This is a genomic window from Enterococcus quebecensis (assembly GCF_001730365.1).
GTDB classification, from domain to species: Bacteria; Bacillota; Bacilli; order Lactobacillales; family Enterococcaceae; genus Enterococcus_L; species Enterococcus_L quebecensis.
The window spans coordinates 1-57,671 of the sequence record NZ_MIKB01000017.1 but is presented as its reverse complement, the minus strand read 5'-3'; the positions used below and the strand labels follow the sequence as shown (position 1 = coordinate 57,671).

The window sequence follows — 57,671 nt, the reverse complement described above, 5'->3', positions numbered from 1 at the left end:
ATTCATTTTATCTATTTGGTATTGCAGACTATCATTTAGTGCTGCTGAAACATTTAAAATATCCACCTCATCAGCAAAATAACTCAAAATTTCAATCGTATCTTCTAAGGTATTACCACCTTCTAATAATTCATCCGCACTAAAACGTAAAGAAATTGGGAAAAATGGTCCCACAGCTTTTCTAACAGCTTCAACAACCAATTTAGTCAAACGAGCACGGTTTTCAGCGCTTCCTCCAAATTTATCTGTTCTTTTATTGTATAACGGAGATAAAAATTGGCTCAATAGATAAGAATGCCCTGCGTGAATTTCTACACAATCAAATCCAGCCCGCTGCGCTCTTAAAGCACCATCTGCATATCGATCAACAATTCCGTAAATTTCTTCTTCCGTTAATGGACGAGGAATTGGATTGCCTTTTTTAGAAGGAATATTTGATGCCGAAACTGGTTGTTCTCCATCTAAACGTAAACCGTAAGCTGATGCACCTGCATGGTTGATTTGAACAGATGTACAAGCGCCATATGCGTGCATTTTTTCGTTAAAATGCCATAATCCTGAAATATATTGATCATTGTCCATCCTTAATTGACGGGCACCATTTGTCCCCATTGGATAATCAATACAAACATTTTCTAATGTGATCAGACCAGTTCCACCTTTGGCACGTTGTTCATAATATGAAACATGTTGCATGCTGAAGGTGCCGTCCATGTTTGCAAAATTCGTTCCCATTGGCGGCATGATCACTCGATTTTTTAAAGTCATTCGTTTGACTGTTAAAGGTTCAAATATTGCTTGATATTTATTCATAATTACCTCCCGTTTTTAATTGTTAATGATTTCACAATCGTTGTGATTTCATTTTAATTCAAACGATCAATAACTTCCAATGAATATTTTTGATACTTTCGATAAATATAATTTATATATGAATTTATTTTATTGATGCATCCTACTTCTATTATTGTTAAACTATAGTCAATAAATAATCAGTAAGGAGCTATTTCACATGAATTTACGTCAACTTGAATTTTTTAGAATGTTAGCAGATACCCAACATATGACTCATGCTGCAAAATTGCTAAACACTACTCAACCAAATTTAAGTCACTCTATGTCTGAATTAGAAAAAGAACTAGATGCCCAACTATTCGAAAAGAAAGGAAGAAATATCCAACTGACTAAATATGGAAAATTTTTCTATACTTACGTCTCTACTGCATTAGAAGAATTAGCTAAAGGAGAACGAGCGTTAAAAGAATTAGTAAGCCCTGAAAAAGGACTAATTGATTTCGGTTTTATTTATACAGCTGGTTCTTTCCTAGCACCTATGCTAATGAAAGAGTTTTCCACCTCTTCTGGCAACGAACAGATTCGTTTCAATTTGTTTCAAGGAAATTCATCTGATATGACTGATTTATTGTTGAAGGAAGATGTTGATCTTGCCATCACATCTAAACTAAATGAAAATCCACAATTAAATTATGAAATTTTAACAGAACAAGAAATTGTTTTGGTCGTACCGCTAGATCATCCTTTGGCGAAAAATGATTCTATTTCCCTAAAAGAAACTAGCGATTATCCCTTTGTTTACTTTAACAAACGTAGCGGATTACGCCCACATATCGACAAAATGTTAGTTGCAGCTTCAATTAATCCCACTATTGTTTGTGAGGTAGAAGAAGATCATACAATGCTTGGTTTTGTCGCTCATGGATATGGAATTGCTCTTATGCCAAAGATTCCTTCTATTTCTTCATACACAGTAAAAACCATTACTTTGGATGACAATTTTTTCCCACGCTATATCTACTTAGCAACAAAAAAAGACCATTTTCTATCCCCTGCCGCATTACGTTTTAAAAATTTTATTGTTCCTTTCGCTCAGAATATGTTTTATAAATAAAAAACGACCTTAAATAGATATCTTTTATATATAACGAGATAAAACACCAGAAAAACCTATGTTGACTAAATATAAAATATATATTATATTTAGTTTTCTAAATACAATAAAAGGAGTGTTTTATTTTGAAGAAAATGAACAAATTTGGTATGTTATTTGTAATGATCATTTCAATGATCACAATTTTTTCCGGTCAACAAGAAGCAGAAGCAGCGGTGGATTTTTCGAGAGGTGTCCATCTTTCAGCTAATACTAAGGCTGTAGGTGAGAACAATCGTATGAGTAGTTTTTTACACTCTGATAACTTACTTGAAGGAACATCTTATAGTGGATCGTTCTCTAGCTTTGATGCTCAAGCAAATTTGCGTTCTATTAAATTAGTCTATACGATTAACGGAATGACGTTTACTATGGAAGGTACAATTGTTGCACCAACAATGCCATTTGACGGACAATTGTTGTCTTACAAAATTAATAAAGTCAATGGTAGACAACCAGTATTTGATACTCGCGTTACAGTAAATAATACCCCAACGGTGGGTAGACAAGTTTCACTTTACACAAGAAATTCAATCGTTCCTAACTGGGGTGCTTTGCCTAATGTCCAAAATTACTCTAAATTGGTAATTTATGGTGGCCTGATTTCTGTTATTGTAGTTGAATAGTAATTACTAAATCCTAAAAAAACCCAATGCATTAATTAATGCATTGGGCTTTTTTTATCTATTTCAATAAAGAAAACCTTTAAATAGTTTCCTTCTTCAAAGTGCTTATTTATCTTGAAGTCACTTGGTAATTGATAGGTTTCCTTGAATTTATAATGAACCCGCTTTTCGTCTAAAGCTTTGATGATCATCTTTTTGTATTTTTCCAAGGTAATATTGGCAGCATTCGTTGAACAAATTAACAATCCTTTATCTTGTAATATATCAATTGAGTCTAATACTAGTTCTCCATAATTTTTAGCAACAGAAAAAACTTTCTTTTTATTTCGGGCAAAACTAGGAGGATCAAGAACGATTACATCATACATTAAGTCTTTACGAATTGCATATTTAAAGTAATCAAAAACATCCATAACTACTATTTTCTGATCTTCAACTGCGATATGATTTACTTCAAATTGTTCTTTTGTTTTAGGTAAACTACGTTTGGCTAAGTCAACGCTTGTTGTTGTAATCGCGCCACCCATCGCACTTGCAACGGAGAATGCACCTGTATAACTGAACATGTTCAACACCGTTTTTCCAGCAGCAATCCCTTCAACTAAACGCCCTCTTACTTCTTTTTGATCCAGAAAAATACCAGTCATAAGACCATCGTTTAAATACGAGGCATAATTCACCCCATTTTCACAAATCAAAAGTGGTTCAGGTGCATCAGAGCCAAATAATTTTTGAGATTCAGGTAATGATTTACTTGAAAATCGAATTTTTTCATAAGCTCCCTCTATTTCTGGAAAAATTTTTCTAAAAGCTTGGACTATCTTAATTTTTTTCTGATATAAAGTTTCGTTGTACCAAGAAAATACAGCAAAATTATCGTAACGATCAATGGTCAAACCACCTAAACCGTCACCTTCTCCATTGAACAAACGATAAGCAGAAGTTGATTCATCTTGTTCAAATATAGTACGATGATTTTTAGCTTCTAGGAATAAACTTTCTAAAAAAGCTGTATCTACAGACCCTTGCCAGCTCACCAACCACCCGATTCCTTTATTTTGTTTACCAAGATAACCAGTAGCAATATATTGCCCCTTACTATCTACAAAGTCCACCCACTCATCTGAAAATGAACTGGGAACATCAATTAGATCCTCCTTTTGAATAAGAGGATACCTTTCTTTAAATTTTTTTTCTGATTTTTTTGCTACTTTTATATTCATTTTTTTGCGACGTCCTTTACCTAGTTTCTGTCTATATTAACGTTACTTTCGATTCATCCTTCGTTAGTATATCAAAAAACAGCTCTCCTGTCGTTAGCTTTAATTCTGAGATTTACCTTCTGAATCTTAAGAAAAGTAAAATTTTATTAACTTTTCCGTTCTGAAACTTGATTTAAATTGACATGGAATTGTAGAGAGAGTAAAATTAGAAGAGTATATGAAAAGCTTATGAAAATGTTTCATTGGCTTTCTTTAGACTTGATATCGGAAGGGATACGTTTACTTTGACTATTATTAAAAAAATAAAAATGCCTAACTTTTTAAATACACGGCTAGGACTATTCGGTTTTGTCGCTATATTAATTTGGCTAAAAAACATTTTTGCTTATACAATAGATTTTCATTTAAGAATTGAGAATGCCTTAGAATATTTTATTCTCTTCATTAACCCAATTGCTTCAACATTTTTCTTACTAGCAATTGCATTATATGTAAGACGAAAAAAAGGTTCTTATATAACTATGATGATCATTTATTTCTTAATGAGTTTATTGTTATTCTCCAACGTTGTTTACTATAGAGAATTTACTGACTTTATTACTGTAAATACGATGCTAGGAGCTGGTAAAGTTGCTAGCGGCCTTGGTGAGAGTGCTTTGCGATTATTTAGACCGTATGATGTGATTTATTGGCTAGACTTCATTATTATTGGCATCTTATTAATCACTAAAAAAATCAAAATGGATGAACGTCCAGTACGAGCTAGAGTAGCTGTCTCCATCAGCTTATTATCTGCTCTATTCTTTGCAGCAAACCTTACTCTGGCTGAAACTGCACGTCCTCAATTACTTGGTCGTCAATTTTCTAGAGACTATATCGTTAAATTTTTAGGACTTAACGCTTTTACTGTCTATGATGGAGTTACTACGTACCAGACAAACCAAGTTCGAGCAGAAGCTAGTGAGAATGACATGGATACTGTAGCTGATTACGTAAAAGGACATTATGCAGCACCAAATTCTGATACATTTGGTATGGCAAAAGGTAAAAATGTAATTTACATCCACTTAGAAAGCTTCCAACAATTTTTGATCGACTACAAATTAAAAGATGAAAATGGAACGGAACATGTAGTTACACCGTTTATCAATAGCTTATATCACAGTAACAGCACCTACAGTTTTGACAACTTTTTCCATCAAGTGGGACAAGGAAAAACTAGTGATGCTGAGACAATGTTCGAAAATTCTTTATTCGGTTTAGATCAAGGCTCTCTCTTCACTCAAGTTGGCGGGAAGAATACTTTTGAAGCTGCACCGGCAATTTTGGGCCAAGAAGCAGGTTACACTAGTGCTGTATTTCATGGAAACGCGGGTAACTTCTGGAACCGTAATGAAACATACAAACACTTAGGTTATAATTACTTCTTTGATGCAAACTACTATAACGTTAATGAAGATAACTCGTTCCAATACGGATTGCATGACAAACCTTTCTTCCAGCAATCCACACAGTATTTAGAACATTTACAGCAACCATTTTATTCTAAATTTATTGCAGTCTCAAATCACTATCCATATTCTCAATTTACAAATAATGAAGCTGGATTTCCGATTGCTCAAACATCGGATGAAACAATCAATGGATATTTTGCTACAGCAAACTATCTTGATAAATCAGTTGAAGAGTTCTTTAACTACTTAAAAGCTTCTGGTTTGTATGAAAATTCGATTATCGTTCTTTATGGCGATCACTATGGTGTTTCAACTTCAAGAAATCAAAACTTGGCTGAATTACTTGGAAAAACAAAATCAACATGGAATGACTTTGATAATTCAACAATGCAACGTGTTCCATATATGATTCATATTCCTGGCCAAACAAACGGTGGGATTAACCATACTTACGGTGGACAAATCGATGCTTTACCTACTCTATTACATTTAATGGGTATTGATACTAAAAACTATATTCAAATGGGACAAGACTTATTCTCTAAAGAAAATTCTCAAATAGTTGCCTTTAGAAATGGTAACTTTGTTTCACCAAAATACACAATGCTGGGTTCTAGTATCTATGACACAGCAACCGGTCGTTTAATAGAAGAACCCACAGAGCAAGAGAAACAAGAAGCACATGCGCTAAAAGAAAAAGCAGCTCTACAGCTTAAAATCTCTGATCAAACAACAAATGGTGACTTGTTACGTTTCTATACAAACAGTGGATTGACTCCAGTAAATCCAGATGACTATAATTACAAAGACCAATTACAACAATTAGAGAAAATCGAAAAAGAAAAAGGTAAAGACTCAACTAGTGTTTATAGTAAAAATAATAATACCTCTACTGTTGATAAATACCGTACTGAATCTTACCAAGACTATTTAAAAAATGGAAAATAGCATAGAATAATCACAAAAGCTTGAGTAAATTACTCAAGCTTTTTTATATCTTGTTCATAATAAATTCATATTCTTCTTTTATACTTATTACAGTGAGGTGAATATATTTGAAAAACATCCGTTACGCTTTTGCTAGCGTTTCTTACCATAAAAAAATTTCTTTCAGCATTGGTGTTTGTTCTGCTATTTTTCTATTTTTCTCAACAAGCATTTTGAACCTGATTGATATTGAAAAAACGGTTTTCAATCAGGTGCATAGCTATATCACTAACTCTGACTACCTCATTAATTATCAAAAAATTATGAAGTTATATTCTTCCATGTATTTGGCCATTCTAATATTGGGTATTATTCTAATAGCTAGATTGTTTTTCATTTCATTGCGAATAAAAGAACAAGACATGATGAAATGGCGTATTATGGGATTTTCAAATCGCTTCATTATTAAGCAGTCTCTTTTAGAAAATCTTATCCCTATCATCGCAGGCATTTTTACTGCAGCTGTGTTCCTTTTAGTTTGCCAACATACATATGAGTTTTTCTTAATATATGTTAGACCTTTGATTTCAGATGTAACGGGTATCCGGCGAGTTTCTTTTTTCTCATCGAGTGTACTTTTGGAAAACTCCCCTAATCAAATTGCTAATTTAACCAACAACACTCATTTTTTTACAGTTGGAGTTAATCGTTTACCTTTTGCTACTATCTTTAGAGCTTTCTTGAAAAATTGCCTGATTATATTGTCTACTTCAACTGGAATGACTTTATTATTAACATATTTTTCATCAAAAAAATCCATAAAAGTATTTAGGACGTGATCAAATGAATCATTCTTTAGCAAAAAATTGGACAGATGATCGTTTTAGTGAATTGTTTCAACAACAACACATGACTGTTGTTCTAGAAGATCAAAGTAGTATTCAAGCGGATTTTTACTTTCTAATTGATAAAACATTTGATATGAAACAGTCTATGTCCGTTGGTTTTATCTTATCCGAGAATATCTTTTTGCCTTACCTTTCCATTAGAGATAATTTATTTGTAGGTACTTCTATCAAAGAAAAAAATAAAAAGCCTCTACTAAATGAATATCTAGATTATGTCGGGCTTAAGGATAGCATTTTAAATACTTCTGAATCCCACCTCACATCTTTTGAACGTATCAAACTTCAATTAGTTCAATTAATGATTATTGGTAAAGATATAATCATAATTGATGATATCTTTCAAGACCTTTCCATTGGCCAGCGACAAAACTTACTACCATTACTTCAAAAAATAGCAAAAGAACAACAAAAAGCAATTCTAGTTTTAACAAATGATATACAGATTGCTGAAAGTCCTTATATGGACAAGATTATCAACACTGCATAAATAAAAAATAAAAGATCCGATTAAACAATTTTTGTTTAATCGGATCTTTCGCTTTGCTATCATTGATCTGAAATCTCCACATCAGGAAATGAAATAGTAAAACTAGTCCCTTTCCCTACTTCGCTTTCAACGCTAATCTTGCCTTTGTGTAAGCGAACCAACTGTTCAACGATTGATAAACCTAAACCAGATTCACCGTATTTCGTATTTTTTCTAGATGGGTCAACCTTATAATAACGATCCCAAATATTCTGAACTTGTTCTTCTGACATTCCAATACCTGTGTCAGTGATGGTTACAATTGTCTCTAAATAACCTTTTTGAATATGAATTCGTATATCACCACTTTGAGTAAACTGTATCGCATTTTGAATGATGTTTACCATGATTTGAACAAAACGATCATAATCAGCGTAAACATCGATTGCATCGGTTGTCTCTAAAATAAGTCGATCATTAGCAGACTCAGCTTTTGCCTCTAATTGAGTGAGTATATTTTTCAACGTCTCTGTTGCATCAAATTTTTTGATAACAATACTGATTTGATTGGTTCTGATTTTTTCATAATCTAAGTTTTCATTCACTAAACGAATTAAGCGAGACGTTTCATTTTGCATAAGCTTAATGGCATTTTCTCTTTGCCCTTCTGGTATTGCATTATATTGCAAACCTTCAAGTAAACCATTTATAGTTGTTAACGGCGTTCTCATTTCGTGAGAAGCATCAGCCATAAATTGACGTCGACGCTCTTCTTGGCGATCAATTTCTTCTCTGGATTCTTTTAAAGATTCAGCCATTTTATTGAAATCATCAGCTAAATCATCGAATTCATCCTTATCATGGGCAACAAGTTTAATATCAAAATTGCCGCTCGTTATCTCTTTTGTAGCCTTTCGCATTCGGTTAATACGTTTCACTTGGAAACTAGCAAAGAAATAACTCAAAATCAACCCTACAATACTTGAGATAATAAAACCTTTAAATAAATTTGCAGTTATTGCATCCACGCTATCTGAAACATTCTTTGCAGGTTGAGTAATGATCAATGCACCTATGATAACATTTTTATTTGATTGAACATCCAGTTGACTTACAGGCAACATTACATAAGATGACATATGTTTTTCCCCATATATATCTTTATCTATTGTAGCGTACTTTTGCTGCCCTTCCATTAATGCTCTCCAGTTTTCTTTAATTACAGAGTTGTCGAGTTTTTTTTCTTTATTCAAAGGATACTGAACGTCCATATTTCTATCGTAAAAAACAAATTGAACATCTTGATTACTTAGAAATCCTTCAAATAAACGGAAGGATGTATTCCAGATATCTTGATCTGTCATACCAGGTAATCTGTTGATAGAATCTTTCGTTTGCCAAGCTGAAATTGCATAGCCTCGAAGTTGTTCGTAATTGTTATCCTGCATTGTCTTTTTAGTAAGTTGTGTAAAGGATGTACCTACAATCAATATGATTAAAATAATCACACCCCAAAAAGCCAATAGTTGCTGATATAAATATTTCATCTACGCGACTCCAGAATCATCAAATTTATACCCGACGCCCCAAACAGTTTGAATCACTTGTGGTCCCACTTTTTCAATTTTTTGACGCAATTTTTTTATGTGCGCATCAACGGTTCGCTCATCTCCGAAATATTGATAGTCCCAAACCATCTCAAGCAGTTGCTCACGTGAAAATACCTGCCTCGGTTTTTTGGCTAAAGTATAAAGAAGATCAAATTCTTTTGGTGTTAAGCCACCGATTAATTTATCATCTAGATAAGCTTCTCTAGTCTTTGTATTCATTTTAAAGTGATCCGTTTCTACATCGAATTGGTCGCCTGAACGATCAACACTATCCGTCCCATGATCAGTTATTTCTGAACGACGATGTAACGCTTTTATACGCGCAATCAAAGTGAGAGGACTAAATGGTTTTGTCACATAATCATCTGCTCCCATCTCCAAACCTATAACTTGGTCACTTTCTGAGTCTCTTGCAGTTAGCATAACAATTGGTACCGTATTAGACACTTTGCGCACTTCACGACATACTGCCATTCCATCCATCGTTGGTAAATTTAAATCTAAAGTGATCATATCCCATTTTTCAGGATTTTCTAAAAAAGTATCTAAACCTTCTTTGCCATCGTACTTAAACGTAGCGTTCCAACCTTCGTTTAAGAAAAACATTTGCATCATTTCGGATACTGATTCATTGTCTTCTATCATTAATACATTCATTATATATTCTCCTCTTCCATTCAAGTTTAACGTCACTTATATTATACTCTAAAATCTTGCTAGCTCCAATAACTTCTATCTTTCTTCAAAAAAGCTTTGTCTTTTTTTCATTCTTTGATAAGATTAAGGTTGAAAGGACGTTGAAAATTCATGGAAAATATACAAGCTATTGCTTTTTTTGATTTAGATGGTACATTATTGAATCATGAATCACAAATCACACCTGAGATCACTACTGCGATTAGTGCTTTAAAAGACAACCATGTTCTACCAATGATCGCAACAGGTCGCACGGTTGTAGAAATTGAACATATTATGAAGGACAGCGGTATTGATTCGGCAATCGTAATGAATGGACAATTTATTCAAGTCGAAGGACAGAAAATTTATTCAGATGAATTTACCTACGAAGAATGCCTGAAAATGTATGAACATGTGAAAAGCTTAGGTCATGAAATTTCATACTATAATGATCAGCAGATTTGGTGTTCTGGCCATAGCGACATATTAGAAAATGCTTATGCTTTCATTCATTCCCGCCCACCTGTTATTGATCAATCTAATCTAAAAAATAAAACAGTCAATATGATGTTAGTTTTATCCGAAGATGGTGACGAGCATTACTTGAAGCATTTTCCTGAAATGACTTTCTATCGTAATGGACCTTACTCTATCGACACCGTTAGGAAAGGTGTTTCTAAAGGATCTGGTGTCCAAAATCTATTTAAAACTCTAGTATTGCCAAAAGTCCCAACTTTTGCCTTTGGTGATGGGATTAATGACCTTGCTTTATTTGATGCTTGTGACAATAAGATTGCCATGGGCAATGCTCGAAAAGAGTTAAAAGAACGATCTAGTTATATTACTAAGAAAAATACTGAAGGCGGAATTATTCATGCCTTAAAGCATTTTGACCTGATTTAAACTATTGATTTCTCTAAAAATAATTATAAAAAAGGGTCTGGGACATAACTCTTCGAGTTATATCTCAGACCCTTAAAATCAGAATAAACGGTGAGACGAAAATAGACTACGCTTTGCTTCGATCACATCAACTGCTTATTTCTCGGAGCTAAACACTTTTGTCCCAACCTCTTCTTTTTTATGTCTTTTTTGATGAACACAGATAACGGTTCCTGTCACTTGAATCAGCAAGAGAAAAAGCAACATGAGGCTTAATCCCATATGTCCCTGATCGAACGTTCTTTTTAACAATACAAGTAAAACCAGACTGCTTACTGAATAAAGTGACCATTGTTTATCCATAATATCTAGACCCCTTCGGTTTGTTACATCAAGGATAGGACTTTTGATCAAAAAATGCAAGGGTCTTTCCTATATATGTGAATTTTCATATGTTTTTTTAGTGTTTCTTTATAATTCTAAGCGATATCTCTTTTTTAACACTAAAACGTTTTATCCATTTCAAACAGCTGTAAAAAATGATACACTAGTTTTGCTGCAAATTTTACTGTAAGGAGTTTTGATATATGAGTAAGATGAAACAACCACCGATTCAACTTATTTTAGATACTTGTTTAATGGCTGGTAAAATTATGACTGAAAGCGGCTCAGAAGTTTATCGAGTTGAAGATACTATGAATCGAATCGCAGAAAATGCGGGCCAAAAAGAAAGTGTTAGTTACGTTACTGCTACGGGGCTATTTATGGGGTTCCGCTCAAGTAATTATACCCAAATAGAAAATGTGACTGAGCGTAGCATTAATTTAGAGAAAGTAGCAATCGTCAACAATCTTTCACGAAAATTTGCTGAGAAAGAAATTACTTTGGAAGAACTCAACCACAGACTTACAAATATTAATCATGAAGCCCCTACTTATTCTATTCCACTACAAATTTTTGCTGCTGGAGTAGTTAGTTGTACGTTAATGTATATATTCGGTGGAACTTGGAACGATTTTTTGGCAACTTTTTTTATTGGCATGATTGGTTTTAGTGTTTCCTTTTTTACGAAAGAATGGCTGAATATCAAATTCTTAGATGACTTTCTTTCAGCTTTTACCATTGGTTTACTTGCCTATCTTGCTGTAACATTTCATCTAGCAGAAAATATGGACAACATTATAATAGGCGCTGTTATGCCCCTTGTTCCAGGTGTTGCTATCACAAACTCTTTCAGAGATATATTAGCAGGACATTTAATCAGCGGAACAGCTCGTGGCACTGAGGCAATTTTTGTCGCTGGATCGATTGGAATTGGAATTGCAATCGTTTTTAAACTATTTATATAAGGAGAAATGAACGTGGAAGTTGTGATTCATTATTTATTTAGTTATTTCAGTACAGTTACGTTTGGTATTGTTACCAACGTACCTAGAAAACTCTTAAACGCTTGCGGCATCACAGGTGCTGTTGGTTGGATGATCTTTTGGTTCGCTAAAAATTTGGATACAGGTGAAATATTTGCAAATTTTCTTGGTGCAATTGGAATTGGTATGATGAGTATTTACTTTTCCCGTAGAAAAAAAATGCCTATGACTATTTTCAATATTCCAAGTCTTGTTCCCTTAGTTCCTGGCGGCCCTGCATATCAAGCAGTTAGAAACATTGTTTTAGGAGATTATGTTAGCGGCATTCATTCAATCATAAAAGTCATTATGACTGCTGGAGCAATTGCTGCAGGATTTATGGTTACTGGAATTGTAGAACGGTTATTAAAAAAATTATTCGATAAACATAAATCAACCATGAAAATAACAAAGTAGTCTCTCATCCAAATAAAAAAGATTGTTCCAGTAATGTATTGAATTACTAGAACAATCTTTTTTTATCAATCAATTGCGATTTCTTCTGTCTCTTCTTCAAAGAACATCAACAAATCTTGTAATGTTAATTTTTCTTTTTCTTCTTTGTTTAAATCTTTGATGATTTGACCCTTTTGTAAGACGATTAGTCGATTACCGTAATGAAGCGCATCTTCCATTCGGTGAGTGATCATTAAACAAGTTAGATTTGCTTCTTTGATTCGTTGATCTGTCAATTGCATCAACTGTTTAGATGTCTTTGGATCCAGAGCCGCTGTATGCTCATCTAAAAGCAATAATTCTGGTTTAGTCAATGTTGCCATTAATAAACTTAAAGCTTGTCTTTGCCCACCAGATAGGTTGCCAGTTGGTGTGTCTAAATGATTTTCAAGACCATTTCCTACCTCGCTGCATATTTTTGCAAAAAAGTCTCTTTGTTCATTTATTTTGCGTAATCGTAATCCTCGTCTTTGCCCTCGATACATCGCCAATAGTAGATTCTCGGAAACGGTCATCCTCGGTGCCGTGCCCATTTTTGGATCTTGAAAAACACGTGAAAAATATTTTGCTCGTTTCTCTTCAGAATAAGTAGTGATTCTCTGATCATTAATAAACAGATCCCCTTCACTCAAAGCTAGAGTTCCTGTAATACTATTAAACAACGTACTTTTTCCTGCGCCATTACCACCTAATACAGTAACAAACTCGCCTTGAGCAATTTTTAGATTCACATGATTTAAAATAACTTTTGTTTCATTCAAACCATTATCAATTCTCTTGGTTGCATTTTTAAGTTCTAAAACTGTGCTCATTTTTCCCCCTCCTTCTCAGGTAGAAAATGTAGATTCAATGCTTTCTTCACTTGAGGAATCATTAGACATACCGCCAAAATCACTGCAGAAAAGATTTTTAAGTATGTTGTATCAAACCCAAGCTTGATCACTAATAAGATAAGTAGTTGATAAATTATACTTCCCACAACTATTGCCACTAATCGTTCAGCAAAAGTTAATTCGCCAAATAATACTTCACCAATAATAATTGATGCTAGACCAATAACAATTACACCTGTACCTTTATTCACATCCGCATAGCCATCATTTTGAGCAATCAGTGCACCTGATAAAGCAATGACACCATTTGATAAAGTCAATCCTAAAATCTTCATAGAATCTGTTTTAATCCCAATAGATCGAGCCATCTCTTCGTTGTCACCTGTCGCAATGTAGGCTTGGCCTAAATTAGTATTGAAGAAAAATAATAGTAAACTAATGATAATCGTTAGAAAGATTACACCCAAAAATACAATGTCATAATAGTTAGGTAAGTTTAGGTTCAAAAATAGATCTTGAATTTTAGGTTTGTTTAATAAAGATAGGTTTGGTGTTTGCATTACATAAAGAATAACTGAATTCAAACCTGACATCACTAAAATACCAGCCAAAATAATCGGTATTTTCCCTTTTGTAAATAATAACCCTGTCACCAATCCAGCACACATTCCAGCTAAAACGCCTAGTAAAGTTGCTAGAATCGGGTGAATTCCTGAGGTAATCGCTGTAACACAAACCGCTCCTCCTAAAGGAAACGATCCTTCCGTTGTCATATCTGGAAAATTTAAAATTCGATAGGTCATAAAAATTCCTAACCCTAATATTGCCCATAACATTCCTTGTCCAATTGCTGAAACAATCATTTGATCCTCTCCTTATGCTTATTCGATGATTTTCGCTTTTGAACGAATAGTTTCAGGTATTGAAATGCCTAATCTATCCGCTTGTTTTTGATTAATAATGATATCTCCTGTTTTAAATGTATAAACTGGAGTCGTTGCAGGCTTTGCTTTTCCTGATAAAATATCAGCTGCCATCTTACCTGTTTGAACCCCTAAGTCATATTGATTGATTCCAACTGTTGCTACTCCCCCTTGTTCCACCATTGTGTCTACTGATGGAATAATGGGTGTTTTGGTTTTGTCAGCTTCATTAACTACGGTCTGCATTGCATTGGCAATTGTATTATCCGTTGGAATATAAATAACGTCAACTTCTCTTGCCATCACTTGAACTGTTTGAGCAATTTCATTACTAGAAGGAACTGCAAAGGTTTTGACACTCAACCCTTTTTTCTCAGCAACTCTTTTTGCTTCTTCTACCTGATATTTTGAATTTTCCTCAGATGATGCATATAAAATTCCAATTTTTTTACTTTGAGGCAAAATTTCAGACACTAAGTCAAACTGCGCGTCAACAGGTGATTTATCACTAACACCAGTTATATTTCCTCCCGGTCTTTGATTATCTTTTACAAGTCCCGCACTCACCGGATCAGTAATTGCTCCTAATACAATAGGAATCTCTGATGTTGTATTAGCAAGCGCCTGAGCTGCTGGGGTGGCTATACCAATCAAAACATCTGATTTTTTTTCTTGCACCAGTTGTTGGCTCATAGTAGCTAACTTACTTTGATCAGCTTGTCCGTTTTGAAAAGCAATTGTCATATTTTTACCATCTTCATACCCTTTTTCTTTCAATCCTGCTTGAATCCCTTTATAAATTTGGTCTAAGGCCGGATGACTAACAAATTGTAGCACGCCTACTGTCGGTAGATTTTCTTTAGCCGTTTCTTTCTTTTCTACAAAAAATGAAGCAATTAAAAAGACAACAATAATTATTACAACGATCGATAAGCGGTTTTTTCTCATTTCTTTTCCTCCTACTATAAAAAATAAATAAAAATGAAGTAACAATATTCAAATAAAAAAACAACGACAAATCCTAAAAAGGAGCGGTCGTTGTTTTATAAACAAAAACCACATAGATCCATCATCTATGCGGTCAAAAATTCAACTTGAACAAACCAACATAGATACAAAATTTAGAATTTGTCTTCTAAAGTTGCATCTATGAGAGTATCATACATACAACTATCTACGCCAGTTTTGCCATGAATTATTCAATTGGTTGATTGGGTTGGATAGTCTGTTCATGTAATCACTCCTATAGTTTTCTATTAAGATAAGTTTACACCAACTATAATTTGTTCGTCAAGTCTAAAAATGTTCAAAACCTTACCTATAGTGAATTTAATTTTCTTGGTCTTTTTAACTTTCTCCGATAACTCCAACTATCTTTTTGTTCATTAAATGGATAGAATTTTAAACTTGTAAACATTTTTTGGGAAGCTTTATTCCAATTAAAAATTTCACTTACGGTCATATACTCTCGGCCCATTTTTTTCGATTTAAACAGAAAATATTTTGTAACTATTCGTCCAATATGACGATTACGATATTCTTGATCAATAACAATTGCATAATCATCTTCAGCTAACCAGACATCCCCAATTGTTTGAAAACGACTACCTCTATTATATTCAATATAATAAAGTAAGCCATGTTCATTTTGCCATGTATACATTTGGTTAATTTCTTCTTTTGTGTAGGTCATTTTTACACCAACGATATTATACATGCTTTCTGGATCCTGATACCATTTTAGTGATTCTTTTCGAATGTTATCAAAGGGAACGAGGCGAATCTTTTCATTGATTCTGACTTTTTTTGATGAATTATGTTTGAAAGAGGACTCAGAGTTGGGCTGAGTCCTCTTTTTTAGTATATCTATTGCCAAAGTCCGCCATTTAGTACTTTTCACGTCGATCACTTCTCACGTATACACGCTGTAATTTAGGTGTGATTATAAAAAGTCCCAATAAAATGAATAGAATAAATCCTTCCATATTAAGCCCTTCTTTCTGATGATATGTTTATTGTGCAAACGAATCAGTTTCAACAGATTGCTCAACTGCTCCTTCTTGCCCAGTCGATTGCGATTCTGACGTTGTTTGCGTCGTCTGTGTCGTTGTAGGTGGAGCAGATGATGCTGGAGGGTGAATAGTTTGTCCCATACTTGACAATGGTAACTGATTTAATTCAGTTATAAGCATAGTCTTCGCATCATAATTTTCGCTGATAGACAATCTATTTTTCTCTTTTCCATTTTCAAAGAAAATAATCGTCACTTCATCTTTTTTAATATTATATTTACTTTCGATTGTCTGTGCATCATAAACAATTGGATAAATGTAAATACTATGATTGAAGTCTTTCATTTGTTTAGAATCTTTTAGAATATCGATAACTTTCTGATAAGTTTTTCCACTAGGAGCTGAGAATAAAACAGTCATTGCTGTTTTTTCGCTGATTTCTGTATCGGCTGTTTTCGCATCTAAATAATTTGCTTTTTTAGCTAACTTTTCTTCGCTTACTAAAGAATTAATCTCAGAAGCGCGAATATTCGCTTGTACTTTTGGTACGATGATAAATAAACCAATAATCAATACAACGATTATAGCCAAAATAATTGCAGTAAGCTTTTTCTGTCTATTTAAAGAAGCCACGAAATCGTCTTTAACATCAATAAAATTTTTCTTCATGTTTTCTCTCCTCTACAACTTATATGTTTATTATACTAATACTTCTTACCTTTGCCTAGTATAACAAATAATACCTCTCATAGTTTTAATAAAAAAATGCGCTGTTATTTATTTTTTAATATATAAATGTGAAGAAACTACAATCATAAAACACAAATTCCAGTTGTTGACAAAAACACCCCCCTAGCCTATACTTTGGTTAATTACGAATACATTAGAAAACTATGAAAAGAAGAGTACTGTTTTTATAAAATTAATGAGAGAGTCTCGGAAGCTGAAAAGAGATAATTTTGAAGAACAGGAAGATGGTCTTTTCGTTAGCGTTGGTGAATACTTATTTAGCTAACGCTGGGAGCGCCCATTACAGCGTCATGGTATTGATTATTATGATCTGTCCCTATTGAGGAAAATCTTGTGAGAGATTTTTAAATTAAAGGTGGTAACACGACTCGTCGTCCTTTACTTTTGAACAAAGTATTGGGCTTTTTTTGTATTTTTCAATAAGTCAAATCAAAAATGGAGGAATAATCATGGGAAACACTAACTCAAAAGCCCCTTTCCGCTACGACACCGTAGGCAGTTTTTTACGTCCAGAGGCATTAAAAGATGCTCGGTCAAAATACACTGCTGGTGATATTTCTAAAGAAGAACTACAGGAGGTAGAAGATCAGGCGATTATTACTTTGATCGAAAAACAAAAAGCTGCCGGTCTTCTTGCCGTAACAGATGGTGAATTTCGTCGCCGTTGGTGGCATCTCGACTTCATCGCAGGTCTGAACGGTATTACTGTTTATGATTTTCAAACGACTGCTTTTGGTATCACAACGAATGCACAAGGAACCTATGTTAGCGGGCCTTTATCTTTTTCAAGAAATCATCCGTTTCTTGATCATTTTCGCTTTACTCAAAAACATGCCTCTCCTACTTTAGCTAAACAAACAATTCCTGGTCCAAATATGATTTTTTTAGATTCATTGATTTTGTCAAAGCAATACCACGAAAATCCCGTTTACCTCTCTTTAGAGACATTTAAAATAGATTTGATCAACACTTACCAAGACATTATTCAAGCATTTTATGATGCTGGTTGTCGTTACTTGCAACTGGATGACACAAGTTGGGGTGGATTATTTGATGAACGCTTCCGTAAGTTGATCCAAGCGAACGGCCTAGATGCTGATCAACTACTGACTGATTTTCAAGAGGTAACAGAAAAATCTTTAGAAAATAAACCAGACGATCTTGTTGTAACATTTCATTTTTGTAAAGGTAACTTTCAGTCACACTGGCTTTATAACGGCACTTATGAAACAATTGCCCAAAATTTATTTTCAATCACTGCATTTGACGGCTTCTTCTTAGAATATGACGATGAACGTTCTGGTGGATTTGAGCCTTTGAAAGAATTAAAAGATCAGCGAGTCGTTCTAGGATTGATTACAACTAAAAATGGTGAACTTGAGGACCCTCTGGTTATCGAAAAACGAATCAAAGAAGCAAGTAAATTTGTTCCTTTGGATCAAATTTGTTTATCTCCACAATGCGGCTTTGCTTCAACACAAGAAGGCAATCATTTGACCGAAGAAGACCAGTGGAAGAAAATTAAACTTGTAGAAACAATTGCTAAAAATGTTTGGCATGATGCTTAATTTAAAAGGAGGAAATAATATGACAGCAATCAAAGATATCCCATTTCGTTACGATCAGGTCGGCAGCTTTTTACGTCCTGAAAAATTAAAAAAAGCGAGAGAACAATTTGCAAATCATGAAATCTCAGCAGAAACATTAAAACAAATTGAAGATCAGGCGATTATCGAATTGATCGATAAACAAACTCAACTAGGTTTAAAAGCGATAACAGATGGTGAATTTCGTCGTAGTTGGTGGCACTTAGATTTTCTTTGGGGCTTAAATGGCATTAAACAAACAACACCTAACGATGGCTACCAATTTAACAAAGTTAAAACCAGAGCTGCTTCCTATGAATTTATAGATACCGTATCATTTAATCCGAACCATCCTTTTTTTGAGGCTTTTACTTTTTTAAAAGAACATACGCCTAAAGGAATTTTTTCTAAAGCATCTATCCCTTCTCCCACTCTATTGTTCAATCGAAAAAGTAGTAGTACATTTATTCCAGAAAATTATCAAGACGAAACTTCTTTTATTAATGATCTAGTCCAAACATATCAACAAACCATTCAAAAATTTTATGACTTGGGCTGTCGCTATCTTCAATTAGACGATACTTCTTGGGGAATGTATACAGGATTTATCGAAAATGCTAAAACAGAGACAGAAATTGAACAATGGCACTATCAATGTAACGCTGGCGTGACGGTTATCAACCAGCTTCTTGCGAATTTACCGAAGGACTTGACGATTACCATGCATGTTTGTCGTGGTAATTATAAATCCGATTGGGCGATTGCAGGTCCTTATGACCATGTTGCTGATTATTTAGCTGAGTTAAACATAGATGGCTATTTCTTAGAATATGATGATGAACGTTCTGGCGGATTTGAACCGTTAGCTCAAATTCATAAAAATGATCCAGCTAAAAAAATCGTTTTAGGATTAGTCACGTCGAAGTTTCCCCAATTGGAATCACAAGACAGTCTAGTCAAACGAATAACAGAAGCAACCAATTATGCCCCTCTTGAAAATCTTTGTCTTTCTCCGCAGTGCGGTTTTGCGTCTACAGAAGAAGGGAATTATTTAACCGAAGATGAACAATGGGCAAAAGTACAACTAGTGATTGATACTGCGAAAAAAGTTTGGCATGATGCTTAACCAAAAAACAAGAAGCTGCTAACTAAACTCAGCTTCTTGTTTTTTTACTGATGAATAGCTTGATGTATCCTCACTTTTCAACAGACTGAATTGGAGTTAAATAATAGACCAGTCTAAATTAGAAAGCAATCATAACATAAAAGAAATTAAACAATTTCACATTCTTCGACTTTTATTTCCCACTTCCTTTATAAATAAAAAGAACTCCGTTATAATAATACTATTACGAATAAAGAATTGAGGGATGTTTATGTCATTTGATGGCGTATTTACTCATGCAATGGTCTCGGAATTATCTGAGGCATTAATTACAGGCCGAATTTCAAAAATTCATCAGCCATATGAAAATGAAATTATTCTAGTTATCCGCACAAAAGGAAAAAATCATAAATTACTTTTATCCGCTCACCCAAGCTATACTCGGGTACAGCTGACTGAAATCGCTTATGCAAATCCTGAAACACCACCGAATTTTGTTATGATGCTTCGCAAATTCCTTGAAGGGGCTATCTTGGAACAGATTCATCAAATTGATAACGACCGAGTCATCCACTTTACCTTTACAAAACGCGATGAACTCGGTGATTTACAAAATATCGCTTTAATTGTTGAATTAATGGGCAGACATAGTACGATCGTTTTGATGAACAAAGAAAATGGAAAAATATTAGATGCTATCAAACATATCGGCAGCTCACAAAATAGTTATCGTTCTTTACTGCCTGGTGTTGAATACATTGATCCACCTAAACAAGACCAACAAAATCCTTTCTTAGCAAGCAAAGAAAAAGTCTTTGAGATTCTTTCAAAAACTAGCGAGCTCAACGGTAAATATTTGCAAAGTCACTTTCAAGGACTTGGAAAAGATACCGCTGATGAACTAGCCTTTCGTTTAAATGAACGACCAAATGAAAAAATGCTTGTTTGGCAGACATTCTGGTCTACACTTGAAAGTCAGACTATCCCGACATTGACCTTAAGTGAGAAAAAGGAGTATTTTACCCCTCTTCCATTTGTTTCCCTCGAAGGAAAACAAGAAAATTTTGACTCACTTAGCGAGTTGTTAGATGCTTTTTATGGTGGAAAAGCAGAAAAAGACCGAGTTAAACAACAAGGTGGCGAATTGATTCATAAAATTGAAAATGAGTTGAAACGTAATCAAAGTAAAGTTGTAAAACTCAAAAAAACATTAGCAGATACAGAACATGCCGAAAACTATCGACGTGACGGCGAGCTTTTAACAACCTTCATGGCGCAGGTTCCTAAAGGTGCCGAGTTTGTTGAACTGCCGAATTATTATGAAGAAGATCAATTACTAAAAATAAAATTAAATCCCGCACTTACGCCGAATCAAAATGCACAAAAATATTTTCAAAAATACCAAAAGCTTAAAAATGCGGTCAAAGTCGTTCATGGACAAATACAACAAGCAGAACAAGAAATTAGTTACTTAGAATCAGTTTTATCTCAATTAGAAATCGCAGGTCCGATGGACATTGAAACGATCCGTGAAGAATTGATTGAACAAGGGTACGTCAAAAGACGAGGATCTAAAAAACAAAAGCAACCGAAAAAAAGTAAACCAGAAGAATTTTATTCAAGTGACGGCAGTCTGATTCTTGTTGGTCGTAACAATCTGCAAAATGATCAACTGACTCTCAGAACAGCCAAAAAAACCGATATTTGGCTACATGCAAAAGATATCCCTGGCTCCCATGTAATCATTAAAGATACCGATCCATCAGATGAGACATTATTACAGGCAGCTAATCTGGCAGCTTATTACTCTAAATATCGTTTATCAGCCCAAGTTCCTGTTGATTATGTACAGGTCAAACATGTTCATAAGCCAAACGGAGCCAAACCTGGATATGTCATTTATGAAAATCAAAAAACGCTCTATGTCACGCCTAATGAAGAATTATTAGAAACATTAAAAACGAACACTCCTCAATAAGAGGTATGTTCGTTTTTTCTTTAATCACGAGCAACGATTGCCCGTTGTACTAATTTATTCGATACGTCGGAAATGATCTGATTTGCGGATATCCCTTGCAATAGTGGTTTTTTGATTGTCATATAGAAAATGTACTTAGGATCTTCTGTTGGTGTGATTGTAACCACTGAATGTAGATAATCTTGTTTTTGATAACCACCATTTTCAAAAAATTCAGCTGTTCCTGTTTTGGCAGACACGTTTAATCCTTCTATCGCATATTCACGACCTTTGCCATATTTAGGATCTACCGTAACATCTTTCATATACTGTAAAACTTTATCAGCAGTTTCGCTGGATATGGGTGTTCCTACCGTCTCTGGTTGAATCGTTTTTTCTTGTCCATCTGCAGAAACAATTTTACTGATAATATTTGGTTTTAACATATTGCCGCCATTAGCAATCGCAGTATATGCCTGAAGCATTTGTAAGTGAGTCACAGAAATTCCTTGTCCATAAGAGGTCATTGCTCTATCAACTGTGGTTTTATTCTGAATCTCTCCAACTGCTTCTCCAGCCAAACCTAAATTTGTGCTTTTACCAAAACCAAATTTTGTAAGATAATTTTGCCACAAATCTGGCATTCGCTCCTGAAGGGTCACCATCCCTACATTACTTGACCAAGCCAATCCTTGTCTAAAAGTCATATTCCCCTCACCTACACCGTTATTCCAATCATTAATTGTTGTATCATCAATTTTTATGTTCCCCGAGGCAAATTGCTCACTTTCATTGAATTTATTTTCTTCGATTGCACTTGCTATCATCATACTTTTCATAGTAGATCCAGGTTCATAGACATCTTCTAAAAGGATATTACGCCAACTAACATTAAGTTCCTCCAACCCTTTTTTCGTATCTAATTCAAAAGATGGTCGTTGAGATGTTGCTAATATATTGCCGGTTTTTGCCTCCATTAGGGTTGCTGTGATATTTTCTGGTTGGTAGGTTTTCGCCGCATTATCTAATTGTTCTTCTAGATAAAATTGTAGATTACTGTCTATCGTTGTATAGACATCGCTTCCATCCACTTGTTTTGTTTCTTTCACACTTCCAGGTTTTACATCTCCGAGTGATGAATTGTTTTCATAACTCCTAGAACCATTTTTACCCGATAATTGTTTGTTGTAGGAGCCTTCAATTCCCATGATCCCCTGCTCATTTCCCTTATCATCTTGCTGAGTATAACCAATAAAATAAGACGCAAAATTGCCAACTTGATAACTTCGTTTTTTTTCTTCTTTAAAATAAATACCTGAAATTTTTTTCTGCTTTAATTCTTCTTCAATATTTCTTTTCGTTTCAAAATTTAAATTTCTACCATTTGTTCCGAATTCAACAGTTGTGATAGCTTCTCCCTCTTTATTTACACTAGGTTTTAATTGCTTTAAAGTCATTGCCTTATCAATTTTTACATATTTTTCAAAGATTTCTGAAATTGCTGGCCAATCTCTTTCTTGAACATATAATTTCTTGCCATTTAAATCAGTATAGTTTGTATCTAAGATAGCATATAAAGAAAATGCACTTGAGTCTTCTGCTATTACATTACCATCTCTATCAAAAATAGAGCCACGTTTGGCCTCAAGAGTCTCGTGAACTTCATAAAGCTCTTTTGTCTTTTCTTTTAAAGAAACACCTGCAACCTTACCTGTTATTACAATATGCGAGAGTCTTGTCACAAACAGCAGAAATAAACCAATTGTTAAAAATAATAAGATTACACTCATACGCTTACGGTTTTTTATTGTTGAAAGGTTACGACTATTAATCCAATTTTTTATTTTTTTCATTCTCATTTATCCTCAAATCATTCATGAACTTTTTGCAAACTATTCAACAAAATAGTTGTTCTCTTAATTATAATTTATAGGAAAATTAATTGTGATTAACAACAACTTTCTTAATGGAAATTTAATTAGATTTCATTTACACATTAATCGTTATAAACCCTAAGTTGTTTTTATGATTTGAATCGAATGATTAAAAGATTTATAGTTTGAAGTGTATTTAAATCAAAAGAGTGATTTCATCGGAAAAAGAAACCGTTATCATTATAAAGGTAATCGAAGTGAAGTAACGCTCATCCCCCCTTCTCCCTCAGCAAATCCAACTTGCTCCTGCAATAAACGATTCAGAATATAATGTTGTGATTAAGATATACTATAATCATTTTAATCATGCTCAAATCCAAATAAACAATGATGGAAAGACAGCTCCAAGAAATAAGCCGAAATTCGCTCAAAATTGAAAGAATCATTTTGGGAAATTCCAGCTTATTTCTTGGAGCTAAACTTTTTTTTCTTATCTTTTTAATTATTTTTTTCGGGCAACATGTACTTTTAACTGTTTCCCTTTAATCGTGCGTTCTTTCATTGCTTGTATGACCAGTGAACCTTTACCATTTAAAATATCAATGTACGTCACGTTTTCTTGAATCGTAATGATTCCAATATCTTCAGCTCTGACACCTTCTATCTTTGAAATCGTCCCGACAAAGTCAAGTGCTCGCAACTTCTTTTTCTTCCCGCCATTAAAGTAAACTTTTGTGATTTCTTCGTTTAGACGTTTGGCTTTTTGATCTTTTTGCTTTTGCTTGGTTGTAATTTTCTTCTCAAAAGCAGCCTTACTTCTTGTCACTAGTTTGGAATTAGGTAAGGTAATTCGATTCATGGAAAATCTGCCATAGCCTTCAATTTCTTTTCTAAGTTGCTCTTCTTTTGAGGTAACAAATGTCAATGCAAATCCTTCTCTACCTGCACGACCAGTTCTTCCTACTCGATGGATATAACTTTCTTTTTCAAATGGAACATCCAGATTAATAACATGAGTGATGTTTTCAATATCGATTCCTCTAGCTGCCACATCTGTCGCCACTAGGTACCGAAACTTCCCTTTTCTAAAAGCATCCATTACGTCAAAACGATCTTCTTGCATCATTCCACCATGTAACTTGCCAACAGGATAACCTGCTTCAACAAGAAATTCATAAGTATCATCTACTTTTCCTTGCGTGTTACAAAAAATAATACAGGTATCTGGATTCTCAACAATCGTCATAGCTTCCAAGGCAGCTAACTTATTTTCTTCTGTTACATCTAAATAAGCATGTTGAATTTTAGGAATTGTCTGTTCGGTTGCTTCAATTTTTACTACCGTTGGTTCATGTAAATAGGAACTGCTCATCTGCTCAATGGTTTCAGGCATCGTTGCAGAAAATAAAAGTGTATGTTTGGCTTTAGGTAAAGCTTTAATAATCTCTTTGACTTGGTCAATAAAGCCCATATTCAACATTTCATCAGCTTCATCAATGACCAAGTAATCAATTTTTTCAATAGGCAATGTTCCTTTAATTAGATGATCCACTACACGACCTGGTGTTCCAACTACTATATGGCTTTTTTGTTTTAGTTCAGATTTTTGTTTAATAAAAGAAGCTTTCCCAAAAACAGCCGTTGCTTTGATTCGTTTATACCTGCCAATATTGATTAAATCTTCTTGAACTTGCTGCGCCAATTCTCTGGTAGGTTCCAAAACAAGTACTTGAGGTTTATTTTCGACCCAATTCACTTTTTCGCAAAGAGGGATACCAAAACTTGCTGTTTTACCACTACCAGTTTGAGACTGGACCAGTACATCTTTTCCTTCTAAAACTGCTGGAATCACAGCTTGTTGAACAGCTGTTGGTGTTTCATAACCTAAATCAGAAACAGCATTTAAGATAACTTCACTTAGTGGGTATCTATCAAAATTATTTTTATTCATTATTTCCCCAATCTACTATTTAATTGATCAACTCATTTTCTATAATGATAAAACTAGTTCATTTAGCATGAATTTTAATGTAACTAAATTGTTCAAATTTTACCTTTTCATATTAGCCTCAGCTAGTTATTATCCATGAAAAACCTCTGAACTGCAAGAGGTTGAATTATTATTCTAATTTAAATTAGAGTCTGTCACTTTATAATGCATTATTCAATCCTTATTTTTCTTAAAAAAGTAACTTTATAGTAAAATAGCACTAAGTATAATAGCAAAGAAGGAATTTCCGTGAACGTGTTAAAAAAATATGGTTTTCTTACTATGATTCTGGTCATTATCAGTGAATTAACTGTCCCTTGGATTTTGATTCATTTTTATTCTGGTTATAACCCAGTTACAATGTTGATCAGCGATTTTGGTGAAGACGGCAGTCCTACAAAAGTTGCCTTTAAAATTTGGCAACTCATAGATGGTAGTTTATTTCTTCTAACCATTCCAAGTTTTTATGAAAGGTTTAAAAACACGTCAAAACCACTAGCTAATTGGCTTAGTGTCATGATGGCCACTTTTGCAATTGGTGATTGTTTTATTACAGGGATTTTTGACCGATCAACAAACTTAGACAAGATGGCGATTGAATCACTAATCCACGATTATGCATCAGGAGCTGGATTCGTTGCTCTTCTATTAGCTATTCTAATCTTGATCAAGCTCTATCGTGTAGAGAATCATCATTCCTTTGTTACAAAACTCATAATAATTTTTATTATTTCAGCCTGTTTTATGTTTTTATTTGCTGCACCAAAAATCCCAATTATTAATCAACTTAATATTCCATATCGCGGCCTTTGGCAACGGGTAAATTTACTGTTTTTATATTTACCATTTTTGTTTGTGTCATTTAAAAATCTACGGTTTCAGTAGTTGATTCGTCTAATCGTTGTATTCCAACTATTTTCCAACATTCTAAAAAGACTTTTTAATCAGTGGGCTTTTTTCGGCTTCTGCCAGTAAAAGTCTTTTTTAAAAACATTTTTTCTCACGCTTTTTTAAAGTCTTTTCATTCTCTTCCTCTGTAATTCCAGTTATACAAAAAGACTTTTTATATTAATGAAAACTTTTTAGTATTTGTGCTTAATTTTGCTTGTCTAATTCTGGATAATGAACAGAAAAATCCTCATACTAGTATTTTCTATCTAGTTAATGAGGATAAATTTTTTAATGTCTTCCACTGCCAGATTTTTATTTTCTCCTAAAAATAACTGATGCCGTCCATTTTCATACATTTTCAAAGATACTTGTGCATTACTAGCTTTCGCCAAATAGTATGCACTTTTATAATATGTAGTTTCGTCTTTTCTATTTTGTAAAATAAGTATTTTTTTATTCGATAATGTCAGAGTTTTTCTTTTCAATTTTTTCTTTGTTTTTTTTAACAACGATAAAAACTGTAGACAGGAGCGAATAGATGCCGTCTTAGCTGAACGAAAATAATAGTCTAATTTTTCTTGTTTTTTATAGAATAAACCTTGTACGATATCTTGTAGGATAACGTTGGCATTATAAAGATAAATTGGCGTACTACACAAAATTAGTTGATCCACTGATTTTCGTTCAGATACCTGAATCGTCAGTAATCCCCCCATTGAAAAACCAATACAAGTGATATGTGTATATTCTTGTTCCAGCTCCTCTAACTTCCTATCGACATCAGCTAACCATTGATCAGAGGTAGCATTTGAAAAACTTTGTTTATTTCCATCATGTCCAGTTAATTGAATCCAAAATGAATCCATTTTATTTTGTCTTAAATGTTCATGTAAATAAAGAATCTCATTCTCATTACCACCAAATCCATGAATAATCAATATTGCTCTTTCTTTCATATACCCTACTTTCTTCCACATGATGCTCTTTCACAGTAACTGCTTTACGATGTGAACAAGACCATTAAAAATACTGTTTGATTTTTGTTTCTTACTTAGTAAGTTTATCCTGATTTCTCCTAATAATTGTTTTTTTTAATTAAGTTTAATAAAAAATTAGCATCTAATTATTGGATCTCTAAATATAAAAGGAAGTAAAACATTAAGAAACCCTTGTTCTACCTCCTGTCATATCAAATATAATCTATTCTAGTCACCAAAAATTTCTTTTGCGACCATAAATGCTAACCATGTCTCCAATTATTTATCAATTTATCCCTGCTTATTTATGTCCAACAATAGCGTGAGGAACATAAGGTTCTTCTAAAAACATCACTTCTTTTTGAGTCAAAATTAAATCTAAAGCTGGAATCGCATTAGTCAAATGACTTTCTTTGGTTGCGCCAATGATTGGTGCGACAACTTGTTCTTTTTGAAGTAACCAAGCAAGAGCAATTTGCACGCGTTCTACTCCACGTTTTTCTGCGATCTCTGCGACTCTTTCAACGATTATGTGATCTTGATCAGCAGTTATATCATATTTTGACATTGCAGTTTGATCTGTTTCAAATCGTTTGGTTGATGCGCTCCAATCACGAGTCAAACGTCCAGAAGCCAATGGACTATATGGTGTAACAGCAATTTTTTGATCCTCACATAGTGGCAGCATTTCTCTTTCTTCTTCGCGGTATAATAGATTTAAATGATTTTGCATGGAAACAAATTTTGTCCAACCATTTTTTTCTGCTACTGCTTGCGCTTTCGCAAATTGCCAAGCAAACATAGCAGATGCGCCAAGATAACGAACTTTTCCTGATTTCACTACGTCATGCAAAGCCTCCATGGTTTCTTCGATTGGTGTATTGTAATCCCAACGATGGATGATGTATAAGTCTACATAATCCATACCTAGACGTTCTAAACTAGCATCAATTTGATGGAAGATTTCTTTTCTTGAAAGTCCTCCGCTATTTGGTACATCCTTTTTCATCGTAGTAAATAATTTTGTCGCAACAACAATTTCATCACGATTAGCATATTCATTCAGAGCTTTGCCAAGAATCCTTTCACTAGCTCCATAAGAATAAACATTGGCTGTATCAAAGAAATTGATCCCTAAATCAAGAGCTTTTTTGATAACTTTTCTACTCTCTTCCTCTTCCAGAACCCACTCATGAAAACCACTATTGGGATCGCCAAATCCCATTGCACCTAAACAAAGTCTTGAAACTTCCATCCCTGTATTGCCAAATTTTACGTAGTTCATTTAGTTTCCTCCTTATAATAAATTACTATTCTTATCAATAAATATAGTTTAACTCTTAAAGTGAACTCTAAGTCAAGAACTTTATTTAAGAAATAAAAAGGCTTCTAAACTAAAATGTTTAGAAGCTGGTAATTTTTTGTTCTCTGTTTTGATTAAAATCTCTTAATGCATTTTCCGCTGGAATCATGTGTTCATCATAATTGGCCAATTTAAACTCTAATCGTTCAATAGCTGTGTTTAATTCAGACGCTTTTTCTTTTAATTCTGTGATTTGGAGGGCAATGATTTCTTTGCGTGCAGAAACCGTTTCATTCCCAACTTGAAATAAAGTTAGATACTTCACCAAAGACTCAATGGACAAGCCTGCATTTCTCATCTGTCTACTAAAAACAAGCCAACGTAAGTCTTCTTCGTCAAAGTCTCTAATCCCGCTAACACTACGTTTCACTGGTGGAATCAAGCCAATTCGTTCATAATACCTGATAGTATCAGCAGAAACACCGCTTAGTTCGCTGACCTTTTTTATATTCATGTCCTTTCCTCCTTAACTCTCTCTTAAAACCTCTCTTCATTTACATTATAAACCAAATTTTTCCTCCTTTACAAATTATCTTGTTGACTTAGAATTCATTTAAAAACGTAAAATAGCTTTACAATAAACAGTTGAAAGTCCGAATTATGATTGAACGAGCTATTTCAGATAAAATTATCGGAAAATGCCATTATTTTCGACAAAGAAAAAAAGTCAGAAACGTCTTTTCTAGCACGTTTCTGACTCACTTTTATCCTTAATCACTTAATCTAGACTTACCTCTTGTCGAACAATCACCCAAGTACTATTTCTACAACTTGATAATCGTAAATTATTATTCCTTTTTCTCTAAATTAATCGAAGCGTTAATTTTTTTCAATTTAGAATAGCTCAAAAGAAATACTAAGAAATTTTTTCTTCGTTTGTTTTTCAGAAAATTACGCTTCTTTGTACATTCTGACTGTATTTGAAATAGTAGCTATGCTATAAAGTAAAGAATCCTTATATTCTTTATCCACATTAACATCCAAACTATCATTAAACATCTCTTCATAGTCATTAATTGATAACCTTTTTCGCTCGGTCAATTGTTTCTGATGACGATCTTTTAATAATTCTTTTTGATAACCATCAACAAGGGTCCCACTAAAGAATTCTGCTACAGTACCAGAACCGTAACTAAACAGTCCTACTTGGTCTCCGGCATTTAACTGACCATTTTCCAACAAAGAAATCAGACCAAGATACAAAGAACCAGTATACAAATTACCGATTTGTCTACTATACACAATACTTGCTTCATATTGCTCTAGAATTCGTTCTTGTTCTTCTGATGGTTCATTCTCCAATGCAGCTAATAAGGCTTTTTTCCCCATTTTTGTATACGGTATATGGAAAGTTAGTGCATGAAAATCAGCAAACGATTTTTTATACCGACGTCGATATTCGTCCCATACTTTTTGAAAAGCTTGAATATATGTTTCATTAGATAACTGTCCATCAACCATTGGATAATCGTGCCCTACCGGACGCCAAAAATCATAGATATCTTGCGTTAATGCCACACTATCATCATTCAATTGTAAAATTCTTGGTTCAGCCGAAACTAACATAGCAACTGCCCCAGCCCCTTGTGTGGGTTCACCACCAGAAGCCAATCCGTATTTTGCAATATCAGAAGCAACGACTAATACCTTACTTTCAGGATGATTTTGAATATGAGATACCGCATACTGCAAAGCAGCAGTTCCTGCGTAGCAGGCTTCTTTTATTTCAAATGCACGAGCAAATGGTTGAATATTTAACAAACGATGTAAAACCACTGCTGAGGCCTTAGACTCGTCTATACTGGATTCAGTACCCACAATTACCATGTCGATTTGCTTTTTATCCTCATCAGTTAAAATATTTTTTGCAGCGTTTGCGGCAAAAGTCACGATGTCTTGTGTCTTTTTATTAACTGCCATCTTATCTTGTCCAATACCGATATGAAATTTATTTGGATCTACCTCTCTTGCCAAAGCTAAATCGGTCATATCTACGTAGTATGGTGGTACAAAGAAACTGATTTTATCTATGCCAACGTTCATCGTATATCTCCTTTATCGTTATTCTCAATTCACTACATAGTATAATTTATCATAAATTCGAGCAACATTGTTAGAAAAAAGAACAATTTAAAATTTGTTAAAGAATTTCAGAAGTTTTTTTAATATGGTTTATAGAGTATTCTTTTTTCACAAAGCATGGTATATTTCATAGTGGAGGTGACGTCGTGGAAATCGTAATTATCGACGCCTTGAGAACGCCCATAGGTAAGTATCGAGGACAATTAAAATCATTATCTGCAGTTGAGCTTGGAACAGCTGTTACAAAAGAGTTACTTACAAGGAATACAAAGGCAGCAGAACATATAAAACAAGTTATTTTCGGAAATGTATTACAAGCTGGCAATGGGCAAAACCCTGCAAGACAAATTGCTATCAACAGTGGATTAAGCTACGAAGTCCCTGCATTCACCGTAAATGAAGTTTGTGGATCAGGAATGAAAGCAATCAGCTTAGCAAAACAAGCCATTCAATTAGGGGAAGCAGATGTTGTATTGGCTGGTGGAACAGAAAGTATGACAACTGCTCCCGCTATCACTTATAAAGAAGATGACACTTATTCAAAACCAGCTCCAACTATGATGGTTGATGGTTTAACAGATGCTTTTAGCGGAAAAGCTATGGGACTGACAGCAGAAAATGTTGCTGAGCAATTCAATATAACACGAAAAATGCAAGATGCATTCGCAACCCACTCACAAATGAAAGCAACCAAAGCACAAGATGAAGGAAAATTTTTAAAAGAAACCCTACCTTTAACCATTGATGACAACATCATTACGCAAGATGAAGGAATTCGGAAAGATACAACCTTAGAAAAATTAAGTACTTTAAAAACGGTTTTCAAAGACAATGGATCTGTCACAGCGGGAAATGCGTCAACAATCAGTGATGGTGCTTCTGCAATGTTATTGACATCAAAAGCTTTTGCTGAAAAACATCAACTTCCCTACATTGCAATCGTCAAGGATGTTACTGAAATCGGAATTGACCCAAGCATAATGGGCATTTCACCAATTAAAGCTATTCAATCCTTATTGCATCGTAATAATATGACAATTGAAGACATTGATTTATTTGAAATCAATGAAGCTTTTGCAGCATCGTCTATTGTTGTTCAAAATGAATTACAGATTCCAGATGAAAAGCTTAACATTTGGGGCGGAGGCATCAGCCTAGGTCATCCTATTGGCGCTTCTGGAACACGAATTGTGTCAACTCTAGCAAGACAATTGGAAGACACAAATAATCAATATGGCATCGCCTCACTTTGTGTTGGTGGCGGTCTAGGGCTCGCTATTCTTATTGAGCGCCCTTTAAAAAAAAATAAAAAAAAAAAAATTTACCAACTATCCAGAGATGAACGCTTAACTTTCTTACAAGAACTTGGAAATCTTTCTCTTGAAAACAGACAAGAGTTAGAAATTATCTCTTTAGATGAAGATATTGCTAATCACTTAATAGAAAACCAAATCAGTGAAATGGCTCTGCCAATGGGCGTTGTCACGGATGTTTTAGTGAATGAAAAAAGTTATACTGTTCCTATGGCAACAGAAGAACCCTCAGTTATTGCCGCATGTAGTAATGGGACTAAAATGATTCGAAATTGTGGTGGTATTCAAAGTAAACTGTCTGAAGGTCTATTAAGAGGTCAAATTGTCTTTATGAATGTTACAGATCAAATACACATAAAAGAAAAAATTGATCAATCCACGGAAGAAATTTTCATTCAAGCTGAAAAAAGTTACCCCTCTATTGTAAAGCGTGGAGGCGGATTAAAACGAATCCAAGTTCGTCAATTTCCAGAGGACGATAGCTTTTTATCAGTAGATTTACTTGTTGATACAAAAGATGCTATGGGTGCCAATATTCTAAACTCTATTTTAGAAGGCGTAGCCGATTTATTCCGTCAATGGTTTGATGACGAGATTCTATTTAGTATTTTAAGTAATTACGCAACAGAGTCTCTAGTAACGGCTACATGTGAAGTTGATTTTTCCAGCTTGAGCAAAACAGGAGATTTAGAAGCCGGAAAGCTAGTTGCTGAAAAAATTGCAGCTGCTTCACAATTAGCTCAGATAGACCCTTATCGCGCAACGACTCACAATAAAGGAATTATGAATGGTATTGAGGCTGTGGTTTTGGCAACAGGTAATGACACTCGTGCTGTAGCAGCATCCGCTCATGCCTATGCTGTAAAAGGAAAATATAGAGGTTTGAGTGAATGGAAACTTACCGCAGATGGATTAACCGGTACAATAGAATTACCACTAGCTATTGGAACAGTTGGTGGCGCAATTAGTGTATTACCCAAAGCTCAAGCAGCTTTAGAACTATTAAATGTTACCACTTCAAAAGAATTAGCAGAAGTAATCGCCGCTGTCGGTTTAACACAAAATCTTGCTGCATTACGCGCTTTAGTTACAGACGGTATCCAAAAGGGTCATATGTCCTTACAAGCTCGTTCCTTAGCTATGTCTATCGGTGCAAAAGGCTCAGAAATTGACCTCATTGCTGAAAAACTAAAATCTGGTTTAATGAATCAAGAACAGGCATTAGCATTTTTGTTAGAATTAAGACAGTCATAAGATTCGTTATAGCTCCTCTCTTTCTAAAAGACCTCTTATTACTATCAAGAGAAAATTTATACGCATAGAGTATATCAAATAAACTGTATAAATAGCCGATTACACATGTGCTACTTATACAGTTTATTTAAGTTCGTTCTTTTTCTAACTGCTTGCGTTTTAAAATATATCACTAATGATAATTATAAATAATTTCCTAATTATCAAATAAATTCAATTTAACACTATTTTCTTTTCTTTTTTTTACTTTTTTTATCATTTTCCATTTAAAACTGGTACAATTACTTTTGAGGTGAAAATAGTGGTTTTATCAATACTTTTCTTTGTTTCAGCAATTTTCTCGTTATTTAAATACAGAGCAGCAAAAGAAAATCTTTATTTATATATCGCATTGTCTTACTTTTCCTGTTCCTTAGTTTTAATTTTTATTTTACGTTGCCTATTTGGTTAAAATCTAAAGATATTTGTAATTCAAAAGTTTTTTGATTGCTGGCTACTCAACTGTCATTAGCTGATCTTCAACTTCTCCATTCAAATTTCTTTTTATTAGATTGCGGTATCAGATTATCTAACCGTTAAAAAGCCCCTCAATAACCAAGAGGCTTATTTAACATTGGCTATCAGTTGAAAACGACTTCTTCCGATTTGTTCCAATACGATAATTTTTTATAATAACTTTTGTTTATCTAACCCTTTTCGTGTAATTTCCTTAAGAGAATCATTATTGAAATAATTCTTAATGCTATCTGACCAAGATTCACTTAACTGATTCTTACTAAGAATTAAATCATAATCAGATATTAAATCATAGGAGTAATCCTTATACTCATCAGTAAAAATCATAGTGTCATTGCTCAATCTTGGCTTAATTACTGGTGTATCAATTGGTTTTCCAATGGATAGTCCAAACAAAGGATAGGTCAATGTTGGCAATTTAAATAGATCAATTATTTCATCTACATGGTATCTGACTCCACCTACAACAACACAACCTAACCCAAGACTTTCTACCGCATTAATTGCATTAGCACAGCTTAAAGCCGTATCTACGCTTCCTAAAAATAAATGATCTATATTATCTGAAAAATCATGTGAAGTATGATGATGTTGAAAAATTTTATTTGACCTATTTAAATCCATGATAAATAATAAAAAAACTGAACTATTTAAAATATGACTATTTAAAGGATTGCTATTAACCATCTGTGCTCTTTTTTCTTTATCTTTTACAATAATAATGGAATAGAATTGCCCATTGATATAGGTTGAAGCTTGTTTTGCACATTCAATAATCAGCTGTAAATCCTGTTCAGGAAGTTCATAGTTTACATCAAATTTCCTATGTGAACTGTGATCCTTCATTATTTCTATCATTTTATTCATTGCCTTTTCCTCCAGATGCCATCGACACTTGCTTGAAGATACCAGACATTTTATAGATGACCAATACAATCAAATAAGTAATAACAGTAAAATAAGCAATCCCAAAGAAACCAGAAAACTTAGTAAACAATATTCCACCAACAATTCCGCCAACTGTTGTTCCAGCATACATAGCTGCATTTGATAGTGAAGATATTGTACTTCTTGCCGTTGTGGTTGTACTTTGCAAAGTTGTCATAAATAAAGGGAAAATAAAACCGTTGACTAAAAAAACAATTGTTAAGCCAATATCAGCTAATAAAAATGAGTTTGAAAATGGAATAATAAGGTATACAAACATTAGTGTTACCAATCCCATAAAGAGTGATTTTGGAATTCCCCATCGACTAATCAATTTATTACCAAATAACGTACCTATTAAATTCCCTGTCCCTATCGCAATCATCGCAGTTCCAACACTCGATAGACCTAAAGAAAAGTCTCTGGTAAACCATGATCCAATAAATGTCATCACACAAAAATTTCCTGTTTGAAAAATGAAATAAGCAATCAGATAAGCTAACGCTTTTTTGTTCTTCAATATCTGTCCATAAATGTGAACAAAGGTTGTATTTTCTGCTTTTTGGCTTTCAAGATTCAAACTAGGTAACAATAAATAAACAACTAAACCTACTAGTAATGATGCTACAGATATCACAAAAAATGGCATCTTCCAAGAAACTGCTGCTAAGTAACTCCCAATAGGAACACCAACTAATTGTGAGACTGCTAATCCTGCAGACGCATATCCCATTGTTTTAACAATCATATCCTTAGGTGATACAATTGGAATAGATGCCCATACTTGTGGTGTTACAAAAGATGCGCTCACACCTGCTAAAAAACGAAACGTAATCATCAAAGTAAAATTTGTTGCAAATCCACATAAAAATGTTGAAATAGCAAATGCTACAAAACCATACAACATGACCTTTTTCCTATCTTTCCCATCAGAAATCGGTCCACTAATCAATGCAAAAAGTGCATATCCTAATGCGTAAGCACTTACCATCCAACCAGAAATATTGGCTGGTATATCATACAAATCTGTTAAGGTCGGTAATAATGGTGATATTAAAAATGTATCTGTACCTATCAAAAACATAATTAAAAAGAAAATCAAAGAATATTTTTTCATTTATTTTTCCTCTCCCGTAATTCTTAGACTATTAAATCCCACATAACAGTTTCATAATTTCAAACCTATCGAACTGAATAATAAAACTATACCTAGATCCCATCATAAGGAATCTAGGAAGTTGGTAAGATACTTATTAAACGTATCATAACGAAGTTTTACAAATTTTTCTCTAGCTTCTCTTCTAGTAGTTGTTAATCCTGCTTCTCTTAAAGTTTTAAAATGATAGGAAACCGTTGACTTACTCAACTCAAGATTATCCCCTATCTCTCCACATCCCATCTCATCTCCTTTGTCTCTTAAAACTCTAATGATTTCCAATCTAGCTGGATCAGATAGTGCCTTGAAAATCTGTACTCTTATTTCGTCCTCTTCTAATTGTTTTATATTCATAGAACTATCATATTCCTTTTTTCTTTATATTTCAAGTAAAATAGTTCGATAGTTTTAAATAAATGGAATATTAAAAATAAACTAATGGACTTCTGGTTATAGTTCGACTAATTTGGAAGTATCGAACAATATTCATGTACTAGAAAGAAGGTGATTATATTTGGAACATAGTACTGATTTACTCATAGATGATGACGTGAAAATTGTTGGATCAACATTAAGAAGCCGTATTTGGATTAGAATTGGTTCTTTGATATGTAAGTCTATTATTGGTAATGACGTATTTATTGGATTTAGATGTGCAATCAAAAATTCTTCGATTGGAAATAATGTTCAAATCGCTTCAAAAACTATAATTGGTGGTGATAATAAAACAACAACGATAGAAAACTTTGTTTGGATAGGTGCTGACACCATAATAAATGAAGGTGTAACGATTGGTGAAGGTAGTATCATTGGTGCAAACTCTATAATAAACCAAGATGTAGAACCTTACACAATAATATTCGGACAAAAAAAGAAAACAATTAAGAAGAGAAGTTATACTAAAGATCGTGTACCTGAATTTTCTAAATTTTTAAAAACTATGATCGAAAAAAAAGAACAAAAGAAGTACATTCAAAAAAACAAACGCAATAACTATATTAGTGCTTCATTTGTAAATAACTATTTTTCTTCAATTGGAGAAAACAATATTTTTATTGGATCTAAACTAGCAAAAGGCGGACTAGTTTTAGGAAGAAATATTACAGTTGGGAATAATACTATCTTAGAAGCTGCTGGCAAAATATATATAGATGAAAATTCAACTTTGGAAAATAACATCCATATACTTTCAACCTCCCACGACTATAAAAAACTTTCTTTGCCAACAACAATGCAACCTGTAAAAATTGGACGAAATGTAATAATCGGCTCGAATACAATTATTTTAGGTGGTGTTAACATTTCAGATAATTCAATCATACCAAGCAATAGTTTTATTTTAAAAAATATATCGAGGTGAATTTAATGACAAAAATATTACTAGCACCAAATCCTACCGGCACAGGTCATAACATGAGGGTTCTGGCTCTTGGGAAAAAACTGATAAAAGAAAATACTGATATTTCGATTACTGTATTATTAGGATCAAGACAAGATGTATTTACTCCCCTTTTCGAAAAAGAAGGTATTACTGTTATTGACTTAAGTCCTACAGGAATTATAGATTACTCAAAAAGTTCAAATTTAAATCAAAATCTCGATTGGCAAACAATGATTACCAATTACTTTGTACCGACTTTTTTCAATGGTGATAAAATTTTAAAATATATGACTTTAATCAATCATTTAAAACCAGATCTACTAATCAGTGATTATAATATCAATGCTACTTTTGCAGCGGTTATGTCTAATATTAAAAATGCTTTTGTTACCGAGAGACATAATTTTACACTAGTAGATATAAGTACCGATGAGCTTAAAAAAGGCAATTTCAAAGTCGAAACTTCTGATATTATCAGTGCTCAAAAAGCTTTAAATGAACTTTTTTTATGGCTAGTTAAAAATGTGGATCTCATTATTACCGATAAAGTCTTTATGAAAACGTTCAAAAGTGATACCCAACTTATGAAATACAGTGATAAAACTTTTTTCGTTGGTTCAATATATGCTGATCGAACCGATGACAACCATCCTTTAGATTTTGACGAATTAGGCATCGACCGTGACCGACCTTATATTGTGGCAACTGTAAGTAATACAACTATGCTTGCTGAAGATAAAGAAAATAGTACTAAACTATTCACGGAAAGTTTCAAACTTCTTAAAGAAACAAACTCAAATTTGCAGCTTGTTTTGCTAGGGATCGATTCCGAAAATCACCAGATAGACAATGACCTTATTTTTCTTCCCTATTTACCAAATTGGAGAGAATTAATTGAAAATAGTACTCTTCTAATCGCCCATCCTGGTTGGATTACTGTAACAGAAGTTTCTTTACTAAATATTCCGACTCTTTTTTATTTAGCAAGTTATGCTGAATATCATGAAGTAGAAGCTTATAAAAGATTAGAAAAATTAGATTTGCCCGTTTTTTACGGAGATGATGTACAAGAGTTTACTAAGATCGTGTCCAGCCTTTTAAATTTAGATACTGACAACGATATTTTCAAAGGATATAAAATACTATCCCCCTATCCAAACGGACTAGAAAAAGCAATAAATTTGTTAAACCAACTAATCAAAGGAGATGAATTATCGATATGACAACTAAAACATTTTCGAATGAACTCGAAAAAATAGTATTAAATGACTTTATGGATGAAAAAAATGGTGGATTATTTGCCTCCATTAATACAGGAAAGACAGACATCGTAACCGAAGACAAATTGTTACTGGACGTTAGTCTCGCAATCCTAGCTTTCACTCAACTGAAAAATTACCAAGCACTTGAAGAATGTATTCTTGCACTTGAAAAATTTAAAGATCCTAACAATATTGGTTATTTTGAAATCCTGGATACCACCTCACTGCCTTATGAAGTAGGAAAAATTAAAACGACTTTCACTCAGCTTTTAACTGGCTACAGTCTTTATGAAGCAGGTCAAGTTACTGATAATGAAACTCTTCAAATTAAAGGAAGCGAACTAATCGAAAAAGTCAGTGATACCTATTTTAAATATAACCATGCTATGAGATTCACAGAAGACTGGAGTAGAATCTTATCAGAAGATAAAAAGTTATCTGACGTTTCACTTTTTATCTATGTTCTAAATACACTAAATATTGAGAAATACCAAACTAAATCAAGTTCCCTTATAAAATTATTAATGAACTTTTTAGATGATCAAAAAGGAGCGTTCTCCGTATTAAATACAAACAATCAACCAATTGAAAGTAAAGGAAAAACTTTAGCAGACTTGTCTCTTCTTATTTTTTCACTATCAACAATACTTGACCAAGATACTTCTTATGTCGAGATAATTGATCAAACTATTCAATTTATCATTGAAAATTACTCACATCCATTTACTAAAGGATATTGGAATAAATCCGATAGTTCCGGTGTTGTATCTGTTGACTCTACTCCCGTTTATTATAATCATGCAGAATCTCCTTTTCCAATAAAATCCACACAAAGTCATGCGCTTTTCCTGTTAGCATTAAAAAAATATAAAATAAGTACTGAAAACTCACAATACGATCCTATTATCAAAGAATTACTGACACAATTATCTATTTATTTTGATAAAAAAAATGGTGGACTTATGCTAGGGCAAGGCAATTGGTTTTCCACACCAACTACCCCAACTGTACCATTAGCCAGACATACTATGGTACCACCTTTTACCGTAGGCTCATTCGTTGTTGGTAATAATCGCTATTTACCTTTGCACCAGAAAACAGCAACTTTACAGTTAATCGGCATACTGGCATTAGAAAATGAAACAGTATCTATTGAGAAGCAACTCCCACACCTACCTTATGTTAAGAAAGAGTTCAATACAGATAAAACCTATGTTTCAACGGGAAGACTATCCACGTCTTACATTGATGAAAACGATTATATAGAATGGTCTGAAAAAACGATTTCAGGTTTCGCTTTCGGTTTAACGCCCTATAGATCTCCACTAGGTTTCAAGTCAGATCGAACACCTCAAAATTTTTCTGCCTTACATGTGGCAGCTGATATGAAGGTTTTGGATAAAACAATTCCTAACAAAGAAAATTTACAAATTATTTTACGTTCATCTCAAAATTCTGATGGTGGATTTGGCGAGCAACCTTCTTTATTATCAGAACTGTTTACTACTTATTGTGTTGTTTTTACAAATTATATTCTGGGTAGTTATGATTTTGATGTTAAAATGTGTATTGAATTTATCAAAAATTGTCAGAATCCTGATGGTGGCTTTGGAAATGCTCCTGGCTATCCTAGTGATGTTTGGCATTCAACTTTTGGTACCCTTCTTTTACACATTTTAGATGATGAACCAAAGGATAAAGAAGCCTTAATACAGTATCTTTTAAATGCGCAAAATATTGACGGTGGATTTGGCGTAATTCCTAACGGCGTATCAGAAACATTCTCAACTTTTAGAGCAATAGATAGCTTACGGATATCTGGTGTCGACATTCCGAATAAGCAAAAAACTATTCAGTGGTTAAAAAAATTACAAGATACGAATGGTGGATTTAAGTATCAAGAAAACAAAACAGTTAGCTTTGTCGGATCTTATCATGCGATTGGTGCACTATATCTTTTAAATGAACTTCCGGACGATGTTGAACAAGCAAAAAAATGGATAGCTTCTCATCAATCACCTGATGGCGGCTTTTCAAGAGCTGAGAATAGTCCTTCCGATACAACTGATGAAGGTTTTATTGCTATCCATGCTTCTTATATGTTAGAACAAAAAATTAACCCTTACTGGGTAGCTCTCATTACATGATACGTGGAAAGCTACATGAATTGTTTAGGCTCTGACGTCTCAGAGTGATTGGTTAAAAACTATGTTTCTCTAAATTTTATTAGTATTAACATATGAAAATATAGAAATATAACATTCATCTATAATCTTAGAATTCTCCATACAGCCTCTAACGATTATATTGTACAAACTTATTATCACATTTTCAAAACTATCAATCTCCATTTCAATAGGTAAAATGTAGTCATTTCCTATGCTAAAAAAATAGCAGACATGAATATTGGTTTAATTTGAATTAAATTCAAATTTCATCTAAAAAAATCATTGAAAAATAGCGAAAAGTCGAAATACTCAATATATCATTGAGTATTTCGACTTTTTCCTCTTGTTTAAAAGATTCATTAAAAATAGGTTTCAAAAAACTTATCAACCAAGCCATTGAATCTAACTACCTCAGCATTGTTTTTTGACCAAATACTATAAATAGTAAAATCAGGAGGAACAATCAATTTAGGCTTTATAACGTTGAGCTCTTTGGACATTGATTCATGAAAGATACACATCGGCAGATATGAAATTCCTTGTTTTCTTGAGATTAAACTTTCCACCATTTTAACATTATCAACTGAAAAAAATTTTACTTCTGGATTTGCTTTAAAAATATCTTGTTCTAATTTTTCCCAATAGGTTGGATGATTGCCCGTTAAAACTTGATATTCTTTTAAGTAACTCAATTCGTTTTTAGAGGTATCGTTATTAGGCACTACTAATTTTATTGGACAAGAATAGACACTAGTACATTTAAGTTTATTATGATTTGGTTTAATTCTGGTCAATGCTACATCAAACTTCCCAATTTCTATCATATTCTCCATTAGTTCATCCTCAATATAATCAACTGAAATTTCAATATCAGGAGCTTCTCTAAAAAAGAAAGTTAAAAATTTAGGCATAATATAGACTGCTACAAAATGAGATGTAACAATTTTTAGAGTTGATTGATGATGATTTCTTATTGCATTCACCTGTTCTAAACTCTCTTCATAAGTGAATATAAGTTTCTGAGCAATCGGTATAAGTTGCTCGCCAGCATTAGTTAGGAAAATATGTCTACCTTCTTTTTTAAATAGTTTTAAGTGAAGATGCTCCTCTAATTTTTTGATTTGTTGATAAACTGATGGTGTAGAAATAAATAAAATATTTGAAGTTTTATGATAATTTAAATTCTTTGCCAATACAAGAAATGTATAATACAAACTTAGATTCAAAATCTATCAACTCTTTCTGAATATATCCTTTTTGTTGATTTTATCACAAACATCTACACCGCTACAACTATTCCTGCTTAAAAGAATGATATAATGTACTACAATTTGCATTAAGGAATCAAAGAAACTAGTATATAAACAAAAACAAAACCCCTTGGTTACCAAGGGGTTCACTGTTAATTAATAACAAGTTTTTAACGACGGATTTCTTTAATACGAGCCGCTTTACCGTGTAATGCACGTAAGTAATAAAGTTTCGCACGACGAACTTTACCATAACGTACTACTTCGATTTGAGCAACACGTGGCGTGTGTAGTGGGAATGTACGTTCCACACCAACACCGTTAGAAATTTTACGTACTGTATAAGTTTCGCTGATACCAGCGCCACGGCGTCCGATAACAACTCCTTCAAATAATTGGATACGTTCGCGTGTTCCTTCGACTACTTTCGCATGTACGCGAACAGTGTCTCCAGGACGAAACGCAGGAATATCCGTACGTAATTGTTCTTGTGTTAATTCTTGAATTAATGGATTCATTCTTTTTTCTCCTCATTCCAAACATTCTTATGGCACTGCCACAGCGGAATATCGTAATAGTTGAGCGCTTTGCACTCACTGAAACAGTGTAACACAGCTCTTCTAGGCTGTAAAGAGATTTTTCTTTAAAAGTGACTAATTGTCTATTCCTGAATTACATTTTCTTCCTGAATAATCTCAGCAAGAAATTTTTTCATTTCATCATCCAACTCAAGTGTTTCTAGCATGTCTGGACGTCTTAAATAGGTTCTGCGCAAAGACTCCTTTAACTGCCATTCAGCAATCAGTTTGTGATTCCCATTCGTCAAAACTTCTGGGACATTCATACCATTAAATTCAGCTGGGCGCGTATATTGGGGATGCTCTAACAAACCTGTTGAATGAGAATCCGTTTGAGCGGATAGCTTATTACCTAAAACATCAGGCAGTAAACGAACAGTAGCATCTATCATTACCATAGCGCCCAATTCTCCTCCCGTCAGGACATAGTCCCCAAGTGAAACTTCATCAGTAACTAAAGAACGGATACGTTCATCATACCCTTCATAATGACCGCAGATAAAAACTAAATGCTCCTCTTCAGAAAATTCTTCTGCCATTTTTTGGTCAAATTGTTTGCCAGCTGGATCTAGTAAAATGATACGTTTCTTTGATTCAGGAGAGGCTTCTTCGATTCTCTTTAAATTGTCATAGATTGGCTGAACTTTTAGCAACATGCCAGCACCACCGCCATAAGGATAGTCATCTACCGACTGATGCTTATTATCCGCATGATCACGAAAATTAGAAACATTGATTTCCAGTAAATTTTTCTCTACAGCTTTTCCAATAATTGACTCGCCCATTGGTCCTTCAAACATCCTTGGAAAAAGCGTCAACACATCAATTCTCATCGTCAATCAAACCTTCTGGAATTTCTACTCGAACAATACCCTCTTCTAAATCAATGGACTTAACAACAGATTCGATATAAGGAATTAATGCATCTTTTTTCTTTGGTCTTTGAACAACCCATACATCATTTGCTCCTGGAGAAAGAATTTCTTTGATCTTTCCTAGTTCCTCGTCATTTTCGTCGATAACAGTCAACCCTATGATCTCATGATAATAAAATTCATCTCCTGGTAAATCTGTTAAATCGTCTTTTGCTACTTTCAAAATACCATCACGATATTTTTCCACATCATTAATTGAAAAATGATCTTCAAAAGTGACAATATCAAAATTTTTATGTTTCCGATGAGATTTAATTGTTAATTCAAGTGGGTCTTTCTTTTCTTGAAATAATGTCAAAACTGATCCTTTTTTATAACGCAACTCTGGAAAATCTGTTTGGGAAATAATACGTACTTCCCCTTTCAAGCCTTGAGTATTGACGATTTTTCCAACATTTAAATATTCAGTCACTTAAAACCCTCATTTCAAAATTTTAGTCTTGTTCATTCTACCATTTCTATAGACTGAATTCTATTATATATACAAAAAAAGAAAGCTATTCAATAAAGAATAACCTTCTTTTAATTTGCTTAAGCATTCACACCTGTTAATGTTCCATAAATCAAGAATAAATTCAACGCAGTTAAAATAATTGCGATAACCCAAGCCAACACTTTTACCCACATTGGATTGGCAAATCGACCCATGATTTTTTTATCACTCGTATACATGGTTAAAGGAATGATGGAAATTGGTAGTGCAATACTCAAAAATACTTGTGTATAGAGCAATAAGTCCTCTACTGCTGATTCTCTTCCTCCGTAGATAATTACACAAATAATAACTGGTACAATGGCAATCAAACGTGTAACCACTCTACGCATCCATAGAGGCATTTTTAAATGAATAAAGCCTTCCATAACGATTTGTCCAGAAAGTGTTCCAGTAATCGTTGAATTTTGACCAGAAGCAAGCAACGCAATTGCAAATAAGATACTTAAAACCGGACTAGCAATATTCCCTACAATATCTGGGTTTTTCAATGCGTCGAACAAGTCAACAAATTTTCCTAAATCACTATTTGTTCCATAAAATAAAGCTCCACCTAAAATCAGTAATAAACAGTTAATGATAAAGGCAACCGTCAGCTGAATATTTGAATCCCAAATCGTAAAACGAATTGCTTTCGCCTTTTCATCATCATCATTACGATCAAATTTTCTAGCTTGAGCAATCGATGAATGCAAATATAAATTATGGGGCATCACTGTTGCACCAACGATTCCTAGAGCTAAGAATAACATTGACTTGTCACTAGCAATTCTTGTGTCTGGAATAAAACCACGCAGTACTTCTCCAATATTCGGATCCGCAAGAGCTACTTCATAAGCAAACACAAAAAAGATGACAGCAATCAAACAAGCAACAATTGTTTCGATTTTTCTAAAACCCAATTTCGTTAAAAGTAATAATAGCAAAACATCAAATGTCGTGATAAGAACGCCAATCAATAATGGAAAACCAAACAACAATTGCAAAGCAACCGCTCCGCCGATTACCTCAGCAATATCTGTTGCCATAATCGCAAGCTCAGTGATGATCCATAAAACAAATCCTGTCTTTTTACTCGTATGTTCTCTAGTCGCTTGAGCCAAATCTCTGCCAGTCACAATACCTAATTTAGCAGCCATGCTTTGAAGCAACATAGCAATCAAACTAGACAATAGAATGACACTCAACAAGGCATACTTGTATTCCGCACCTCCGGCAATAGACGTGATCCAATTTCCAGGATCCATATAGCCGACTGCAACTAGAGCCCCTGGTCCGCTATATGCTAACAATGTCCGCCAAAAACTAGCATCTTTTGGTACATCAACAGTATTGTTGATTTCTTCTAAACTTGGACCATTTGCATAGTCCAGTAATTTTTCTGTTTCTGATTTTTCTTCTTTCATGTTTATCCTTCTCTCATCTATAAATTATCAGGTTTAAATTATTATATTTTTAGGCGTGCCATAATCCTTAAATTTATTATAATCCTCTCATTGTTTCTTGTAAATAAGAAACACTTAGTTATTTTTAATTCAGTCTAAAGTAGGATGTTTTCACTGCGTAATTTATGTATAATTTTTATAACAAATGGCGTCTTACAACTTTGTTCGTGAAAATTAACCACTAACAATGGTAAAATATTAGTAGGACTTTTATACTAGAGATAGTTAACTTTAAGGAGATGAAACGAATGAGCATCGCACTTTCAAGAAAAATTATTAACTGCATTTCCATCGTAGGAATTATAGCCACAATTGCTGTGACAATTTATTTTATACGATTAGGTGTTTTTAAAGATGTGGACGCTTTGAGAGGATTAGTCGGTGACTCAGTGATTTTAGGCCCTGTGTTGTTTATGTTGATACAGATCATTCAGGTTGTCATCCCAATCATACCAGGAGGTATTAGTTGTGCTGCAGGCGTTCTGATTTTCGGTCCTTATGCAGGTTTTATCTATAATTATGTGGGGATTGCAATTGGTTCAGTTATTATCTTCTTACTAGGACGACAATATGGGAAACCATTTATTTTAAGTTTAGTCAGCGATAAAACCTATAACAAATATATTGGTTGGTTGGATAACGAAAAGCGATTTGAACGTCTCTTCGCATTAGCCATTTTCCTTCCCATTGCTCCGGATGACGCTCTTTGTTTGATGGCTGGTTTAACTAAAATGTCTTTAAAGAAATTTACATTGATCATTATTTTGGCAAAACCTGTTTCAATCTTCTTATATAGTTTAGCCTTGATTTATGGTGGTACATTCTTAAACGGTTTATTAGGCTTTTAACAGTTTAAAATATATAATAAAAGTTAGCAGGATAGGATGCAATTGTATCCTATCCATTTTATTTCTACATAAAGGTGGCTCTCATAATGAAATACTTAAAAAATAGTTTTAAAAATATGATTGATTTTTTTGCAGGAACATCAGCCTATTTCCGCGATGTTTTATTGATGCACGGATTTATGCTTTTTATATTACTCCCACTTTTAGCTAGTTCGACTCGTTTCATCTTAAAACAAGGGAAAATTGAGTATTTATCTTATGATACAATTCCAATTATTTTATCAAAACATCCTGGTGTACTGCTTGCTTTGGTTATCGTTCTTTTTGCAATTATAATTGCAGTTTTTTTTGAATTTACTTTTTTACTTTTGAGCATTTTCTTCATAAAAAAAAGAGAGCCTATCTCTCTGACGAATTTACTTAAAGGGACGATTCTTCAACTAAAAAAAATTCGATTTAGCACCATTCTTTTTTTCCTATTTTATTTTTTCTTTGTTTTACCTTTTAGCGGGTTAGGATTCAATTCGGATTTATTAGCAAAAATTAAAATTCCAGCATTTATTATGGATTTTATTTTTGCTAATCGTGTGACAATCATTGCTCTAGTTGGACTAGGTTATCTAGTTTTCTTCTACCTTTCCGTTCGTTTAATCTTTGCGCTACCTGAAATGATTTTAAGGGACGTGCCTTTCCGTCAAGCAGTCAAAGAAAGTTGGCGCTCCACAAAAAATCATTTTTTTAAAATTCTTGGACAATTTGTTGTAATTGGCGGAAGTATTCTTGTGGTTTTTGTTCTCAGTTATACAGTTATTTTGAGTGGGCAAGCGATTATTGAGTCTACTTTCCCAAGTTATGCACTAGTTAGTGCCGTGATTGCGATGACGTTGTTACAGTTTATTTTACTCATGAATATTATTTTTTCTACTGTTGGCGTTTTCTATATCACTATTGATTATATGGACGATGAAGGATTTTTACCAGATTTACCACAATGGTTTTTTGAACAGTCTAAACAACAAAAGAAAGAATGGACAGCTTTAAAAATCGGCTCATTTGCTTTTATTGCCGCAATATTTGGAATTGGCGTAGGAACGTATAATACCAATTATTTAAGCAATCCATCTGTAACAGAACCCTTAACAATTTCTCATAGAGGTGTTGATGCCTCAAATGGTGTTCAAAATACATTGCCTGCTCTAGAAAAAACTAGCTTAGAAAACCCTAGCTATGTGGAAATGGATGTACAAGAAACTAAAGATAAACAGTTTGTCGTTATGCATGATTTCAATTTAAAAAAACTTACTGGAGTAAACAAAAGACCCAATCAACTAACTCTAGAAGAACTAACTAAATTAACTGTCAAAGAGAACGGTATGGAAGCCAAAGTTTGTTCCTTTGATGAATACTTAAACAAGGCAAAATCACTTAATCAAAAATTACTGATTGAGATTAAAACTACAGCACAAGACAGTCCTGATTTAGTTGAACGCTTTACTAAGAAATACCGCAAAATTATTTTATCGGAAAAACATATTCTTCATACCTTGACCTTTGACACAGCAACTCAGCTAAAAAAAGAAGAACCTCAATTTTATGTTGGCTATATTCTACCGTTTAATATTGTAGGACCTCCAGTTACAAATGTAGATTTCTTTACAATGGAATATACGACACTAAATCGAAACTTTATCAATGCAGCCCATGATGACGGAAAAAAAGTCTACGCTTGGACGGTTAATGATGAAGATACAATGACACGTATGATGTTTTATGGAGTGGATGGCATTGTAACTGACAAGCTCAAATTGCTAAATCAAACAATTCGTACCGATTTAGATGAACTAACCTACTCAGATAAATTATTACACTTTGTTATCGGTATTGGTTAAAACCAACAAAAAAGAGCTTAAAGTAAACACAAAATGTTTACTTTAAGCTCTTTTTAATTACTTTCCACTCATCCTTGTTTTACCTTCTTGACACATAGATAACAATGGACAAATATCACATTTTGGATTTCTAGCTAAACAGTGATATCGGCCGAAAAATATCATCGTATGATGGGTTTTAACCCATAATTCTTTAGGTATTTTCCGCATCAATGTCTGTTCAACTTCCATGACACTAGCATCTAGCTTACAAATTCGTAAACGTTTTGACACCCGTTCTACATGAGTATCCACTGCAATCGCAGGTTCACCAAAAGCATCACCCATCACGACATTCGCCGTTTTACGACCTACACCAGGAAGAGACGTCAACTCTTCTCTCGTTTTAGGAACTTCACCATTATAACGTTCCAATAGTTGAGCTGCACACGCTTTAATGTTTTTCGCTTTATTTCGATATAAACCAATCGTTTTAATCTTTTGAATGATATCTTCAACAGGAGCTGCCGCAAGCGTTTCAGGGGTTGGATATGCTGCAAATAATGCAGGTGTTGCCTTATTTACAGAAATATCGGTCGCCTGAGCACTTAAAATAACAGCAATCAGCAATTGAAACGGACTTTTATGAGTAAGTTCGCATGCAGCATCTGGAAACATATCATACATGATTTCTATCGCTTCCATCGTTTTTTCTTTTGAAAGCATCTACCTACCTCCTACTCACTATCTTCTGGATTAAGCCAATTGTGTAAGGTAACTTTTGGAATCGGCTCATTAACAGCACCTTGTTCCTCAATTTCTTTTTGAATCAATGTCTGTTTTCTGCGTTTTTGATCTTCAGCGACTTGTTCTTTTGTTGTGATATTTTTACGTTCCCACGCAAGCAAAATCCGATCAATGTATTTTAAACTATAGGCTTGATTCAACACAGCCTCTCTTAAAGCTAACCGAATAAGCTCTGGTTTATACTGATCTATTTCTAGCCACTGTCCAATCATCTCTAATTCGATTGGAGATAATTGACGCCCAAACTCTTTTTCAAACCCTTGATAGAGTTGTTTGATTGTTTCTTCTGACGTCACTTCTTTTTCTTTCTCTGTCTGCCTTTGTTGTAAAAGAGTAATTTTATCAAAAATCGGCAACAAATCGTACGTATCCATCATTTGCCCTTGCTCATTTTGCTTTGTTTGGATAATCAAAAACCCACGGGAAACAAGCTGATTCAAAAGCTTATAAATAACATCAATTGGTTTCCCCATGATTTGACTGATCTCCGCTAAATCAGGAAATAAATCTCCTTTTGCTTGTAAACGGAACAATTGTAGCCAAAATAAAAATTCTTCATCGGTTAAACCAATTTTCTGATAGTTCTCGATTACCAAGTTGGAGACAGTTGTTTCACCAGCTTTTAGATACTCATTGATTGATAACATAACCGCTCCCTGCTTTCTAGTACTAGATAGATATATTTATCAAACCCACTATTCTTTAATTTTGTACACATCATAATAGATCGATTTCATGTAGTCAATCAAGTATTGCGGATTCAATGGTTCACCCGTTGCATCTAGAATCAATTGATTTGGTTTTCTTGATGCTCCGTATTGATGGATATGCTGTGTTAACCAATTTTTGATTGGAGAGTAATCTTCGCTCGATAGAACATTATCTACATCAATTTCTTTTTGCATTGCATGTTGAAGTTGTGCTGCATACATATAACCTAAAGCATATGACGGGAAGTATCCAAAGCTACCACCAGACCAATGAACATCTTGAACAATTCCTTCTAAGTCATTTTCTGGTCGAATACCTAAATATTCATCATACTTATCATTCCAAACTTGCGAAAGCTCATCAACGGAAATATCTTCATTAAAAATCATCTTCTCAATTTCATAACGAATAATAATATGCAATGGATAAGTTAAACTATCTGCTTCGATTCTAACTAAACTAGCTTTTGTTTCCTTTAATGAATCGTAGAAAGTCTCAAAATCAATATCATCAAATGTTCCCTCAGTACATTCTTTGAAAAATGGGAACTGTTTTTTCCAGAACTGCTTATTGCTCCCAATAATAATTTCATTGAATAATGACTGAGATTCATGAATCCCCATAGATGCACCTGTTGAAAGTGGTGTGTAATCATATTTAGCATCTATACTTTGTTCATAAATTCCGTGACCCGCTTCATGAATCACACCAAAAGTCGCCATCGAAAAATTGTTTTCGTCCCAACGAGTAGTAATTCGTGCGTCAGTACGGTTCAAAGCCAACATAAATGGATGTACCGTATCATCTAAACGTCCACGAGAAAAATCATAACCAATTTTTTCTGCTATACCAGACACGAATTTTCTTTGTTGCTCTTTTGTTACTCGTCTATATAAGAAATCTGTACGCGGGACAGTCCCTTTTTCAGCAATTGTTGCTCTTATTTCCATAATCCCTATTTTTAATTGCTCAAAAATTTGATCTAATTTTTCAACACTTAATCCAGGCTCATATTGATTTAGCAACACATCATAATTTGTCGCCTCATCTTTTTTCCAATATGGAATAAATTCTTTTAAGAAATCAATGATTGTTTGAATTTCTGCTTTCATCTTGTTAAAATCTTTAGATTTTCTAGCCTGTAGCCAAGCTGTATGAGCATTGGTTAGGGCTGTGTTGTATGCCTGCATCCGTTCAGCTGGAATACTATGATTCAGCTCGTACTCTTCTTTAACCTTTTTATAAACAGACATACCAACTTCTGATAGTTCGTCCGTGTGAGTATCAAAATAAGCTAATGCTTCTTGAACTTTAGGACCAACACTGCGCTCAAAAGCCATCCCTGACAAGTAACCGACAACTTCTCCTCTAAATTCACTGCTCGCTTCTGGCATTCCTGTTTGGCTATCCCACTCAAGTAATCCCAACGCTTCAGTCAACATTTGGATTTCTTTTAGCTCTTGTAAAAATTCCTGTTCTTTCATACGCTTCTCCTACTCTTCTCTTGGTTTTCTAGGCGGTCTTTCTCCCCAATATTGGAACAGATCAGTACGTAATGCCCCATTATACAACTTTCTTTTTTTCGTCGCTTTTGCACCATAATATTGCTCAAATGTTAAATCACTCGTTAAAATATATTTACTCCACGTTTTTAGTGGGCGGAAGACTTCTCCCATTTCTTTATATAATTTACGAACAGATTCTTCTTCACCTAAACGCTCTCCATAAGGCGGATTTGCTACCATTACGCCATACTCTTTTTCTGTAGTAAAATCTCTCAAGGCTAATTGCTTAAATGTAATTGAATCTCCTAGCCCGATTTCTTCTGCATTTGCTTTGGCAATGTCGATCATTTTCCCATTGATGTCTGACCCCATAATATCTAGTTCAATATCATAATCTGCTTTTTCATCTGCTTCTTTACGAACCTTTTCAAAGATAGATGCATCAAACCAATCCCATGTTTCACAAACAAATTCACGGTTAAATCCTGGTGCAATATTATGTCCGATCAAAGCTGCTTCAATACAAATCGTACCAGAACCACACACTGGATCATAGAAAGGACGGTCTTTACGCCAATTTGTCAACGTCACTAAGGCAGCAGCCATGTTCTCTTTTAACGGTGCTCCACCTTTTTCGATTCGATATCCTCGTTTAAATAAACTTGGTCCTGTCGTATCAATGGTCAACGTTACATGATCTTTTAAAAGTGCAACTTCTAATTGAAAAAAAGCACCAGTTTCAGCTAAAGGTACTGTTGCAGGACGATGATACACTTCTCTCAAGCGGTTTACGATCGCTTTTTTGGTAATTGATTGACAATCGGGTGTGCTGTACAGTTTGGATTTAATTGATTTTCCTGCTACGGGAAATTCTGCATCCATTGGTAAATAATCTTCCCAAGGTAATGCTTTAACTTTTTCGAATAATTCATCAAAACTGAATGCATCAAATTCACCGACGATGATTTTCACACGGTCAGCTGTTCTTAACCATAAATTAGCTGTAGCAATCGTCTCCATAGTTCCTTCAAATAACGCTTTTCCGTTCTCTACTTCACAGGGGATACCTAAATCACGTAATTCTTTCCCCACTAATGCTTCTAATCCACTTGCTGCTGTAGCAACAAGTTTAAATGTTTTTTCTTTTGTCATGATATCTCCTCTTGTTCTTATACGTTTTAAGAACTGATTTGTTCGACTATTTTTAACTACTTATGAGTATCTCTTACTTTAAAAAAAGCCTTCACAACAAAGTTGGAAGGTCATCCTGAATACTTGTAATTTTCTGTAAGCCATGTTCTGTATCGAATGTCTCTCAGGGAAAGACACTCGACGGTCATCATCTATCTGCAGAAATTAATCTGCCTCTTCTACTCGTTCATTTCCTTTAGAAGAGCGCCCCTACCATTGTTTGGGTTGCTCGCTCGAGGGGTTTACCGCGTTCCACCAATTTCGTTTCCAAAATTGCTTCGTCACTGTGGCACTTTCAAGGGTACTTTGACATAGCCGAAACCTTAGTCATTTTTCCTGCCGTTACTCTTAAAAGTAAAAATAATTTGATCAAAAAACCAAAAGATTTTACTAGATTAAGTACCTTAGCTTATGATTTCGCTAAGCACGAACACTACAGACATCTCAGCCTGTGCGAGCATGGACTTTCCTCAGCCTGAATAATTCAAACCGCGATCACCCGAAAATTACAAAATACTTGATTTGATTAATTAAAATTGACGCGTTTCAGAGTTATCTACTTCACGTTCGTATGGATTATGCAAGCTGCTCTCATATGGATTAGAATGGCTCATACCTGAAATTGGATTTGACGCAGGAGTGTCATCTAATTTTTTACCAAATACTTCACGCTCTAAATTAGACAAACGTTTTAGGATATCGAAGTTTGTTACAGCTGCACTCTTAGGCATCTCTTGTCCACCTCTAGGAGGCATTGCTTGCTGTACTTTAGACGCTTGATCAAGTTTAGCTAACAAACGGTTGTTTTCTTCTTGTAACGTTAAGAGTTCTTTGTTGTATGCTTCATAATCTTTGATTACATTATCTAAAAATTCATCAACTTCAACTGGATCATACCCACGCATTTTTGTTTTAAATTCTTTTTGTAAAATATCTTTTGGACTGTATACTAAATTTGCCATACTTACACCTCGTTATTTTCTTTGATATAGGATAAAAAGTTCATAGTTCAACAGCATTATTGTATCTGAAAATCGGCAGAAAATCAAACAGATTCTCACTATTCCATCGAGTTTTGTAAATCATCCATTGTTATTAAGCGAATTTCGTAAGGAAATTTTTCTGAAAAAAGTTCTGCATCTTTTAAAAAATACTCCGTCTTCCCTGGATATTCCTTATCATAGACCAACAAACTAGCCCCTGAATGCTCTAATAAAAAGCGTGTATGCATTTTTAGTTGCGCTGGTGATTTATATGGCTGATGACTCACTGAATCCACAAAATCCGCTAAAAGTTCAATTTTTTCTAAATTTCCACGATTTTTTTCATTCCAATTATTTCCAAATTCTTTAAAAGGATAAATCAGTCCCAACTTTAATTCTGGATAGTCATTTTTCAATTCTGCCACTACTTCTGCTGCCCAGATTTCTGTTCCAAGATTCCCAGAAACTAAAACCCACTCCAATCCAGTGTCTAAATAACCCATAATTTCTTTTTTTAATACTTTTTTAATAACTATTATTTTGGGGTCATTGTCCTGAAAAGCCCCGATCTCAAAGCTTTTATAGCCAGTCACATAAAGTGTTTTTACATTCTCCATAGACATTCCTTTTCTTTCATAAAGATTTTTTGTTATAATGTTGGCTAGGAGTGTGATAGAAATGGCTTTTCATTATCCTAATGGTACTCCCTATAATAATCATGAAGTACCGAAATCAAAAAAACAAGTAAAAAACCAAAAATCAATTCAATTTGGTAAACGAGGAATGGATTTTGAAGAAGAAATCAACAAAAGTAATGCGTATTATTTGATGCATAATACAGCTGTTATCCACAAAAAGCCTACTCCCGTTCAAATTGTTAAAGTTGATTATCCCAGCCGTAGTGCTGCAGTAATCAAAGAAGCTTACTTTAGACAAGCCTCAACAACTGATTATAATGGTGTTTACAATGGATACTATCTGGACTTTGAAGCAAAGGAAACTAAAAATAAAACATCTTTTCCTTTTAAAAATTTTCATCAGCACCAGATTGATCATATCCAGCAATGTTTAGCGCAAAAAGGAATTTGCTTTGTGCTTTTGTGGTTTTCTTCGTTGAATAGGTGTTTCTTCTTTAGTGGAGAAGAATTGGTTACCTGTTGGTCAGAACAAGAAAGCACTGGAAAAAAATCATTGCCTTTATCTATTATCGAAAATAATGGAATAGAAATCCGAATTGGCATTGCGCCTAGAGTCCCGTATTTGGATGCAGTCGAACAACATATTCAATCAAACAAAGGAGTTGCGTTTAATGACAACTGATGAAATAGGATCACGTGCTGCCAGGCATGGACATACCCCTGCTTCTAACAACACTGAAAACACCCCTTCTAATGGTGGTAAAAAACCAAAGAAAAAACGAATCTTACTAAAACTATTTCTGGTATTAGTTCTTCTTGGAATCATTGGGCTTCTAGCTGGCTTAGGCCTCTTTTGGTCATATGCTAAAGAAGCACCTAAACTGGATGATGAGAAACTAAGTGCCACTGTTTCTTCTAAACTTTATGATGCAAACAACGAAGTTTTCGAAGAATTAGGTGCAGAAAAACGTGAAATGATCAAACCAACAGAAGTTCCTCAATTATTGAAAGACGCTGTTGTATCAGTTGAAGATAAACGCTTTTACAAACATAGCGGAGTCGATCCAATCCGAATTTTAGGATCAGCTTTTTCAAACTTTAAAACTGGCGGACTTCAAGGTGGTAGTACACTCACTCAGCAACTAATCAAACTTTCTTACTTTTCTACAAAAGAAAAAGATCAAAACCTAAAACGTAAAGCCCAAGAAGCTTGGCTTGCTATGCAATTAGAAAAAGAAAAATCAAAAGAAGAAATTTTAACTTATTACATCAATAAAGTTTATATGGCAAATGGTTTATATGGTATGGAAACTGCTGCACAAACTTATTATGGAAAACCATTATCTGAGTTATCGCTTCCACAAACTGCATTATTAGCTGGAATGCCTCAAGCTCCAAATGATTATGATCCTTATGTAAAACCAGAAATTGCCAAAGAACGACGTGACGTTGTTTTATACACTATGAAAGAAAATGATAAAATCACGCAAAAAGAATATGACGATGCCAAAGCTACTCCAATAAATGACGGCTTACAGCCATTAAAACAGTCTAATGACAATCGGAAAATCGTTGATAACTACATTAAAGAAGTCATCAATGAAGTTTCAAAAATGGGTAAAAATGTTTACACTGATGGTCTAGAAATCCACACCAACCTTGACATGAACGCACAAAAACGATTGTATGATATTGTCAATAGTGACACATACGTTCAATATCCTGACCAAGACTTTCAAGTGGCTTCAACGGTAATTGATGTCAAAACTGGTCAAGTAAAAGCACAAATAGGTGGTCGTAACATACCAGATGATGTACAACTAGGTACTAACTTAGCTGTAGAAACAGATCGGGATGTGGGTTCAACAATGAAACCTATCGCTGACTACGGCCCTGCCATTGAAGACTTGAATTATTCCACTGGACGAATAATGCTAGATAAGCCAACAAATTACGAAGGAACCAATATACCTGTTACGAATGCAGATATGCAGTATTATGGAGCCATTACGATGCGTAAGGCAATTATGCATTCTCGTAATACGACGGCCATCCAAACATTTGATGAGGTCGGTAGTGATAAATCAGCTGCTTTCCTTAAAAACTTAGGAATTGAATTTAAACAAATCGTTGCTGCCAATGCAATATCTAGTAATACTATTGACTTAGGCGGAAACAAATACGGCGTTTCTTCCCTAAAATTAGCAGCGGCGTACGCCTCATTTGCTAATATGGGGGTATACAATAAACCTTATTACGTCAATAAAGTTGTCTATCAAGATGGTTCGGAAGATGTAACTCAAACTGAAAGTAAACGTGCCATGAAAGATTCAACTGCTTATATGATGACAGATATGCTTAAAGATGTTATCGGTGGTGGTACTGCCTTTAATGCAGATATACCAGGATTAATTCAAGCTGGAAAAACAGGAACAGCGAATTATACTGACGATGATCTAGCAAAAATCGGTGCCTCTGCATCATCTAGCATTGCTCCTGACAGTACATTTGTTGGTTATACACCTCATTATGCGGTATCTGTTTGGACAGGTTACAAAAATCGCTTAACCCCGATTCCTTTTGAATATTGGGGAACGGCTTCTGATGTTTACAGACAAATGATGACCTATCTCTCTGAAGGTGTCTCTAATGATGATTGGGTCATGCCAGACACTGTCGTACGCTCTGGTGGCGAACTATATGTGAAGGGTGCTTACGAGGAACAAGTCATCACTTCAAACTCTGGTTCTGATACTTCTTCCAGTTCGGAAAGTTCAACAACATCAGAAACTACAAGCAGCTCTACTGTCCCTTCACAAACAGAAGCGCCAGTAACTCCACCTAGCGAAATACCAAATTCATCAAGTCAATCAATTGAACCATCGGAACCAACAACGTCGTCTGAAACAGTGCCAAGCAGTGACTCAACGCAACCATCAAATCCGGTAGTTCAAAATAACGCAGTCCGAAGACGCTCGTCTTCAGATTAAAGAAAAAGTACGATGTCCAAAAATCAGACATCGTACTTTTTTTAGTAAGCAAGAACTCGTGCTCTCATTCCTAGATCAACTTAGCTACTTTTTTTCCTTACATCCTACCTAAAAATCAAACCAAAAGAGCGATTACCAAGATAATCTTTACATCATTAATTTTTTCTACCTCATCGCCTTCATAAACCTTTTATTTGTAGTGTACACAAACAAACTGTAGACAAAGTGTTTTTTAAACGCTTTGTCTACAGTTTGTTAATCTTATGACTCTCTTCCTCCCCCTCCTCTTTCCTCAGGGGCCATTTTCAAGTGTCCATATTATTTGAGTTGTGTATTCTTTATTGGCACGAACACTTCCCGGCAATACATTTAAAATCACTTCTTTATCTTTATCTCGCGTAAAATTTACTTGATGCAGCCCATTACTTAATTTACTCGGTTCATAAATAGATATACCTTGTTCATTAAGCTTTGTGTCTACAACCTTCCCTACATCATAAGAACGGTATAATAAACTACTGGCAG

General features: G+C 34.1%; 49 protein-coding genes, 1 other RNA gene, 2 pseudogenes and 1 other annotated feature (1 of these 53 running past the window's edge). Of the genes and pseudogenes, 20 read left to right on the top strand and 32 right to left on the bottom strand.

Annotation, left to right across the window (positions count from 1 at the left end):
• A protein-coding gene (locus BCR23_RS12850) for an oxidoreductase (protein ID WP_069635895.1) crosses the window boundary here: on the bottom strand, positions 1-813 show its 5' portion. Its footprint begins 1,248 nt before the window's first position; only the first 813 of its 2,061 coding nucleotides appear in the window; it begins with the start codon at positions 811-813; its stop codon lies off the left edge, out of view.
• 199 nt (positions 814-1,012) lie between these two features.
• On the opposite strand from BCR23_RS12850, the gene BCR23_RS12845 reads away from it, so the two are divergent.
• Both BCR23_RS12845 and BCR23_RS12840 read left to right on the top strand, forming a co-directional pair.
• Entirely contained in the window at positions 1,013-1,909 is an 897-nt protein-coding gene (locus tag BCR23_RS12845; protein WP_069635894.1) for a LysR family transcriptional regulator, read from the top strand.
• A gap of 125 nt (positions 1,910-2,034) precedes the next feature.
• The gene (locus tag BCR23_RS12840; RefSeq protein WP_069635893.1) at positions 2,035-2,574 is read left to right on the top strand and encodes a hypothetical protein; all 540 of its coding nucleotides are present in this window, start codon (positions 2,035-2,037) and stop codon (positions 2,572-2,574) included.
• Positions 2,575-2,609: 35 nt separating this feature from the next.
• Here BCR23_RS12840 and BCR23_RS12835 read toward each other — a convergent pair whose 3' ends face one another.
• On the bottom strand, positions 2,610-3,797 hold the full coding sequence (locus tag BCR23_RS12835) for a class I SAM-dependent rRNA methyltransferase (RefSeq protein ID WP_069635892.1): 1,188 nt from the start codon (positions 3,795-3,797) through the stop codon (positions 2,610-2,612).
• 293 nt (positions 3,798-4,090) lie between these two features.
• On the opposite strand from BCR23_RS12835, the gene BCR23_RS12830 reads away from it, so the two are divergent.
• From BCR23_RS12830 to BCR23_RS12820, 3 genes are all read left to right on the top strand, one after another.
• A complete protein-coding gene (locus BCR23_RS12830) occupies positions 4,091-6,199 on the top strand; it encodes an LTA synthase family protein (protein WP_069635987.1) in 2,109 nt (702 codons plus the stop codon).
• Positions 6,200-6,306: 107 nt separating this feature from the next.
• Positions 6,307-7,017: an FtsX-like permease family protein gene (locus BCR23_RS12825; RefSeq protein WP_069635891.1), complete on the top strand. Its 711-nt coding sequence runs from the start codon at positions 6,307-6,309 to the stop codon at positions 7,015-7,017.
• Positions 7,018-7,021: 4 nt separating this feature from the next.
• Positions 7,022-7,573 carry a hypothetical protein gene (locus tag BCR23_RS12820; RefSeq protein WP_069635890.1) on the top strand — a complete coding sequence of 184 codons (552 nt, stop codon included), beginning with the start codon at positions 7,022-7,024 and terminating at the stop codon, positions 7,571-7,573.
• A gap of 59 nt (positions 7,574-7,632) precedes the next feature.
• Here the strand turns inward: BCR23_RS12820 and BCR23_RS12815 are convergent, their stop codons facing one another.
• Positions 7,633-9,099: a sensor histidine kinase gene (locus BCR23_RS12815; protein WP_069635889.1), complete on the bottom strand. Its 1,467-nt coding sequence runs from the start codon at positions 9,097-9,099 to the stop codon at positions 7,633-7,635.
• Positions 9,100-9,819, bottom strand: coding sequence for a response regulator transcription factor (locus BCR23_RS12810; RefSeq protein ID WP_069635888.1), 720 nt, complete (start codon positions 9,817-9,819; stop codon positions 9,100-9,102). It lies immediately after the preceding gene.
• 150 nt (positions 9,820-9,969) lie between these two features.
• Between BCR23_RS12810 and BCR23_RS12805 the strand changes: the two genes are divergently transcribed.
• Positions 9,970-10,743 (top strand): Cof-type HAD-IIB family hydrolase, encoded by a 774-nt coding sequence (locus BCR23_RS12805; protein ID WP_069635887.1) that lies wholly within the window; start codon positions 9,970-9,972, stop codon positions 10,741-10,743.
• A gap of 135 nt (positions 10,744-10,878) precedes the next feature.
• On the opposite strand, the gene BCR23_RS12800 is transcribed toward BCR23_RS12805, so the two are convergent.
• A complete protein-coding gene (locus BCR23_RS12800) occupies positions 10,879-11,085 on the bottom strand; it encodes a hypothetical protein (RefSeq protein WP_069635886.1) in 207 nt (68 codons plus the stop codon).
• A 224-nt stretch (positions 11,086-11,309) separates the two neighbouring features.
• On the opposite strand from BCR23_RS12800, the gene BCR23_RS12795 reads away from it, so the two are divergent.
• Both BCR23_RS12795 and BCR23_RS12790 read left to right on the top strand, forming a co-directional pair.
• A complete protein-coding gene (locus BCR23_RS12795) occupies positions 11,310-12,071 on the top strand; it encodes a threonine/serine exporter family protein (RefSeq protein ID WP_069635885.1) in 762 nt (253 codons plus the stop codon).
• A gap of 12 nt (positions 12,072-12,083) precedes the next feature.
• Complete coding sequence (locus BCR23_RS12790; protein WP_141706747.1) at positions 12,084-12,545, top strand: threonine/serine exporter family protein; 462 nt, start codon at positions 12,084-12,086, stop codon at positions 12,543-12,545.
• 65 nt (positions 12,546-12,610) lie between these two features.
• Here BCR23_RS12790 and BCR23_RS12785 read toward each other — a convergent pair whose 3' ends face one another.
• From BCR23_RS12785 to BCR23_RS12765, 5 genes are all read right to left on the bottom strand, one after another.
• Entirely contained in the window at positions 12,611-13,396 is a 786-nt protein-coding gene (locus BCR23_RS12785; protein ID WP_069635883.1) for an ABC transporter ATP-binding protein, read from the bottom strand.
• On the bottom strand, positions 13,393-14,280 hold the full coding sequence (locus BCR23_RS12780) for an ABC transporter permease (RefSeq protein WP_069635882.1): 888 nt from the start codon (positions 14,278-14,280) through the stop codon (positions 13,393-13,395). The genes BCR23_RS12785 and BCR23_RS12780 overlap by 4 nt, the downstream gene beginning before the upstream one ends.
• Before the next feature lie 18 nt (positions 14,281-14,298).
• Positions 14,299-15,288: a tryptophan ABC transporter substrate-binding protein gene (trpX, locus tag BCR23_RS12775; RefSeq protein ID WP_069635881.1), complete on the bottom strand. Its 990-nt coding sequence runs from the start codon at positions 15,286-15,288 to the stop codon at positions 14,299-14,301.
• Positions 15,289-15,658: 370 nt separating this feature from the next.
• Positions 15,659-16,240 (bottom strand): GNAT family N-acetyltransferase, encoded by a 582-nt coding sequence (locus BCR23_RS12770; RefSeq protein WP_069635880.1) that lies wholly within the window; start codon positions 16,238-16,240, stop codon positions 15,659-15,661.
• Positions 16,241-16,352: 112 nt separating this feature from the next.
• A complete protein-coding gene (locus BCR23_RS12765; protein WP_069635879.1) occupies positions 16,353-17,021 on the bottom strand; it encodes a hypothetical protein in 669 nt (222 codons plus the stop codon).
• 215 nt (positions 17,022-17,236) lie between these two features.
• Positions 17,237-17,484 (top strand) — a binding site (T-box leader).
• A gap of 67 nt (positions 17,485-17,551) precedes the next feature.
• Here BCR23_RS12765 and BCR23_RS12760 point away from each other — a divergent pair.
• From BCR23_RS12760 to efbA, 3 genes are all read left to right on the top strand, one after another.
• Positions 17,552-18,670 carry a 5-methyltetrahydropteroyltriglutamate--homocysteine S-methyltransferase gene (locus tag BCR23_RS12760; RefSeq protein WP_069635878.1) on the top strand — a complete coding sequence of 373 codons (1,119 nt, stop codon included), beginning with the start codon at positions 17,552-17,554 and terminating at the stop codon, positions 18,668-18,670.
• Positions 18,671-18,689: 19 nt separating this feature from the next.
• Positions 18,690-19,814 carry a 5-methyltetrahydropteroyltriglutamate--homocysteine S-methyltransferase gene (locus BCR23_RS12755; RefSeq protein ID WP_069635877.1) on the top strand — a complete coding sequence of 375 codons (1,125 nt, stop codon included), beginning with the start codon at positions 18,690-18,692 and terminating at the stop codon, positions 19,812-19,814.
• Between the two features lie 250 nt (positions 19,815-20,064).
• Positions 20,065-21,771: a fibronectin-binding protein EfbA gene (gene efbA / locus BCR23_RS12750; RefSeq protein ID WP_069635876.1), complete on the top strand. Its 1,707-nt coding sequence runs from the start codon at positions 20,065-20,067 to the stop codon at positions 21,769-21,771.
• A 20-nt stretch (positions 21,772-21,791) separates the two neighbouring features.
• On the opposite strand, the gene BCR23_RS12745 is transcribed toward efbA, so the two are convergent.
• On the bottom strand, positions 21,792-23,603 hold the full coding sequence (locus tag BCR23_RS12745; RefSeq protein WP_083241970.1) for a penicillin-binding transpeptidase domain-containing protein: 1,812 nt from the start codon (positions 23,601-23,603) through the stop codon (positions 21,792-21,794).
• A gap of 523 nt (positions 23,604-24,126) precedes the next feature.
• Positions 24,127-25,575 carry a DEAD/DEAH box helicase gene (locus BCR23_RS12740; RefSeq protein ID WP_069635874.1) on the bottom strand — a complete coding sequence of 483 codons (1,449 nt, stop codon included), beginning with the start codon at positions 25,573-25,575 and terminating at the stop codon, positions 24,127-24,129.
• A 288-nt stretch (positions 25,576-25,863) separates the two neighbouring features.
• Here BCR23_RS12740 and BCR23_RS12735 point away from each other — a divergent pair, with 288 nt between their 5' ends.
• Positions 25,864-26,499 carry a DUF998 domain-containing protein gene (locus BCR23_RS12735; protein WP_069635873.1) on the top strand — a complete coding sequence of 212 codons (636 nt, stop codon included), beginning with the start codon at positions 25,864-25,866 and terminating at the stop codon, positions 26,497-26,499.
• 272 nt (positions 26,500-26,771) lie between these two features.
• Here the strand turns inward: BCR23_RS12735 and BCR23_RS12730 are convergent, their stop codons facing one another.
• The 4 genes from BCR23_RS12730 to BCR23_RS12715 form a co-directional block, all read right to left on the bottom strand.
• A complete protein-coding gene (locus BCR23_RS12730; protein WP_240482560.1) occupies positions 26,772-27,482 on the bottom strand; it encodes an alpha/beta hydrolase in 711 nt (236 codons plus the stop codon).
• 301 nt (positions 27,483-27,783) lie between these two features.
• The gene (locus BCR23_RS12725; protein ID WP_069635871.1) at positions 27,784-28,767 is read right to left on the bottom strand and encodes an aldo/keto reductase; all 984 of its coding nucleotides are present in this window, start codon (positions 28,765-28,767) and stop codon (positions 27,784-27,786) included.
• Between the two features lie 118 nt (positions 28,768-28,885).
• The gene (locus BCR23_RS12720; protein WP_069635870.1) at positions 28,886-29,299 is read right to left on the bottom strand and encodes a MerR family transcriptional regulator; all 414 of its coding nucleotides are present in this window, start codon (positions 29,297-29,299) and stop codon (positions 28,886-28,888) included.
• Between the two features lie 437 nt (positions 29,300-29,736).
• Entirely contained in the window at positions 29,737-30,888 is a 1,152-nt protein-coding gene (locus BCR23_RS12715; RefSeq protein ID WP_069635869.1) for a hydroxymethylglutaryl-CoA synthase, read from the bottom strand.
• A 185-nt stretch (positions 30,889-31,073) separates the two neighbouring features.
• Here BCR23_RS12715 and BCR23_RS14550 point away from each other — a divergent pair, with 185 nt between their 5' ends.
• Positions 31,074-33,494 (top strand): hydroxymethylglutaryl-CoA reductase, degradative, encoded by a 2,421-nt coding sequence (locus tag BCR23_RS14550; RefSeq protein WP_083241969.1) that lies wholly within the window; start codon positions 31,074-31,076, stop codon positions 33,492-33,494.
• Positions 33,495-34,160: 666 nt separating this feature from the next.
• Here BCR23_RS14550 and BCR23_RS12700 read toward each other — a convergent pair.
• The 3 genes from BCR23_RS12700 to BCR23_RS12690 all read right to left on the bottom strand — a co-directional run bounded on the left by BCR23_RS12700 (position 34,161) and on the right by BCR23_RS12690 (position 36,447).
• On the bottom strand, positions 34,161-34,877 hold the full coding sequence (locus tag BCR23_RS12700; protein ID WP_069635867.1) for a nitroreductase family protein: 717 nt from the start codon (positions 34,875-34,877) through the stop codon (positions 34,161-34,163).
• Positions 34,870-36,054 carry an MFS transporter gene (locus tag BCR23_RS12695; RefSeq protein ID WP_069635866.1) on the bottom strand — a complete coding sequence of 395 codons (1,185 nt, stop codon included), beginning with the start codon at positions 36,052-36,054 and terminating at the stop codon, positions 34,870-34,872. The genes BCR23_RS12700 and BCR23_RS12695 overlap by 8 nt, the downstream gene beginning before the upstream one ends.
• A gap of 102 nt (positions 36,055-36,156) precedes the next feature.
• Positions 36,157-36,447, bottom strand: a complete 291-nt coding sequence (locus BCR23_RS12690; RefSeq protein WP_069635865.1) for an ArsR/SmtB family transcription factor — start codon at positions 36,445-36,447, stop codon at positions 36,157-36,159.
• A gap of 160 nt (positions 36,448-36,607) precedes the next feature.
• On the opposite strand from BCR23_RS12690, the gene BCR23_RS12685 reads away from it, so the two are divergent.
• Genes BCR23_RS12685 through BCR23_RS12675 form a run of 3 tightly spaced genes read left to right on the top strand, consistent with a single transcriptional unit; the run spans position 36,608 to position 40,883 of the window.
• A complete protein-coding gene (locus tag BCR23_RS12685) occupies positions 36,608-37,453 on the top strand; it encodes an acyltransferase (protein ID WP_069635864.1) in 846 nt (281 codons plus the stop codon).
• Positions 37,454-37,458: 5 nt separating this feature from the next.
• Entirely contained in the window at positions 37,459-38,697 is a 1,239-nt protein-coding gene (locus tag BCR23_RS12680; protein WP_069635863.1) for a hypothetical protein, read from the top strand.
• On the top strand, positions 38,694-40,883 hold the full coding sequence (locus BCR23_RS12675) for a prenyltransferase/squalene oxidase repeat-containing protein (RefSeq protein WP_069635862.1): 2,190 nt from the start codon (positions 38,694-38,696) through the stop codon (positions 40,881-40,883). Before BCR23_RS12680 ends, BCR23_RS12675 begins: the two co-directional genes overlap by 4 nt.
• A 380-nt stretch (positions 40,884-41,263) precedes the next feature.
• On the opposite strand, the gene BCR23_RS12670 is transcribed toward BCR23_RS12675, so the two are convergent.
• The 5 genes from BCR23_RS12670 to BCR23_RS12650 all read right to left on the bottom strand — a co-directional run bounded on the left by BCR23_RS12670 (position 41,264) and on the right by BCR23_RS12650 (position 45,566).
• Positions 41,264-42,130 (bottom strand): LysR family transcriptional regulator, encoded by an 867-nt coding sequence (locus BCR23_RS12670; protein WP_069635861.1) that lies wholly within the window; start codon positions 42,128-42,130, stop codon positions 41,264-41,266.
• 194 nt (positions 42,131-42,324) lie between these two features.
• Positions 42,325-42,672: a 50S ribosomal protein L19 gene (gene rplS, locus BCR23_RS12665; RefSeq protein WP_010761540.1), complete on the bottom strand. Its 348-nt coding sequence runs from the start codon at positions 42,670-42,672 to the stop codon at positions 42,325-42,327.
• 143 nt (positions 42,673-42,815) lie between these two features.
• Positions 42,816-43,565, bottom strand: a complete 750-nt coding sequence (trmD, locus tag BCR23_RS12660; protein ID WP_069635860.1) for a tRNA (guanosine(37)-N1)-methyltransferase TrmD — start codon at positions 43,563-43,565, stop codon at positions 42,816-42,818.
• Positions 43,555-44,079 (bottom strand): ribosome maturation factor RimM, encoded by a 525-nt coding sequence (rimM, locus tag BCR23_RS12655; protein ID WP_069635859.1) that lies wholly within the window; start codon positions 44,077-44,079, stop codon positions 43,555-43,557. The genes trmD and rimM overlap by 11 nt, the downstream gene beginning before the upstream one ends.
• Positions 44,080-44,198: 119 nt before the next feature.
• Positions 44,199-45,566, bottom strand: a complete 1,368-nt coding sequence (locus BCR23_RS12650; RefSeq protein ID WP_069635858.1) for an Nramp family divalent metal transporter — start codon at positions 45,564-45,566, stop codon at positions 44,199-44,201.
• 497 nt (positions 45,567-46,063) lie between these two features.
• Between BCR23_RS12650 and BCR23_RS12645 the strand changes: the two are divergent.
• Positions 46,064-46,453: pseudogene (locus BCR23_RS12645) on the top strand (TVP38/TMEM64 family protein); the annotation flags it as partial.
• A gap of 86 nt (positions 46,454-46,539) precedes the next feature.
• Complete coding sequence (locus BCR23_RS12640; protein WP_069635856.1) at positions 46,540-48,342, top strand: glycerophosphoryl diester phosphodiesterase membrane domain-containing protein; 1,803 nt, start codon at positions 46,540-46,542, stop codon at positions 48,340-48,342.
• A 57-nt stretch (positions 48,343-48,399) separates the two neighbouring features.
• Here BCR23_RS12640 and nth read toward each other — a convergent pair whose 3' ends face one another.
• The 7 genes from nth to BCR23_RS12605 form a co-directional block, all read right to left on the bottom strand.
• Positions 48,400-49,047, bottom strand: coding sequence for an endonuclease III (gene nth / locus BCR23_RS12635; protein WP_069635855.1), 648 nt, complete (start codon positions 49,045-49,047; stop codon positions 48,400-48,402).
• An 11-nt stretch (positions 49,048-49,058) separates the two neighbouring features.
• A complete protein-coding gene (locus BCR23_RS12630) occupies positions 49,059-49,775 on the bottom strand; it encodes a DnaD domain protein (RefSeq protein WP_069635854.1) in 717 nt (238 codons plus the stop codon).
• Positions 49,776-49,823: 48 nt separating this feature from the next.
• Positions 49,824-51,323 carry a carboxypeptidase M32 gene (locus BCR23_RS12625; RefSeq protein WP_069635853.1) on the bottom strand — a complete coding sequence of 500 codons (1,500 nt, stop codon included), beginning with the start codon at positions 51,321-51,323 and terminating at the stop codon, positions 49,824-49,826.
• Between the two features lie 9 nt (positions 51,324-51,332).
• On the bottom strand, positions 51,333-52,496 hold the full coding sequence (locus BCR23_RS12620; RefSeq protein ID WP_069635852.1) for a THUMP domain-containing class I SAM-dependent RNA methyltransferase: 1,164 nt from the start codon (positions 52,494-52,496) through the stop codon (positions 51,333-51,335).
• 131 nt (positions 52,497-52,627) lie between these two features.
• An RNA gene (gene rnpB, locus BCR23_RS12615) (RNase P RNA component class B) lies at positions 52,628-53,042 on the bottom strand.
• 23 nt (positions 53,043-53,065) lie between these two features.
• On the bottom strand, positions 53,066-53,497 hold the full coding sequence (gpsB, locus tag BCR23_RS12610) for a cell division regulator GpsB (protein WP_069635851.1): 432 nt from the start codon (positions 53,495-53,497) through the stop codon (positions 53,066-53,068).
• A gap of 98 nt (positions 53,498-53,595) precedes the next feature.
• Positions 53,596-54,135 carry an SLOG family protein gene (locus tag BCR23_RS12605; RefSeq protein ID WP_069635850.1) on the bottom strand — a complete coding sequence of 180 codons (540 nt, stop codon included), beginning with the start codon at positions 54,133-54,135 and terminating at the stop codon, positions 53,596-53,598.
• A 61-nt stretch (positions 54,136-54,196) separates the two neighbouring features.
• On the opposite strand from BCR23_RS12605, the gene recU reads away from it, so the two are divergent.
• Together recU and BCR23_RS12595 are read left to right on the top strand one after the other, a co-directional pair.
• The gene (gene recU, locus BCR23_RS12600; protein WP_069635849.1) at positions 54,197-54,838 is read left to right on the top strand and encodes a Holliday junction resolvase RecU; all 642 of its coding nucleotides are present in this window, start codon (positions 54,197-54,199) and stop codon (positions 54,836-54,838) included.
• Complete coding sequence (locus BCR23_RS12595; RefSeq protein WP_069635848.1) at positions 54,828-57,146, top strand: PBP1A family penicillin-binding protein; 2,319 nt, start codon at positions 54,828-54,830, stop codon at positions 57,144-57,146. The genes recU and BCR23_RS12595 overlap by 11 nt, the downstream gene beginning before the upstream one ends.
• 292 nt (positions 57,147-57,438) lie before the next feature.
• On the opposite strand, the pseudogene BCR23_RS12590 reads toward BCR23_RS12595, so the two are convergent.
• A pseudogene (locus BCR23_RS12590) lies at positions 57,439-57,671 on the bottom strand (hypothetical protein); the annotation flags it as partial.

Bases quoted from the DNA above. Each gene is read 5' to 3' on its own strand.
- BCR23_RS12845 (WP_069635894.1), top strand. From the start codon at position 1,013: ATGAATTTACGTCAACTTGAATTTTTTAGAATGTTAGCAGATACCCAA.
- BCR23_RS12695 (WP_069635866.1), bottom strand. From the start codon at position 36,054: ATGAAAAAATATTCTTTGATTTTCTTTTTAATTATGTTTTTGATAGGT.
- trpX (WP_069635881.1), bottom strand. From the start codon at position 15,288: ATGAGAAAAAACCGCTTATCGATCGTTGTAATAATTATTGTTGTCTTT.
- BCR23_RS12720 (WP_069635870.1), bottom strand. From the start codon at position 29,299: ATGAATATAAAAAAGGTCAGCGAACTAAGCGGTGTTTCTGCTGATACT.
- BCR23_RS12800 (WP_069635886.1), bottom strand. From the start codon at position 11,085: ATGGATAAACAATGGTCACTTTATTCAGTAAGCAGTCTGGTTTTACTT.
- BCR23_RS12755 (WP_069635877.1), top strand. From the start codon at position 18,690: ATGACAGCAATCAAAGATATCCCATTTCGTTACGATCAGGTCGGCAGC.
- recU (WP_069635849.1), top strand. From the start codon at position 54,197: ATGGCTTTTCATTATCCTAATGGTACTCCCTATAATAATCATGAAGTA.
- BCR23_RS12725 (WP_069635871.1), bottom strand. From the start codon at position 28,767: ATGAACTACGTAAAATTTGGCAATACAGGGATGGAAGTTTCAAGACTT.
- BCR23_RS12630 (WP_069635854.1), bottom strand. From the start codon at position 49,775: ATGTTATCAATCAATGAGTATCTAAAAGCTGGTGAAACAACTGTCTCC.
- BCR23_RS12815 (WP_069635889.1), bottom strand. From the start codon at position 9,099: ATGAAATATTTATATCAGCAACTATTGGCTTTTTGGGGTGTGATTATT.
- BCR23_RS12625 (WP_069635853.1), bottom strand. From the start codon at position 51,323: ATGAAAGAACAGGAATTTTTACAAGAGCTAAAAGAAATCCAAATGTTG.
- BCR23_RS12700 (WP_069635867.1), bottom strand. From the start codon at position 34,877: ATGAATAAAATGATAGAAATAATGAAGGATCACAGTTCACATAGGAAA.
- BCR23_RS12680 (WP_069635863.1), top strand. From the start codon at position 37,459: ATGACAAAAATATTACTAGCACCAAATCCTACCGGCACAGGTCATAAC.
- BCR23_RS12810 (WP_069635888.1), bottom strand. From the start codon at position 9,819: ATGAATGTATTAATGATAGAAGACAATGAATCAGTATCCGAAATGATG.
- trmD (WP_069635860.1), bottom strand. From the start codon at position 43,565: ATGAGAATTGATGTGTTGACGCTTTTTCCAAGGATGTTTGAAGGACCA.
- rplS (WP_010761540.1), bottom strand. From the start codon at position 42,672: ATGAATCCATTAATTCAAGAATTAACACAAGAACAATTACGTACGGAT.
- BCR23_RS12640 (WP_069635856.1), top strand. From the start codon at position 46,540: ATGAAATACTTAAAAAATAGTTTTAAAAATATGATTGATTTTTTTGCA.
- BCR23_RS12795 (WP_069635885.1), top strand. From the start codon at position 11,310: ATGAGTAAGATGAAACAACCACCGATTCAACTTATTTTAGATACTTGT.
- BCR23_RS12820 (WP_069635890.1), top strand. From the start codon at position 7,022: ATGAATCATTCTTTAGCAAAAAATTGGACAGATGATCGTTTTAGTGAA.
- BCR23_RS12780 (WP_069635882.1), bottom strand. From the start codon at position 14,280: ATGATTGTTTCAGCAATTGGACAAGGAATGTTATGGGCAATATTAGGG.
- BCR23_RS12745 (WP_083241970.1), bottom strand. From the start codon at position 23,603: ATGAAAAAAATAAAAAATTGGATTAATAGTCGTAACCTTTCAACAATA.
- BCR23_RS12740 (WP_069635874.1), bottom strand. From the start codon at position 25,575: ATGAATAAAAATAATTTTGATAGATACCCACTAAGTGAAGTTATCTTA.
- BCR23_RS12785 (WP_069635883.1), bottom strand. From the start codon at position 13,396: ATGAGCACAGTTTTAGAACTTAAAAATGCAACCAAGAGAATTGATAAT.
- nth (WP_069635855.1), bottom strand. From the start codon at position 49,047: ATGCTTTCAAAAGAAAAAACGATGGAAGCGATAGAAATCATGTATGAT.
- efbA (WP_069635876.1), top strand. From the start codon at position 20,065: ATGTCATTTGATGGCGTATTTACTCATGCAATGGTCTCGGAATTATCT.
- BCR23_RS12805 (WP_069635887.1), top strand. From the start codon at position 9,970: ATGGAAAATATACAAGCTATTGCTTTTTTTGATTTAGATGGTACATTA.
- BCR23_RS12690 (WP_069635865.1), bottom strand. From the start codon at position 36,447: ATGAATATAAAACAATTAGAAGAGGACGAAATAAGAGTACAGATTTTC.
- BCR23_RS12715 (WP_069635869.1), bottom strand. From the start codon at position 30,888: ATGAACGTTGGCATAGATAAAATCAGTTTCTTTGTACCACCATACTAC.
- BCR23_RS12760 (WP_069635878.1), top strand. From the start codon at position 17,552: ATGGGAAACACTAACTCAAAAGCCCCTTTCCGCTACGACACCGTAGGC.
- BCR23_RS12650 (WP_069635858.1), bottom strand. From the start codon at position 45,566: ATGAAAGAAGAAAAATCAGAAACAGAAAAATTACTGGACTATGCAAAT.
- BCR23_RS12835 (WP_069635892.1), bottom strand. From the start codon at position 3,797: ATGAATATAAAAGTAGCAAAAAAATCAGAAAAAAAATTTAAAGAAAGG.
- BCR23_RS12605 (WP_069635850.1), bottom strand. From the start codon at position 54,135: ATGGAGAATGTAAAAACACTTTATGTGACTGGCTATAAAAGCTTTGAG.
- BCR23_RS12730 (WP_240482560.1), bottom strand. From the start codon at position 27,482: ATGTGGAAGAAAGTAGGGTATATGAAAGAAAGAGCAATATTGATTATT.
- gpsB (WP_069635851.1), bottom strand. From the start codon at position 53,497: ATGGCAAATTTAGTATACAGTCCAAAAGATATTTTACAAAAAGAATTT.
- BCR23_RS12675 (WP_069635862.1), top strand. From the start codon at position 38,694: ATGACAACTAAAACATTTTCGAATGAACTCGAAAAAATAGTATTAAAT.
- BCR23_RS12595 (WP_069635848.1), top strand. From the start codon at position 54,828: ATGACAACTGATGAAATAGGATCACGTGCTGCCAGGCATGGACATACC.
- BCR23_RS12620 (WP_069635852.1), bottom strand. From the start codon at position 52,496: ATGACAAAAGAAAAAACATTTAAACTTGTTGCTACAGCAGCAAGTGGA.
- BCR23_RS12765 (WP_069635879.1), bottom strand. From the start codon at position 17,021: ATGAAGAAAAATTTTATTGATGTTAAAGACGATTTCGTGGCTTCTTTA.